The sequence below is a fragment of the Arthrobacter sp. CP30 genome (assembly GCF_053470025.1).
The window spans coordinates 113,444-170,070 of record NZ_JBQEMM010000004.1 but is presented as its reverse complement, the minus strand read 5'-3'; the positions used below and the strand labels follow the sequence as shown (position 1 = coordinate 170,070).

Annotated in this window: 52 protein-coding genes (2 of these 52 running past the window's edge); 24 read left to right on the top strand and 28 right to left on the bottom strand. The window is 69.5% G+C overall.

Translation table 11 applies throughout. From position 1 onward, the window contains the following. Nucleotides 1-160, top strand: partial view of a succinate dehydrogenase iron-sulfur subunit gene (locus ACTIMO_RS07635; RefSeq protein ID WP_055770072.1) — the 3' end only. Its footprint begins 629 nt before the window's first position; 160 of the gene's 789 nt are visible here — the last part of the coding sequence; the start codon falls outside the window, past its left edge; its stop codon occupies nt 158-160. A 229-nt stretch (nt 161-389) separates the two neighbouring features. Here the strand turns inward: ACTIMO_RS07635 and ACTIMO_RS07630 are convergent, their stop codons facing one another. The 5 genes from ACTIMO_RS07630 to ACTIMO_RS07610 all read right to left on the bottom strand — a co-directional run bounded on the left by ACTIMO_RS07630 (nt 390) and on the right by ACTIMO_RS07610 (nt 4,469). Continuing rightward, entirely contained in the window at nt 390-1,478 is a 1,089-nt protein-coding gene (locus tag ACTIMO_RS07630) for a YihY/virulence factor BrkB family protein (RefSeq protein ID WP_055770069.1), read from the bottom strand. Further along, on the bottom strand, nt 1,438-1,965 hold the full coding sequence (locus tag ACTIMO_RS07625; protein WP_422391473.1) for a 2'-5' RNA ligase family protein: 528 nt from the start codon (nt 1,963-1,965) through the stop codon (nt 1,438-1,440). The genes ACTIMO_RS07630 and ACTIMO_RS07625 overlap by 41 nt, the downstream gene beginning before the upstream one ends. A gap of 75 nt (nt 1,966-2,040) precedes the next feature. After that, nucleotides 2,041-3,084 carry a tryptophan--tRNA ligase gene (gene trpS, locus ACTIMO_RS07620; protein WP_448182018.1) on the bottom strand — a complete coding sequence of 348 codons (1,044 nt, stop codon included), beginning with the start codon at nt 3,082-3,084 and terminating at the stop codon, nt 2,041-2,043. After that, a complete protein-coding gene (locus tag ACTIMO_RS07615; protein ID WP_448182017.1) occupies nt 3,077-3,928 on the bottom strand; it encodes an exodeoxyribonuclease III in 852 nt (283 codons plus the stop codon). Before ACTIMO_RS07615 ends, trpS begins: the two co-directional genes overlap by 8 nt. Before the next feature lie 52 nt (nt 3,929-3,980). Further along, nucleotides 3,981-4,469, bottom strand: a complete 489-nt coding sequence (locus ACTIMO_RS07610; RefSeq protein WP_055770762.1) for a hypothetical protein — start codon at nt 4,467-4,469, stop codon at nt 3,981-3,983. A 171-nt stretch (nt 4,470-4,640) separates the two neighbouring features. On the opposite strand from ACTIMO_RS07610, the gene ACTIMO_RS07605 reads away from it, so the two are divergent. Next, nucleotides 4,641-5,420, top strand: a complete 780-nt coding sequence (locus tag ACTIMO_RS07605; RefSeq protein WP_055770055.1) for a hypothetical protein — start codon at nt 4,641-4,643, stop codon at nt 5,418-5,420. 13 nt (nt 5,421-5,433) lie between these two features. Beyond that, on the top strand, nt 5,434-6,138 hold the full coding sequence (locus ACTIMO_RS07600; protein WP_055770052.1) for a class F sortase: 705 nt from the start codon (nt 5,434-5,436) through the stop codon (nt 6,136-6,138). A 144-nt stretch (nt 6,139-6,282) separates the two neighbouring features. On the opposite strand, the gene ACTIMO_RS07595 is transcribed toward ACTIMO_RS07600, so the two are convergent. The 5 genes from ACTIMO_RS07595 to glyA all read right to left on the bottom strand — a co-directional run bounded on the left by ACTIMO_RS07595 (nt 6,283) and on the right by glyA (nt 11,326). After that, complete coding sequence (locus ACTIMO_RS07595; RefSeq protein WP_055770049.1) at nt 6,283-7,116, bottom strand: ABC transporter permease; 834 nt, start codon at nt 7,114-7,116, stop codon at nt 6,283-6,285. Then, entirely contained in the window at nt 7,113-7,985 is an 873-nt protein-coding gene (locus ACTIMO_RS07590) for an ABC transporter permease (protein ID WP_448182016.1), read from the bottom strand. Before ACTIMO_RS07590 ends, ACTIMO_RS07595 begins: the two co-directional genes overlap by 4 nt. Further along, complete coding sequence (locus ACTIMO_RS07585; RefSeq protein WP_055770042.1) at nt 7,978-8,919, bottom strand: ABC transporter ATP-binding protein; 942 nt, start codon at nt 8,917-8,919, stop codon at nt 7,978-7,980. The genes ACTIMO_RS07590 and ACTIMO_RS07585 overlap by 8 nt, the downstream gene beginning before the upstream one ends. 55 nt (nt 8,920-8,974) lie before the next feature. Continuing rightward, complete coding sequence (locus ACTIMO_RS07580) at nt 8,975-9,865, bottom strand: bifunctional methylenetetrahydrofolate dehydrogenase/methenyltetrahydrofolate cyclohydrolase (protein ID WP_055770039.1); 891 nt, start codon at nt 9,863-9,865, stop codon at nt 8,975-8,977. A gap of 153 nt (nt 9,866-10,018) precedes the next feature. Beyond that, entirely contained in the window at nt 10,019-11,326 is a 1,308-nt protein-coding gene (gene glyA, locus ACTIMO_RS07575; protein ID WP_321166891.1) for a serine hydroxymethyltransferase, read from the bottom strand. Nucleotides 11,327-11,670: 344 nt separating this feature from the next. Between glyA and ACTIMO_RS07570 the strand changes: the two genes are divergently transcribed. From ACTIMO_RS07570 to ACTIMO_RS07535, 8 genes are all read left to right on the top strand, one after another. Beyond that, the gene (locus tag ACTIMO_RS07570; protein WP_448182015.1) at nt 11,671-12,840 is read left to right on the top strand and encodes an FAD-dependent oxidoreductase; all 1,170 of its coding nucleotides are present in this window, start codon (nt 11,671-11,673) and stop codon (nt 12,838-12,840) included. Then, on the top strand, nt 12,841-13,710 hold the full coding sequence (gene purU / locus ACTIMO_RS07565) for a formyltetrahydrofolate deformylase (protein ID WP_448182014.1): 870 nt from the start codon (nt 12,841-12,843) through the stop codon (nt 13,708-13,710). It begins immediately after the preceding gene. Nucleotides 13,711-13,750: 40 nt separating this feature from the next. Next, nucleotides 13,751-14,269: a gamma carbonic anhydrase family protein gene (locus tag ACTIMO_RS07560; protein WP_448182013.1), complete on the top strand. Its 519-nt coding sequence runs from the start codon at nt 13,751-13,753 to the stop codon at nt 14,267-14,269. 32 nt (nt 14,270-14,301) lie between these two features. Continuing rightward, the gene (locus tag ACTIMO_RS07555; protein ID WP_055770029.1) at nt 14,302-15,525 is read left to right on the top strand and encodes an ROK family transcriptional regulator; all 1,224 of its coding nucleotides are present in this window, start codon (nt 14,302-14,304) and stop codon (nt 15,523-15,525) included. 124 nt (nt 15,526-15,649) lie between these two features. Continuing rightward, nucleotides 15,650-17,188: a multiple monosaccharide ABC transporter ATP-binding protein gene (mmsA, locus tag ACTIMO_RS07550; protein ID WP_152815606.1), complete on the top strand. Its 1,539-nt coding sequence runs from the start codon at nt 15,650-15,652 to the stop codon at nt 17,186-17,188. 25 nt (nt 17,189-17,213) lie between these two features. Next, on the top strand, nt 17,214-18,515 hold the full coding sequence (gene mmsB / locus ACTIMO_RS07545) for a multiple monosaccharide ABC transporter permease (protein WP_055770024.1): 1,302 nt from the start codon (nt 17,214-17,216) through the stop codon (nt 18,513-18,515). A gap of 76 nt (nt 18,516-18,591) precedes the next feature. After that, a complete protein-coding gene (locus tag ACTIMO_RS07540; protein ID WP_055770021.1) occupies nt 18,592-19,695 on the top strand; it encodes a substrate-binding domain-containing protein in 1,104 nt (367 codons plus the stop codon). Between the two features lie 159 nt (nt 19,696-19,854). Continuing rightward, complete coding sequence (locus tag ACTIMO_RS07535) at nt 19,855-20,934, top strand: Gfo/Idh/MocA family protein (protein ID WP_448182012.1); 1,080 nt, start codon at nt 19,855-19,857, stop codon at nt 20,932-20,934. 80 nt (nt 20,935-21,014) lie between these two features. Here the strand turns inward: ACTIMO_RS07535 and ACTIMO_RS07530 are convergent, their stop codons facing one another. The 5 genes from ACTIMO_RS07530 to ACTIMO_RS07510 form a co-directional block, all read right to left on the bottom strand. Beyond that, complete coding sequence (locus ACTIMO_RS07530; RefSeq protein ID WP_448182011.1) at nt 21,015-23,255, bottom strand: hypothetical protein; 2,241 nt, start codon at nt 23,253-23,255, stop codon at nt 21,015-21,017. Nucleotides 23,256-23,340: 85 nt separating this feature from the next. Next, nucleotides 23,341-24,393 carry a hypothetical protein gene (locus ACTIMO_RS07525; RefSeq protein WP_448182010.1) on the bottom strand — a complete coding sequence of 351 codons (1,053 nt, stop codon included), beginning with the start codon at nt 24,391-24,393 and terminating at the stop codon, nt 23,341-23,343. A 170-nt stretch (nt 24,394-24,563) separates the two neighbouring features. Further along, nucleotides 24,564-26,786 carry an NADP-dependent isocitrate dehydrogenase gene (locus ACTIMO_RS07520; protein WP_448182009.1) on the bottom strand — a complete coding sequence of 741 codons (2,223 nt, stop codon included), beginning with the start codon at nt 26,784-26,786 and terminating at the stop codon, nt 24,564-24,566. Nucleotides 26,787-26,957: 171 nt separating this feature from the next. Beyond that, nucleotides 26,958-28,562: a bifunctional phosphoribosylaminoimidazolecarboxamide formyltransferase/IMP cyclohydrolase gene (purH, locus tag ACTIMO_RS07515; RefSeq protein ID WP_448182008.1), complete on the bottom strand. Its 1,605-nt coding sequence runs from the start codon at nt 28,560-28,562 to the stop codon at nt 26,958-26,960. Between the two features lie 273 nt (nt 28,563-28,835). Further along, nucleotides 28,836-29,720 carry an endonuclease domain-containing protein gene (locus ACTIMO_RS07510; RefSeq protein WP_448182007.1) on the bottom strand — a complete coding sequence of 295 codons (885 nt, stop codon included), beginning with the start codon at nt 29,718-29,720 and terminating at the stop codon, nt 28,836-28,838. A 421-nt stretch (nt 29,721-30,141) separates the two neighbouring features. Between ACTIMO_RS07510 and ACTIMO_RS07505 the strand changes: the two genes are divergently transcribed. Beyond that, nucleotides 30,142-31,494, top strand: a complete 1,353-nt coding sequence (locus ACTIMO_RS07505) for an MFS transporter (RefSeq protein WP_422391461.1) — start codon at nt 30,142-30,144, stop codon at nt 31,492-31,494. A gap of 143 nt (nt 31,495-31,637) precedes the next feature. Here the strand turns inward: ACTIMO_RS07505 and ACTIMO_RS07500 are convergent, their stop codons facing one another. Beyond that, nucleotides 31,638-32,240: a DUF6318 family protein gene (locus ACTIMO_RS07500; RefSeq protein WP_448182006.1), complete on the bottom strand. Its 603-nt coding sequence runs from the start codon at nt 32,238-32,240 to the stop codon at nt 31,638-31,640. A gap of 143 nt (nt 32,241-32,383) precedes the next feature. On the opposite strand from ACTIMO_RS07500, the gene ACTIMO_RS07495 reads away from it, so the two are divergent. Continuing rightward, complete coding sequence (locus ACTIMO_RS07495) at nt 32,384-35,098, top strand: alpha-amylase family glycosyl hydrolase (protein WP_448182005.1); 2,715 nt, start codon at nt 32,384-32,386, stop codon at nt 35,096-35,098. A gap of 304 nt (nt 35,099-35,402) precedes the next feature. Here the strand turns inward: ACTIMO_RS07495 and corA are convergent, their stop codons facing one another. Further along, nucleotides 35,403-36,419, bottom strand: a complete 1,017-nt coding sequence (gene corA, locus ACTIMO_RS07490; RefSeq protein ID WP_055769998.1) for a magnesium/cobalt transporter CorA — start codon at nt 36,417-36,419, stop codon at nt 35,403-35,405. Between the two features lies 1 nt (nt 36,420). After that, nucleotides 36,421-37,026, bottom strand: coding sequence for a phosphoribosylglycinamide formyltransferase (purN, locus tag ACTIMO_RS07485; protein ID WP_448182004.1), 606 nt, complete (start codon nt 37,024-37,026; stop codon nt 36,421-36,423). Nucleotides 37,027-37,082: 56 nt separating this feature from the next. On the opposite strand from purN, the gene ACTIMO_RS07480 reads away from it, so the two are divergent. After that, entirely contained in the window at nt 37,083-37,520 is a 438-nt protein-coding gene (locus tag ACTIMO_RS07480) for a hypothetical protein (RefSeq protein ID WP_448182003.1), read from the top strand. A gap of 12 nt (nt 37,521-37,532) precedes the next feature. On the opposite strand, the gene ACTIMO_RS07475 is transcribed toward ACTIMO_RS07480, so the two are convergent. Both ACTIMO_RS07475 and ACTIMO_RS07470 read right to left on the bottom strand, forming a co-directional pair. Beyond that, entirely contained in the window at nt 37,533-38,813 is a 1,281-nt protein-coding gene (locus tag ACTIMO_RS07475; protein ID WP_448182002.1) for a cell division protein PerM, read from the bottom strand. Nucleotides 38,814-38,903: 90 nt separating this feature from the next. Further along, the gene (locus tag ACTIMO_RS07470) at nt 38,904-39,656 is read right to left on the bottom strand and encodes a sulfite exporter TauE/SafE family protein (RefSeq protein WP_422391456.1); all 753 of its coding nucleotides are present in this window, start codon (nt 39,654-39,656) and stop codon (nt 38,904-38,906) included. A gap of 58 nt (nt 39,657-39,714) precedes the next feature. Between ACTIMO_RS07470 and ACTIMO_RS07465 the strand changes: the two genes are divergently transcribed. From ACTIMO_RS07465 to ACTIMO_RS07455, 3 genes are all read left to right on the top strand, one after another. Continuing rightward, nucleotides 39,715-40,350, top strand: a complete 636-nt coding sequence (locus ACTIMO_RS07465; RefSeq protein WP_448182001.1) for a DUF1684 domain-containing protein — start codon at nt 39,715-39,717, stop codon at nt 40,348-40,350. A 189-nt stretch (nt 40,351-40,539) separates the two neighbouring features. Beyond that, the gene (locus tag ACTIMO_RS07460; protein WP_055770749.1) at nt 40,540-42,165 is read left to right on the top strand and encodes a stealth family protein; all 1,626 of its coding nucleotides are present in this window, start codon (nt 40,540-40,542) and stop codon (nt 42,163-42,165) included. A gap of 42 nt (nt 42,166-42,207) precedes the next feature. Beyond that, entirely contained in the window at nt 42,208-43,005 is a 798-nt protein-coding gene (locus ACTIMO_RS07455) for an MSMEG_6728 family protein (RefSeq protein ID WP_448182000.1), read from the top strand. A gap of 84 nt (nt 43,006-43,089) precedes the next feature. Here the strand turns inward: ACTIMO_RS07455 and ACTIMO_RS07450 are convergent, their stop codons facing one another. Then, a complete protein-coding gene (locus ACTIMO_RS07450) occupies nt 43,090-43,959 on the bottom strand; it encodes a phosphodiesterase (protein WP_448181999.1) in 870 nt (289 codons plus the stop codon). Nucleotides 43,960-44,202: 243 nt separating this feature from the next. On the opposite strand from ACTIMO_RS07450, the gene ACTIMO_RS07445 reads away from it, so the two are divergent. The 5 genes from ACTIMO_RS07445 (at nt 44,203) to ACTIMO_RS07425 (ending at nt 47,093) form a co-directional block, all read left to right on the top strand. Continuing rightward, entirely contained in the window at nt 44,203-44,778 is a 576-nt protein-coding gene (locus ACTIMO_RS07445; RefSeq protein WP_055769977.1) for an RNA polymerase sigma factor, read from the top strand. Continuing rightward, entirely contained in the window at nt 44,775-45,386 is a 612-nt protein-coding gene (locus ACTIMO_RS07440; protein ID WP_055769975.1) for an Asp23/Gls24 family envelope stress response protein, read from the top strand. Before ACTIMO_RS07445 ends, ACTIMO_RS07440 begins: the two co-directional genes overlap by 4 nt. After that, nucleotides 45,383-45,781, top strand: coding sequence for a hypothetical protein (locus tag ACTIMO_RS07435; RefSeq protein WP_055769972.1), 399 nt, complete (start codon nt 45,383-45,385; stop codon nt 45,779-45,781). Before ACTIMO_RS07440 ends, ACTIMO_RS07435 begins: the two co-directional genes overlap by 4 nt. Before the next feature lie 75 nt (nt 45,782-45,856). Continuing rightward, a complete protein-coding gene (locus ACTIMO_RS07430; protein ID WP_152815536.1) occupies nt 45,857-46,267 on the top strand; it encodes a hypothetical protein in 411 nt (136 codons plus the stop codon). A 70-nt stretch (nt 46,268-46,337) separates the two neighbouring features. After that, nucleotides 46,338-47,093, top strand: a complete 756-nt coding sequence (locus tag ACTIMO_RS07425; RefSeq protein ID WP_448181998.1) for an SOS response-associated peptidase — start codon at nt 46,338-46,340, stop codon at nt 47,091-47,093. Here the strand turns inward: ACTIMO_RS07425 and ACTIMO_RS07420 are convergent. Beyond that, entirely contained in the window at nt 47,090-47,359 is a 270-nt protein-coding gene (locus ACTIMO_RS07420; protein ID WP_448181997.1) for a hypothetical protein, read from the bottom strand. The genes ACTIMO_RS07425 and ACTIMO_RS07420 overlap by 4 nt on opposite strands. Before the next feature lie 221 nt (nt 47,360-47,580). Between ACTIMO_RS07420 and ACTIMO_RS07415 the strand changes: the two genes are divergently transcribed. Both ACTIMO_RS07415 and ACTIMO_RS07410 read left to right on the top strand, forming a co-directional pair. Continuing rightward, complete coding sequence (locus tag ACTIMO_RS07415; protein WP_448181996.1) at nt 47,581-48,324, top strand: MBL fold metallo-hydrolase; 744 nt, start codon at nt 47,581-47,583, stop codon at nt 48,322-48,324. Nucleotides 48,325-48,373: 49 nt separating this feature from the next. Continuing rightward, the gene (locus ACTIMO_RS07410) at nt 48,374-49,630 is read left to right on the top strand and encodes a phospholipase D-like domain-containing protein (protein WP_055769957.1); all 1,257 of its coding nucleotides are present in this window, start codon (nt 48,374-48,376) and stop codon (nt 49,628-49,630) included. Between the two features lie 44 nt (nt 49,631-49,674). Here ACTIMO_RS07410 and ACTIMO_RS07405 read toward each other — a convergent pair whose 3' ends face one another. The 6 genes in view from ACTIMO_RS07405 to ACTIMO_RS07380 are tightly spaced (at most 5 nt apart) and all read right to left on the bottom strand, a layout consistent with a single transcriptional unit that may run on beyond the window. Continuing rightward, nucleotides 49,675-50,391 carry a GntR family transcriptional regulator gene (locus ACTIMO_RS07405; protein ID WP_448181995.1) on the bottom strand — a complete coding sequence of 239 codons (717 nt, stop codon included), beginning with the start codon at nt 50,389-50,391 and terminating at the stop codon, nt 49,675-49,677. Further along, nucleotides 50,381-52,039: a dipeptide ABC transporter ATP-binding protein gene (locus tag ACTIMO_RS07400; protein ID WP_422391448.1), complete on the bottom strand. Its 1,659-nt coding sequence runs from the start codon at nt 52,037-52,039 to the stop codon at nt 50,381-50,383. Before ACTIMO_RS07400 ends, ACTIMO_RS07405 begins: the two co-directional genes overlap by 11 nt. Further along, nucleotides 52,023-53,831, bottom strand: coding sequence for a gamma-glutamyltransferase family protein (locus tag ACTIMO_RS07395; RefSeq protein WP_448181994.1), 1,809 nt, complete (start codon nt 53,829-53,831; stop codon nt 52,023-52,025). Before ACTIMO_RS07395 ends, ACTIMO_RS07400 begins: the two co-directional genes overlap by 17 nt. A gap of 5 nt (nt 53,832-53,836) precedes the next feature. Continuing rightward, a complete protein-coding gene (locus tag ACTIMO_RS07390; RefSeq protein WP_055769951.1) occupies nt 53,837-54,727 on the bottom strand; it encodes an ABC transporter permease in 891 nt (296 codons plus the stop codon). Next, entirely contained in the window at nt 54,727-55,680 is a 954-nt protein-coding gene (locus ACTIMO_RS07385; protein WP_448181993.1) for an ABC transporter permease, read from the bottom strand. Before ACTIMO_RS07385 ends, ACTIMO_RS07390 begins: the two co-directional genes overlap by 1 nt. Before the next feature lies 1 nt (nt 55,681). Continuing rightward, a protein-coding gene (locus ACTIMO_RS07380; protein WP_448181992.1) for an ABC transporter substrate-binding protein crosses the window boundary here: on the bottom strand, nt 55,682-56,627 show its 3' portion. The gene runs 746 nt beyond the window's last position; the window shows 946 of its 1,692 coding nt (coding positions 747-1,692); the start codon falls outside the window, past its right edge; the stop codon is at nt 55,682-55,684.

Genomic DNA, 56,627 nt, shown 5'->3' with positions numbered 1-56,627 from the left:
GGACGACGCCGGGGACATGCGCCTCGAGATCCTCAACGACAAGGAAGGTGTCTGGCGCTGCCGGACCACCTTCAACTGCTCCGAGGCCTGCCCCCGCGGCATCCAGGTCACCAAGGCCATCTCGGAGGTCAAGCAGGCGATCCTGACCCGCAAGGTCTGACTCGCTGCTCGGGAACCGACGCCGGATGCGGCGTTCGGTCCCGGCCACCATGCTCCGCCCGAAGGCGGCCCGTCACACGACGGGCCGCCTTCGTCGTCTCCCTGCAGACGCGGACGGTCAGGTGCGGACGGTCCAGTGCGGACGGTCCAGTGCGGACGGTCAGGTGCGGGCGGTCAGGTGCGGACGGTCCAGTGCGGACGGTCCAGTGCGGACGGTCAGGTGCGGACGGTCAGGTGCGGTTCCCCCGGCGGCTGCGCTGACGGAGGGTGCCGCCCTTCGCGTGGTGCTGCCGCTCGGCGTCGGTCTCGGCGTCAGCGGTCCCGACGGCGCACCAGGCCGTCGCCACCAGGTACACCTGGCTCAAGAGGAAGAACCAGACGAACAGCGCGAGGATCACGGCGAAGGACAGCAGGAGCGGATTGTTGCCGAAGCTTCCGAGGATCTGGGTGGAGAAGGTGCGGAGCAGCGTGGTGCCGACTCCGGCGATCACCGCACCCTGGATCAGGACCGGACGCGGCATCTCGATGGCGGACGCGGACCGGAACAGGACCACGGCCACGAGGATGTCCAGCAGGATCATCACCGCGAATCCGGCCATCTGTGTCAGGAGCTGGCTCACGCTCGTCAGGTTGAGGAAGCTCAGGAGGGCTCCCAGCGTATTCGTCGCCACGACGCCGAGGGCGGTCGTCACGACCATGATCACACCCAGGACCGCGAGGGTCCCGAGGTCCTTCGCCCAGAGGACCACGGGCGGCGCGGCGACGGGCTTCAGCGCGAAGATCCCGCGCATCGCCTGGCGCATGCCACCGATCCAGCCGAGCGCCGTCACGAGCATGACGGCCGAGGATACGACGATGGCCCAGCCGAGGCCACTGGTCGCGTCGAAGAGGCGGGTGGGAGTGACGAGGCCGCCCCCGTCGTCCTGCAGGTCGATCAGCCCCGGTACCGCCTTGTCGAGGGCGTCCACGGACAGTTCGCGCAGGCTCTCGTCGCCGGCGACCACCAGCCCGAGTGCGGCGAATCCCACGACGAGCAGGGCGGAGATGGCGAAGAACAGGCGGTAGGCGAGCCCCGCCGCCATCAATGGGCCGCGGCGCTCGTTGTACAGCAGGACCACGCGCACGGGCCTCAGCGTGTAGAACCGCGAGATCGCAAGATCCACCCTCGCCAGGAGGAGACCCGCGCCGCCATCGCCGGAGCGCTTCAGCCTCCCGACCCGGACCTGGGCATCGATCACCTTCCGGCGCAGATCCGCCAGGTTCGCCGGGGAGGGCTGCTCAACGGGTGGTGGTTTCGGAGCCGTCAGCGACTTCGCCAAAACGTAGCTCCTCCCTCAGTTTCCACAACCCCGACGGCACGTGTTCGTACAGTCCCATGGACCGGACGTCGAAGGACGCCTCGAAGGACTCCAGTTCCTCCACAGCCGCATCCATTCCTGCCTCCGAGACGTCATGCGCGACGGTCACGTGCGGATGGAAGGGGAACTCGAGGTCACGTTCGAGCGGGCCCGTCTGCAGCCTCGCATGCAGGGCTACGCATTCGTCGAAGCCGTCGGCCAGCTTGAGGAACACCACCGGTGAGACCGGCCGGAAGGAGCCGGTGCTGCAGAGCCTGACCCTGAAGGGCCGCTGGTGCTGCGCGACCGCCCGGACGTGCTCGATCGTCGCCTCCCAGTCGGAGGCCGGCGTCGTCGTGATCAGGGTGATGTGCGGGGGCACCACGGCTGCCATGGGGTCGCCGAACGACGCGCGCCAGGCCTCGAGGTCACCCGCGAGCGGTTCGGGGATCGGGATGGTGATGCCCACGCAGCTGCCGCTCGGTCCCGGCGGAGACGACGGCGTCGCCAGCCGGCCGGGGAGACCCGTGGAAGCACACATGGGTCAGCGGGCTCCCGCCGCGGGAAGGAATCCCACGCGTGCGTAGACCTCCGCGAGCGTCGGCGCCGCCAGCTCACGGGCCTTCGCGGCACCCTTCGCCAGCAGCCGATCAAGCTCTGCGGGGTCCGAGAGCAGCCCCTCGGCCCGGGTGCGGATGGGTGCGAGGGTCTCGGTGACGACGTCGGCGAGGTCCACCTTCAGGTGCCCGTACATCCGGCCCGCGTACTCGTCCTCCAGCTCGGCGATGCTTCGCCCGGACAGGGACGAGAAGATCGCGATCAGGTTCGAGATGCCCGGCTTCTCCTCACGGTCGAAGCGGATCTCCGTCCCGGCGTCGGTGACCGCCGACTTGATCCGTTTCGTCGTGACCTTCGGGTCGTCGAGCAGGTTGACGAGCCCGGCGGGCGACGGTGCCGATTTCGACATCTTGGCCGTCGGGTTCTGCAGGTCGTAGATCTTCGCCGTCTCCTTCTGGATGAAGGGCTGGGGCACCACGAAGGTCTCGCCGAAGCGCGTGTTGAAGCGCTGCGCGAGGTCCCGGCTCAATTCCACGTGCTGGCGCTGGTCCTCCCCCACCGGAACTCCGTCCGGTTGGTAGAGGAGGATGTCGGCGGCCTGCAGGATGGGATAGGTGAAGAGTCCCACGCTGGCGGAATCGGTGCCCTGCTTCGACGCCTTGTCCTTGAACTGCGTCATCCTGGACGCCTCGCCGAAGCCCGTGAGGCAGTTGAGCACCCACGCGAGCTGCGCGTGCTCGGGGACCTGGGACTGGACGAACAGCGTGGCACGGTCGGGATCCACCCCCGCAGCGATGTACTGGGCGGCGGTCGTCCGCGTGCGCTGCATGAGCTCCGCCGGGTCCTGCGGGACCGTGATGGCATGCAGGTCGGGGATGAAGAACACCGCGTCGTGGGTTTCCTGCAGGCGCACCCAGTGCACGAGCGCACCGAGGTAGTTGCCGAGGTGCAAGGATCCTGCCGACGGCTGCATGCCGGAGAGGATCCGTTGCCGCCGGGCGGGGGCGGGCGTGTGGTGCTGTTCAGTCATCAGAGGAGTTCCTGGAGGGTTGGATCCGGTAGTCGACGACGAGCGGGGCATGGTCGGAGAACCTGGTATCCCAGCTCGGTGCCCGATCGACGTCGGCGGTGGCTGCACTCTGCGCGAGCGCCTCGGTGGCCAGCTGGTAGTCGATCCGCCAGCCCGTGTCGTTATCGAACGCCTTACCCCGCCAGGACCACCAGGTGTACGGCCCGTCGACCTCGCCCGCGAGGTTCCGGGCGACATCCACGAAGCCGCATTCGTCGGAGAAGAAGCGATCGAAGTACGCGCGTTCCTCGGGAAGGAAGCCCGCGTTCTTCACGTTGCCCTTCCAGTTCCTGATATCGAGCTGCGTATGACCCACGTTGAGGTCGCCCATGACCACGGCGTGGTCGGCTCCGTCTCGGAGCTGTGGCAGGCGTGCGACCATCGCCCCGAGGAACCGGTATTTGTCATCCTGCTTCGGGGTCCCGACCTCGCCCGAATGGACGTAGGCGCTGACGACGGTAAGGGTCGATCCCCCCACCTCGAAATCGGCTTCGACCCATCGACCGGACGTGTCGAAGTAGCTGTCACCGATAGTCGTGCGGGTGGCGGAAGGCTCCTGGCGGGACGCTATCGCGACCCCCGCCCGCCCCTTGGCCTCGGCCTCGGTGTGGAGGATGAACCAGCCGTCGCCGAGGAGGCTCCGCACCACGGCGTCGGGAGCCCGTACCTCCTGCAGGCAGAGGATGTCGACATCCCGTCCGTCCAGCCATTCCTGCATGCCGCGCTTGTAGGCGGCGCGGATCCCGTTGACGTTCACGGACGCGATACGCAGGGGTTCCTGCAGAGGGTTCGATGCCGGACTCACTCGATCAACCTTACCCCGGAGGGTGTGTCCCTTCACCTCGGTCGGGAGGTGCTCAGTCGACGACCGTGCCCTCCACCGGACCCTCGGTGGAGCCCTTCATCATGGACCTCGCGTTGTGCGAGGTGATCTCGATGGTCTCGAGTGCACGTTCCACCATGCCCTCGTCCTTGCCGAGGTACTCGCGCACGACGCCCACCTGCACCTGGACGATCTTGAAGCTGTGGTCGAGCTTCAGGTCCCTCGCCCTGTCGACGGCCACCGGACCCGCGGGTGACGCACCGGCACCGCCGAACCCGCCGTGCGCCTGGATCCGGTCCGCGGCCTTCCGTGCCGCGGAGCGGAGACTCAGCACCACGTAGCTGAAGATCAGGAGCCAGCCCAGGGAGATGATGGCGACCAACCAGCCGATCACATCGTTCTGGTTGGCCGCGAAGACGACCGCCACGAGGAACACGACCACCATGACGGCCATCCCGGCCGTGCCCATGCGCATGCTCACACCCCGGCCCTGAGGCCGCCCATTGCTTCCAAGAGACTGCATCAGGCCATTCTCCCGCATCGGCCGACCGACCCCCCGGTCTTCCACCGCAGGCGAACTCACAGGGGTTTCGAAGTTTTTTCCCATCCGCTCCCATCCGTGATCGGGATCACCCCGAAGTACAGTCGTGCGCGCCCCACGGTGCGCCTCATTCGCACTATGGAGGACTTTCCCATGAACAAGAAGATGCGCTTCCTCGCAGTACCGGCCCTCGCCATCGGCGCAGTCGCCCTCGCGGGCTCCCCCGCGATGGCCGCTGACGGCTCCTACTCCTCGACCCTCGGCCAGCTGAACGGCACGACCGGCACCGGCACCATCACCCTCGACGTCGTGGGCGATCAGGCCACGGTCAACCTGCAGGTCTCGGGCCTCGCCCAGACCTTCATGGACGCCCCGTACCCCCACGTCCAGCACATCCACGGCGGTGCGGCAGGCAAGTGCCCCACGCCCGCCGATGACGCCAATGGTGACGGCATCGTCAACGTCGCCGAGGGTGTACCCGGATACGGCGCCATCCAGACCACGCTGACCACGTCGGGTGCCACCACTCCGGCAGAGGGCCTGAACCTCCAGCTCGGTGGCCAGGGTGGAACGTACTCGATCCAGCGCACCATCACCCTGGACGCCGATACCCAGAAGTCGCTCGAGGCCGGCGTAGCCGTCGTCGTCGTGCACGGCCTGGACCCGGCGACCGCCGGCGTCTCCTCCGAGGTCTTCGGCAGCCCGTCCGAGATCGCACCCGAGCTCCCCCTCGGCGCGACCTCCCCCGCCCTGTGTGGAACGCTCGTGAAGACGCAGATGGGCGCCATGCCTGCCGGCGGAGCCGACACGGGTGTCGCTACCGAGTCCTCCTCCAACTCCGCGGGCATGATCGCCCTCGGTGGCGGCCTGGTCCTCGCGGCAGCAGCCGGTGGAACCTTCGCAGTGCGCCGCCGCGCAGCACACAACGCATAATCCCTGATCCCACATGATCAGTAGGAACACCGGCCATCGCTGGGGCTTCACGGCCCCGGCGGTGGCCGCCCTCTTTCTCCTCGCCGGCTGCGGATCGGCCGATGCTCCCGCTTCGACGCCGGCCCCGTCGTCGTCCTCCGCGGTGACGAGCGCGGCACCGATCGAGGCACCGAGCCCCGCGCCCACGGCCGTGCCCACTGCCGCTCCGTCCTCCGCGCCCGCTGCGGCACCCGCCCCGGTCGCATCCGAAGGTCCCGACGTCCTTCCCGCCTCCGCCCCGGTCACGCTGGAGATCCCCTCGATCGGTGTCCGCACCGACCTGCTGGCCCTGGGCCTCCGCGAGAACAACAGTCTCGAGGTGCCACCTGACGGACCCGGAGCACCCGCGAGCTGGTACGACCAGTCGCCCACCCCGGGCGACCGCGGACCGGCCGTCATGCTCGGCCATGTCAACGCGACCGACGGTGGCAAGGGTGTCTTCGCCGATCTCCGCGCCCTCAAGGCCGGCGATCGGATCACCGTGGTCCGCGAGGACGGGACGACCGCGGTGTTCGAGTTCCAGCGCGGCGAGGCGTACCAGAAGAACGACTTCCCGACCCTCACGGTGTACGGGAACACGCCCGGCTCTGAGCTCAGGCTGATCACGTGCGACGGCTACAACCCCGACACGGGCGAGTTCGACGACAACTACGTGGTGTACGCCACCCTGGTTCTCTAGGGCCGGCTACCCGGGCGGCATCAGGACGCTCCGACCGGCGGCGGGGCCACAGCCCCGCCGCCGCCGTCGTCCAAGGCAGGACTCCGGATCGATACGGTGTCCCACGTCCTGCGTCCCGGGCGTCCTGACCGCAGACCGCCGGACCTACTTGAGGAACAGCTTCCGCAGCCTGAGGGTGGTGAGCAGCATGCCGACGGCGATCATCACCAGGAAGTAGCTCAGGTGGACCGCCGCGGCAGGGGTGAAGGAGGCGATGCTGATCTGACGCAGCAGTTCCACGCCGTGCCACAGCGGCAGGGCCTGGATGAACCACTGGACTCCCTGCGGGTAGACGCTCAGCGGATAGAAGGTGGCCGAGAACAGGAACATCGGCAGCATCACGAAGTTGACCCACTCCATCTGCTGGAAGGTCTTCATGAAGCTCGTGATACCCATTCCGAAGGACGCGAAGCCGAAGGCGATCACGACGGACGCCGGGATCATGAGCAACGCCACCGGTGTGGTGATGAGGCCCATGAGCGCCATGACCGCGGTGAAGCCGGTGGCATACATGGCGCCGCGCAGGAGGGCCAGGAAGATCTCCCCGATCGCGACGTCCAGCGGACCCAACGACGTGTAGAGCATGCCCTGGTAGAGCTTGGCGAAGTTCATCTTGAAGAACACGTTCCACGTGCTGTCGTAGACCGCCCCGTTCATGGCGGACACCGCGAGGAGTGCCGGCGCGATGTAGGCGGCATAGCTGATCGGCTCACCGTTGGGGCCCTCGACCGACCCGACGAGCGCTCCCAGTCCCACCCCCATGGACACGAGGTAGAGCACGGGTTCGAAGAACCCGGAGACCATGACCAGCCAGTTGCTGCTGCGCGTGGCGAGCAGTCCGCGCGCGATCACGGCCCGGGCGTTACGGGAGTAGAGCGCCGCCAGCGGTCGCCTGGACCCTTCCAGCGCGTAGTCCTGCGCAGTGAGGTGCACGCTCATTTCCCCAGCCTCCTCGCGTACACCGCGCGGGCCAGCTTCAGTCCGACGACGGCGAGCACCACGAGGTACAGCACGTGCACCACGGCGAGCCAGAGGGGGAGCTCGTAGCCGTAGGTCAGCGCCCGGCCCAGCTCCGTGCCGTGCCACAACGGCGAGATCCAGCCGATCCAGCGGAGGAACACCGGCAGGGTGTCGAGCGGGAAGAAGGTCCCGGAGAACAGGAACAGCGGCGTGACGATGAACCGCATGACGAGCGCGAACTGCCCCTTGTCCTCTTCGATCCGGGCCGAGTAGGCCATGAGCGGGAGCCCGAAGGCGAGGCCGCTCAGCACCGCGACGGGGATGGCCACGGGGCCGGCGGCGGACGGTGAGGCCCCGAACGCCGCGACGATGACGAAGTAGATGATGGTGGTGACCGTCAGCCGGACGGTGACGGCGATGATGTGGCCCTGCACGATCTGGTCGGTGTTCAGGGGCGAGGCGTGCGGGCCGTAGTAGACGCGCCGCCACTTGAAGCCGTCCATCACGGGATAGGTGAACTCGGTGGCGGCGGTCATGATCGTCGCGGAGGCCAGGAGGGCCGGGGCGATGAAGGCGAGGTAGCTGACCTCGCCGAAGGCGCCGGCGGAGTTCCGGTCGACGAGGGTCGCGAGGCCGATCCCCATGGCGAAGAGGTACATCACCGGCGTCCCGACGCTCGAGGCGAGGAGGGTCCACCGGTAGCTGTTCATGGACCGCAGGACGTGCTCGGCGTAGTACCAGGAGCCGAACGCGCGCGCCCGGGACGCCGAGACCTCCGGCTTGTGGGCGTGCAGCCGGTACGGCGGAGCCGTCACCGCGCCGTCGGTGGTGGGCACCCGCTCAGTCAACGAGGCTCCTCCCCGTCAGGCGCAGGAAGACGTCCTCGAGCGAGGAGCGGCGGACCAGGGAGGTGATCGGACGGAGGCCCCGCGAGATGACCTGCTCGAGGGCGGCTTCGCCGTCCTGGGCGTAGATGAGGACGCGGTCGGGCAGCGGCTCGAGCCGGGCACCGATGCCCTGCAGTTCGGCGGCGACGGTCGTGTTGCGTTCCGAGCCGAAGCGCAGCTCGAGCACCTCCCGCGTCGAGTGCTCGCGGATGAGCTGAGCAGGGGATCCCTCCGCCATGATCCGGCCCTTGTCGACGACCACCAGCCGGTCGCAGAGCTGCTCCGCCTCGTCCATGTAGTGCGTGGTGAGGATCAGGGTCACGCCGGACTCCTTGAGGCGGAAGAGCCGGTCCCAGAGGATGTGCCGGGCCTGCGGGTCGAGCCCGGTGGTGGGTTCGTCGAGCAGCAGGATCTTCGGCTCGTTGATGAGCGACCGCGCGATGGTCAGGCGGCGCTTCATCCCGCCCGAGAGCGCGTCCACCTTCGCGGACGCCTTCTCCGTCAGCTGCGCGAACTCCAGGAGCTCGTCCGCCTTCGGTCTCAGGTAGCTCATGGGCAGACCGAAGTAGCGGCCGTAGACGAGGAGGTTGTCGCGGACCCTGAGTTCCTCGTCGAGGTTGTCCTGCTGCGGCACCACCCCGAGGTGCGCCCTCACCTCCGGGCCGTGCTCTTCGGGATCGAGCCCCATGATGGTGAGGTCTCCGGAGGTCCGCTGTGACACCCCGCCGATCATGCGCATGGTCGTCGACTTACCGGCACCGTTGGGCCCGAGCAGACCGAAGGACTCCCCCGCGGGAACCTCGAAGGAGATGCCGTCGACGGCCTTGAAGTCACCGTAGTGCTTGCTCAGCTGACGGGCGGAGATGACCGGCGGACCGGCGGAGAGTGTGGGCACTCGCCCAGCCTAGGCGAGAACTCCCATTGGTAGAAGCCAATGGGTGTTGCGCGGACTAGCTGCCGGCAGCCGAACGCTCCGCCGCCTCGACGACGTTGGTCAGCAGCATGGCACGGGTCATGGGCCCCACTCCCCCGGGATTCGGCGACAGCCAGCTCGCCACCGACGCGACGGCGGGATCGACGTCGCCCGTGAGCTTCGCCCTGCCCGTCTCCGGGTCCTCCACCCGGCTCACGCCGACATCCAGGACGATCGCCCCGGGCTTCACCTGGTCCGCGCCGATCATGTGCGGGATCCCTGCCGCGGCGACGACGACGTCGGCCCGTCCGAGATGATCGGCGAGGTCCGCCGTCCCGGTGTGCGCCAGCGTCACCGTCGCGTTGATCTGCTTCCGGGTGAGCAGCAGTCCGAGCGGGCGGCCGACCGTCACACCACGGCCGACGACGAGCACGTCGAGGCCCTTCAATTCGACGTCGTGGCGGAGCAGGAGCTCGACGATGCCGTGCGGGGTGCACGGCAAGGGTGAGTCCATCGGCGCGTTGACGTTGAGGACCAGCTTCCCGAGGTTGGTCGGGTGCAGGCCGTCCGCGTCCTTCGCCGGATCGATGCGTTCGAGGATGGCGTTGGTGTCGATATGGGCGGGAAGCGGGAGCTGGACGATGTAGCCGGTCGTGGCGTCGTCGGCGTTCAGCTCGTCGAGGACTGCCTCGAGTTCCTCCTGGGTGATGGTGTCCGGCAGGTCGCGCCGGACCGAGGTGATGCCGACCTGGGCGCAGTCGCGGTGCTTGCCCGCGACATAGGAGTGGCTTCCGGGATCGTCGCCGACGAGGACGGTGCCGAGCCCGGGGGTCACCCCGCGCTCGCGCAGGGCGCTCACGCGCTCGGTCAGTTCCTCCTTGATGCGTGCGGCGGTCGCCTTGCCGTCAAGGATGCGGGCGTTGTTCATGGGAGGGATCCTTCTCTGGTCGCTCGTCCAGCTGTTCGAGCAGGAATGCCTTGCCGCGGTCGCAGCAGCCGGTGAAGCAGCATTCCGCGGCGGGGATGTCGAAGTCCGGTGACGCCGCCGCCCTCGAGGAAAGGGCGGCGCGTGGGATCGGATCTACCACTCCTCCTGGCCCGGGTAGAGCGGGAAGTCCGCCGCGAGCGCGGAGACGCGCGCGCGCAGTGCCACGACGTCGGGCGACGGCTTCAGGGCGGCCGCGATGATCTCCCCGACCTCGGTGAACTCGGCGGCGCCGAAGCCGCGGGTCGCGAGGGCCGGCGTGCCGATGCGGAGGCCGGAGGTCACCATGGGCGGGCGGGGATCGAACGGCACGGCGTTGCGGTTGACCGTGATGCCAACGGAGTGCAGGACGTCCTCGGCCTGCTGCCCGTCGAGCGAGGAGTTGCGGAGGTCCACGAGGACGAGGTGGACGTCGGTTCCACCGGTGAGGACCGAGACGCCGTGCTCGGCGACGTCGGACCCGGTGAGGCGCTCGGCGATAATGCGGGCGCCCTCGAGGACACGCTCCTGGCGCTCACGGAATTCGGGCGATCCGGCGATCTTGAAGGCCGTTGCCTTGCCCGCGATCACGTGCATGAGCGGACCGCCCTGCTGTCCCGGGAAGACGTTGGAGTTGAGCTTCTTGGCCCATTCCTGCTTGGCCAGGATGACCCCGGAACGGGGACCGGCCAGCGTCTTGTGCACCGTGGAGGTGACGACGTCGGAGTAGGGCACCGGGCTGGGGTGGACGCCGGCCGCGACGAGTCCGGCGAAGTGGGCCATGTCGGTCCAGAGGAGGGCGCCGACCTCGTCGGCAATGGAGCGGAAGGCGGCGAAGTCGAGCTGCCGCGGGTAGGCCGACCAGCCGGCGATCAGCACCTGCGGCTTCTCGGCGACCGCCTGGGCCCGCACGCGGTCCATGTCCAGGCGGTGGGTGTCCTCCTCGACGCCGTACGCCGCGACCTCGTAGAGCTTCCCGGAGAAGTTGAGCTTCATGCCGTGCGTGAGGTGTCCGCCGTGGGCGAGGGAGAGGCCCATGATCTTGTCACCGGGCTTGATCATCGCGGAGAGTGCGGCGGCATTCGCCTGGGCACCGGAGTGGGGCTGGACGTTCGCGAACTCTGCACCGAAGAGCGCCTTGACGCGCTCGATCGCGAGGTTCTCGGCGACGTCGACGTGCTCGCAGCCGCCGTAGTAGCGACGTCCCGGGTACCCTTCGGCGTACTTGTTCGTGAGGACACTGCCCTGGGCCTCGAGGACCGCGCGCGGAGCGAAGTTCTCCGACGCGATCATCTCGAGGGTGTCGCGCTGACGCGCGAGCTCGTCCCGGAGGACGGCGGCGATCTCGGGATCCACCTCGGACAGGGGCGCGTTGGTGACGGTATCCGCTGCGGAATGGGACGGGGCCATGGGCGACGTGGTCATCGGTTGATCCTTCTCTGGGTCTCGCACGAGGTCAGCTTGAGTCGCGGGCGGGCGTCGGACCGCTGGTCCGTGCCCCGGCCGCTCATGAAACGTGACCCGCGGCCCAGGCGTGCGATCCGTGGTCTGCACTGGAAGTCCGCGCCGCGCCCGGAGGACGGCGGCAGCTCCACGCCGCTTCCTGGTGGTTGCCCACCCTACGCCAGTCGCGACGCTCCCATGCTAGCCGCTCCCGAGCGGCGACCGCCACGCGATGACGCGGAGCCCGGAATAGTCACCACTGCCCGGCCGTTCGCTGAGAGTGAGCGGGCCCCGGAGACCCGGACCGCCAGGAGAGGTGGGACGCGATGGACCTGACAACCCCCGGTGATACGCCGGTGCAGGCGGGCGCAGGGACCGGTGGCGCCGGGCGCGTGCGCGTCCTCGTCATCGGCGCCGGCCAGGCCGGCCTCAGCAGTGCCTACCACCTCCTGCGCCGGGGGCTGGAGGCAGAGCGCGACGTCGTCGTCCTCGATGCGAATCCGGCGCCCGGTGGCGCCTGGCTGCACCGCTGGCCCGCCCTCACCTTCGACGCCGCCCACGCGCTCCACGACCTGCCCGGCCTGCCGCTCGGAACACCGGACCCGAAGGAACCGGCGGCCGATGTCGTGTCCCGCTACTACGGCGCGTACGAGCGGACCTTCCACCTCCCCGTGCACCGTCCCGTCTCCGTCCTGGCGGTGGAGCCGGCGGACAAGCCGGCCGGTTCGTCCGGCCACGGAGACGGACCGCTGCGCATCACGACGACGGCGGGCACCTGGATCGCCGACGTCGTCATCAGTGCGACCGGTACCTGGGACCGCCCGTACTGGCCCTACTACCGCGGCCGGGACGTCTTCGCTGGCCGGCAGCTCCACACGCATGATTACCGCTCGGCAGCGGAGTTCGCAGGACAGCGCGTGCTGGTCGTCGGCGGCGGTACGTCCGCGGTGCAGTTCGTCCTGAAGCTCCACGAGGCCGGAGCTGCACCCGTCTGGTCGACACGCCGACCGCCGTCGTTCACGCGCCGCGCCTTCGATCCGGAGTGGGGTCGCGAGGTCGAGGCGGAGGTCAACGCACGGACCGCCGCGGGGCTGCCGCCCGCCAGCGTCGTCTCCGTCACCGGGCTGTCGCTCACGGCGCAGTACCGGGCCGGGATCGACGCCGGGATCCTGGTCTCCCGCGGGCCCCTCGCCGAACTCCGCGAGGATTCGGCCGTCTTCGCGGACGGGTCGGTGGAACACGTCGACGCCGTCCTGTGGGCCACCGGGTTCCGCGCCGCCCTGGACCATCTCGCACCGCTGCGCCTCCGCGAACCCGGGGGCGGCATCCTGATGGACGGGGTCCATGTGGCGAAGGAGCCCCGACTCCTGCTCGTGGGCTACGGTGCGTCCGCCTCGACCCTCGGGGCCTCCCGCGCCGGACGCGCGGCGGCGGTCGCCGCCGTCACACGGCTCCGCGCGGGCGCCGGGCGGGCAGTGGCCGGTAATCTGGCGTAGGTGACCTCCCCCGAGACCTCCCGTCCGCCCTCGTTTTACTCCCTGACGCTCTCCTGCCCCGACAGGCCGGGAATCGTCCACGGCGTCTCCGGCGCCCTCGTGGGACTCGGCGCGAACATCACGGAATCCCAGCAGTACGGCAGCCCGGAGACGGGCACGTTCTTCATGCGCGTCGCCCTGACCACGGAGGCGTCCGCGGACGCGCTCCGCACCGCCCTGGAACCGGTGGCCCGCGAGTTCGGCATGGAGTGGTCGCTCAACGAGGCCTCCCGCCGGACCCGGACCCTCATCATGGTCTCGAAAGCAGCGCACTGCCTCAACGACCTCCTCTTCCAGCACCGCTCGGGCACCCTCGCCATCGACATCCCCGTCATCGTGTCGAACCACCGGGACCTCGAGGACCTCGCCGCCTTCTACGGCATCGAGTTCCACCACATCCCGGTCACGCCGGAGACCAAGGACGAGGCGGAGGACGCACTGCGTGCGCTGATGCGGCAGCACGACATCGAACTGGTGGTCCTGGCGCGGTACATGCAGATCCTCAGTGACCGGCTCTGCGGGGACCTCCTGGGCAAGGCGATCAACATCCACCACTCGTTCCTGCCGTCCTTCAAGGGGGCACGGCCCTACCACCAGGCCCATGCCCGCGGCGTCAAGCTCATCGGTGCGACAGCCCACTACGTCACGGGTGCCTTGGACGAGGGCCCGATCATCGAACAGGAGGTCATCCGCGTGGACCACGCGCGGACGGCCGAGCAGCTCACCGCGATCGGCCGGGAACTCGAGGGCCGCGCCCTGGTGCAGGCCGTGCAGTGGCACGCGGAACGGCGCGTCCTCCTCGACGGCCGCAGGACCATCGTCTTCAACTGATCGTCCCGCCGCCGCGGGAGGCGTCGCCTAGGCTGGCGGCATGGCCAACCACACCTTCCGCGGCAGGACTCCCCGCGTCTCCGACTCCGCCTTCGTCGCCCCCACCGCCTCCCTCATCGGGGAGGTGACGATCGGCGGGCACGCGAGCGTGTTCTTCGGCGCCACCCTGCGCGCGGACACCTCCTCCATCAGCGTCGGGGAGGGGACGAACCTCCAGGACAATGTGGTGGTGCATGCCGATCCGGGTTTCCCGGCGCGCATCGGCGACCGCGTCAGTGTCGGCCACAGTGCCGTGGTGCACGGCTGCACCATCGAGGACGACTGCCTGATCGGCATGAGCGCGACCGTCATGAACGGCGCCGTCATCGGTACCGGCTCCCTCGTGGCGGCCGGCGCCGTCGTGCTCGAGGGCACGGTGGTCCCGCCCCGCTCCCTGGTCGCCGGTGTCCCTGCGAAGGTGCGCCGGACGCTGGACGACGGCGAGGTGGACGGCGTCCGAGCCAATGCTGCCGACTACAGGCTTCTCGCCCAGGAATACCGCCAAGCGTTAACTTCTTGACTACAAGCGGGAGCTACGGCACCCTTGGGATCATGCCCGCAGACTCCCCCTCGACGGCGAGGACAAGCCTGAGCGCCCCGCTTCCCAAGCCGGGCTCCCAGTCCGCACTGCGCGAGCAGAACCAGCAGCGCGTCATCGCGGCACTGATGAGCGGCGGGCCGCAGACCCAGGCCGAACTCTCCCGGCAGACCGGCCTCTCGACGGCGACGGTCTCCAACATCGTCAAGGTGATGGCGGCGACCGGCATCGTCAGTACTGCACCCACCACGAGTTCCGGCCGCCGCGCCCTCTCGGTGATCCTCAACGACAACGGGCAGGTCGCCGCGGGGATCGACATCGGGCGCCGCCACCTCCGGGTGGTCCTCGCCAGCCCGAACTACCGCGTGCTGCAGGAGGCGTCCGTCGCGCTCCCCCTCGGGCACAGTGCAGTCGACGGACTGACCGCGGCGTCCGACCTCCTCGATTCCCTCCTGGAGAACGGCGGCATCCGCCGCCGCGCGCTCCTCGGTGCCGGGATCGGCATCCCCGGGCCGATCGACAGGCGCACCGGAACCGTGGTGCAGGGCGCCATCCTGCCGGAGTGGGTCGGCATCAACATCCACGAGACCTTCAGCGAACGACTGCGGGTTCCCGTCTTCATCGACAACGACGCGAACCTCGGCGCCCTGGCACAGGTGACCTGGGGACCGCACAGTGCTGTCGACAACCTGATGTTCATGAAGGTGGGATCGGGCATCGGTGCCGGGTTGGTGCTGAACGGCTCGCTCTACTACGGCAACGTCGGGGTGACCGGCGAGCTGGGCCACACGACCATCAACGAGCAGGGTGTCATCTGCCGGTGCGGCAACCGCGGCTGCCTCGAGACGGTGGCGTCGACGTCCACCATGATCGAACTCCTCGGCCGTGGCAGCAACGAGACGGTGGACACGCAGCGGATCATCGACTGGGTGCTCGCCGGCGATACCGCGGCGCTGCGCGTGATCGACGACGCCGGCGTGGCCATCGGCCGCGCACTCGCGCACATGGCGAACCTCATCAACCCCGAGACGATCGTCATCGGGGGGCCCCTGACCGGTCTCGGGGAGATCCTGCTGGAGCCCGTGCGGCGCGGCCTCGCCCGGCACGCCGTGCCGATCATCGGTGACACGACGAACGTCTGCATGTCCTCGCTCGGCGATCGCGCCGAAGCCCTCGGAGCGGCCGCCGTCGTCCTGGCACAGCAGGGGCTCGCTCCCGCGCTCGCCAGCTCAGCCTGAAGTTTTCCTCTGTTTTCTCCGTGCTTTGTGTTCAACAGTTGACGACAAGGCATACCAGCGTGTTCAATTCTTTCGGGTCGAGGTTGGCCTGCACCAAGACAACGCCGTCGCCGCGGGAGGCCCCATGAACAACCACACCATCCTGGAGATGCGCTCCATCACCAAGGAGTTCCCGGGAGTCAAAGCCCTCTCCGACGTCTCGCTCGAGGTCCGGGCCGGCGAGATCCACGCCATCTGCGGCGAGAACGGTGCCGGGAAGTCCACCCTCATGAAGGTGCTCTCGGGCCTCTACCCCTACGGCGACTACTCCGGCGACATCGTGTTCCAGGGCCAGGAGGTCCAGTTCAAGGACATCCGCTCCAGCGAAGCGGCCGGGATCGTGATCATCCACCAGGAACTCGCGCTGATCCCCGAGCTGTCCATCGCCGAGAACATCTTCCTCGGGAACGAGCCCACCCGGTTCGGCGTGATCGACTGGGACTACGTGAACCGGACCACCCTCGAGCTGATGGCCCGCGTGGGGCTCCGCGAGGACCCGATCACGAAGGTCAAGGACATCGGGGTGGGCAAGCAGCAGCTCGTCGAGATCGCGAAGGCACTCAACAAGTCCGTGAAGCTGCTCATCCTCGACGAGCCGACGGCGGCCCTCAACGAATCGGACTCCCAGCACCTGCTGGACCTCATGTCGGGCCTGCGGTCCAAGGGGATCTCCTGCATCATGATCTCGCACAAGCTCAACGAGATCGAGCAGATCGCCGACTCGATCACCATCATCCGCGACGGCAAGTCGATCGAGACGCTTCACGTCAAGGACGACGGCGTCGACGAGGACCGCATCATCCGAGGCATGGTGGGCCGCTCGCTCGAGTCGAGGTTCCCCGACCACACGCCCAACATCGGCGAGACGTTCTTCGAGGTGCGCGACTGGACCGTGGCCCACCCCACCGTGGCGGACCGCCTCGTCTGCAAGAACTCGAGCTTCCACGTCCGACGTGGCGAGATCGTCGGCTTCGCCGGGCTGATGGGCGCCGGGCGGACCGAGCTGGTGCGTTCGGTCTTCGGCCGCTCCTACGGGAACTTCAAGTCCGGGCAGATCCTCATCGACGGCAAGGAGGTGACGCTGCGCTCGGTGCCCCAGGCCATCAAGGCCGGCCTCGCCTATGTCACCGAGGACCGCAAGTCGCTGGGACTGAACCTCCTGGACGACATCAAGACCACCACGGTCTCGGCCGACCTGCAGCGCATCACGCACGGCCTCGTCGTCGACAAGGACGAGGAGTTCCGCGTCGCCGAGGAATACCGGAAGTCGCTGCGCACCAAGACGCCGAGCGTCAACGAGGGTGTGGCCAAGCTGTCCGGCGGGAACCAGCAGAAGGTGGTCCTCGCGAAATGGATGTTCACCGACCCCGATCTGCTCATCCTCGACGAGCCCACGCGCGGGATCGACGTCGGTGCGAAGTACGAGATCTACGGCATCATCCAGAAACTGGCGGACCAGGGGAAGGGCGTCATCGTCATCTCCTCCGAACTGCCTGAACTGCTCGGCCTCTCCGACCGCATCTACACGATCTTCGAAGGCGCCATCACCGGGGAACTGACCCGCGAGGACGCCAATCAGGAGTCCCTGATGAAACGCATGACCGCCAGCCGAACCGCTGCCTGACCGACGCTCCTAGGAAAGACACACCATGAATTCCTTCAAACAAATCTTCGGCGGGAACACCCGCCAGTTCGGGATGATCTTCGCCCTGGTCGCGCTGGTCGTGTTCTTCCAGTGGCAGACCGGCGGCAAGACACTCACGTCCGTGAACATGATGAACCTGTTCAACGGCAACTCCTACATCCTGATCCTCGCCATCGGCATGGTGCTCGTCATCATCGCCGGGCACATCGACCTCTCGGTGGGCTCCATCGCTGCCTTCGTCGGCATCGTCGTCGCCATCGCGATGCGTGACTGGGGTATCCCCTGGTACCTCGGCGTCCTCCTCGGCCTCGTGCTCGGTGCGGTCATCGGCATCTGGCAGGGCTTCTGGGTGGCCTACGTCGGCATCCCGGCCTTCATCGTGACCCTCGCGGGGATGCTCCTGTTCCGGGGTGCCAACCAGTCGGTCGGCAACTCCCTCACCGTGCCGGTGCCCGAGGGCTTCCGCTACCTCGGTGCGGGCTACCTCCCCGAGGTGGGACCGGATCTCGGCTACAACAACCTGACCCTGCTGATCGGCTTCGCACTCGTCGCGTTCGTCGTCTACAGCGAAGTCCGCGGCCGTCGCAAGCTCGAGAAGATCGGCGCGACGGTGCCCCCCACCTGGGTGCCCATCGTGAAGGTCGTCCTGCTCTCCGCCGTCATCCTGTACGCGACGTACCTCTTCGCGACGGGCCGTCCGGGCACCTCCTTCCCCGTCCCCGGCCTGATCCTCGGCGTCCTGGTCATCATCTACGCGTTCATCTCGAACAAGACCATCCTCGGCCGCCACGTCTACGCCGTCGGCGGCAACCGTCACGCCGCCGAGCTGTCCGGCGTGCAGAGCAAGCGCGTGAACTTCATGGTCATGATGAACATGTCGATCCTCGCGGCGCTCGCCGGGATGATCTTCGTGGGCCGGTCCACGGCATCCGGGCCGTCCGACGGCGTCGGATGGGAACTGGACGCCATCGCGGCGGTCTTCATCGGTGGCGCGGCCGTGACCGGCGGCGTCGGCACCGTGGTCGGTTCGATCATCGGCGGACTCGTGATGGCCGTCCTCAACAACGGCCTGCAGCTGCTCGGAGCCGGCGCCGACGACACCCAGATCATCAAGGGCATCGTCCTCCTCGTCGCGGTCGCCTTCGACGTCTACAACAAGAGCCAGGGCAAGCCGTCGATCATCGGCCTGCTCACCAGGAACTTCGGCGGAGGTGGCGGCAGCCGAAAGGCCGACGCCGAAGCCCCGAAACCCGCTCCCACGGAGCAGGCCGTCGGAACGAAGGAAGTCATCTCCCACGACGTCTAGGCGCCCGCCACTACCGGGCACCCGGACCCAATGCTCCACCCGTCCACCAGAGCACGAGCAACAGAAAGAGAAAGCAATGCGTAAGTTCGCAAAGTCCTTCGCAGCGATCGCTGCGATTTCAGCACTGGCGCTGACCGGCTGCGGTCGCGAAGAAGCAGCCCCGGCCACGGAAGGCGGAGAATCCGCCGCTGCGACGGGCTTCGAGGCAGGTTCCTCCATCGGCGTCGCGCTGCCCCAGAAGACCTCGGAGAACTGGGTCCTCGCGGAGAAGCTGTTCAACGACGGCCTGACCGAGGCCGGCTACGAGCCGGACGTGCAGTTCGCCAACGGCGGTGTCTCCGAGCAGCAGAACCAGATCAGCTCCATGATCACCAACGGTGTGAAGGTCCTGATCGTCGGTGCCATCGACGGCGCCCAGCTCGGCACCCAGCTCGCGCAGGCCAAGGAGGCCGGCATCACGGTCATCGCCTACGACCGCCTGCTCCTGAACACCGACGCGGTCGACTACTACGTGGCCTACGACAACTTCAAGGTCGGCGAGCTGCAGGGCCAGGCCCTCCTCGACGGTATGAAGGCCGCCAAGCCCGAAGGCCCCTACAACATCGAGCTCTTCGCCGGATCACCCGACGACGCCAACGCGAAGGTCTTCTTCGACGGCGCCATGAGCATCCTCCAGCCCGAGATCGACAACGGCAACCTCGTCGTCGCCTCCGGGCAGACGACCTTCGAGCAGGCTGTCACCCAGGGCTGGAAGGCCGAGAACGCCCAGAAGCGTGCGGACACGCTGCTCTCCGGCAGCTACGGCTCCACCGAGCTCGACGGCGTCCTCTCCCCCAACGACACGCTCGCCCGTGCGATCCTGACCTCCGTGGAGGGTGCCGGCAAGACCCTGCCGGTCGTCACGGGCCAGGACTCCGAGGTCGAGTCCGTGAAGTCCATCATGGAGGGCAAGCAGTACTCCACCATCAACAAGGACACCCGCGCACTCGTGGAGCAGTCGATCACCATGGTCGGTAACCTCCAGGCCGGCGAGGAGCCCGAGATCAACGATCCCGACTCCTACGAGAACGGTGTGAAGACCGTTCCCGCATTCCTCCTCGAGCCGCAGATCGTCACGAAGGACAACGCGGCGGACGCCTACGCCGACGACCCCACGCTGTCGGCGATCACGAACCCGTAGTCCAGGTTCGAGCGACAGCAGTCCTGAGGAGATGCCCCGGCTTCGGCCGGGGCATCTTTTCGTGCACCGGCCGGAGGGAAGGATGCACGCGAGTGCGGTTCCTCGCCCATCCGGCGCAGGCCGATGGACGCGGCACCCGTCAGCGGCAAGGATAGGTCCATGAACCCTCAGACCAGAATCGCCGTTCCCCCCTGCGCGGAAGCAGGCGCCCCCAGCCCGATCACGGCGACGGGCCGACCCCTGAAGTGGGGCGTCATCGCCACCGGCGGCATCGCCTCCAAGGTCACGGCGGACATCGCCCTGCTCGAGGATGCCGTGCTCCACGCGGTCAGCTCCCGCAGTGCCGAGAGCGCAGCAGCCTTCGCCGAGCGCTTCGGCTTCGCCACCAGCTACGGCAACGACGGCGACGTGGCGGGCTACCAGCGCCTCGTGGATGACCCCGACGTCGACGTCGTCTACATCACCACGCCGCACGGGCAGCACTACGACGTTGCGAAGGCTGCACTGACCGGCGGCAAGCACGTCCTGTGCGAGAAGCCCTTCACGATCAATGCCGTCGAGGCCGAGGAACTCGCCGCCCTCGCCGCCGAGCGCGGACTGTTCATGATGGAAGCGGTGTGGACCCGCTTCCTGCCGAGCGTGAACCGCGCCTGGGAGATCATCCACGCCGGCGAGCTCGGTGACATCCGGTGGGTGCAGGGCGATCTGGGCTTCGCGGCGCCGGAGGATCCGACGAGCCGGCTGTGGGATCCGAAGGCCGGAGGCGGCGCCCTCCTCGACCTCACCGTGTACCCGCTGACCTGGGCGCTCGGCTCGCTCGGCTTCCCCGATTCCGTGTCTGCGGTGGGCACCCTCAACGACGACGGCGTCGACCTGCAGGCTGCGGTCACGCTCAGCTATGGGAACGGAGCCTATGCGCAGCTGTCGTCGTCGTTCATCGCGTCCTGCCCGGGTCAGGCCACCGTCTGCGGGTCCGAGGGCTGGCTGAAGACCGGCGGCGGACCGCTGCACAACCCCCGGGAACTGACGATCAGTGCAGGGCCCGACGAGGTCCGCGTGGAGCACTTCGAGCAGGTGGGCGCCGGGTACACCTACGAGCTGCGCGAGGTGACCCGCTGCATCCAGGAGGGCCTGACGGAGAGCCCGACGATGCCGATCAGTGACACTCTCAGGACCATGCACCTGCTGGATGACGTCCGGGCGCAGATCGGGCTCCGGTACGCCAACGACGACGCCTGAGCCAACCGGCGCGCCGAAGGACGGGCCCCCGCAGCCACTGCTGCCGGGGCCCGTCCTTTCGTTCGTCCCGCCAGATCCGCCTAGACGGATGCCCTGCCGCGGCGCGCGAGCACCAGCCCACCCAGGCCACCCAGGCCACCGAGCACCAGGAGCGAGCCGAACAGGACGATATGCTGCTCGGCGAAGCCCGTCGAAGCCAGCGCCGTCGGGGCGGTGACTGCCCCTGCCGCCTGGTCGGCAGTCTTGCCGGGTGACAGCGACGCGGCCGGAGCGGTGACCTTCACGGTGCCGCTGGAGACCGAGACGGGGCCCGGTGCAGGTGTACCTGATCCCGTGGGGACTGGTCCGGGGGTCGTGGGGGCCCCGCCGGTACCCGGATCTGCGGGATCGGTCGGAGTCGTCGGCGTCGTCGGCGTCGTCGGCGTCGTCGGCGTCGTCGGCGTCGTCGGCGTCGTCGGGGTCGTCGGCGTCGTCGGAGTCGTCGGCGTCGTCGGCGTCGTCGGAGTCGTCGGCGTCGGCGTCGTCGGGGTGGTTGAGCCCGTCCCGCACTCGGTGTTGCTGTCCCCGATCAGGGTGAGTCCGTTGCATCCGATCACGACCGGCACGGTGATCACCGGTGTGATGACGTTCCCGTCGAGGATCCCGCCGTCCAGGATGCCCCCGCCGGAGTTTCCGCCGATGTTTCCGCCGGAGTTTCCGCCAGTGTTTCCGCCGGTGTTGCCACCCGTCGTGCCCCCGGTCGAGCCGGTGGTGCAATCAGAGGAGGTATCACCGATCAGGGTCACGCCATTGCAGCTGACATTCACCGGAACAGTGACCACAGGAGCGATCACATTCCCGTCGAGGATCCCGCCGTCCAGGATTCCCCCGCCGGAGTTTCCGCCGGAGTTTCCGCCGGAGTTTCCGCCGGTGTTTCCGCCGGTGTTTCCGCCGGTGTTGCCACCCGTCGTGCCCCCGGTCGAGCCAGTGGTGCAATCCGAGGAGCTGTCACCGATCAGGCTCACGCCATTGCAGCTGACATTCACCGGAACAGTGACCACTGGAGCGATCACATTCCCGTCGAGGATCCCGCCGTCGACGTACTCACCGGTCGGACCCCCCACGGACGAACCGGTGCTGCCACCCGTCGTGCCCCCGGCCGAGCCGGTGGTGCAATGCGAGGAGCTGTCACCGATCAGGGTCACGCCATTGCAGCTGACATTCACCGGAACAGTGACCACAGGTGCGATGACATTACCGTCGAGGATCCCGCCGTCGAGGATCCCGCCGTCGAGGATGCCCCCGCCGGTGTTCCCACCGGTGTTCCCACCGGTGCTGCCACCCGTCGTGCCCCCCGTCGTGCCCCCCGTCGAGCCGGTGGTGCAATCAGAGGAGCTGTCACCGATCAGGCTCACGCCATTGCAGCTGACATTCACCGGAACGGTGACCACAGGTGCGATGACATTCCCGTCGAGGATCCCGCCGTCGACGTACTCACCGGTCGGACCCCCCACGGTCCCACCCGTGCTGCCACCCGTCGTGCCCCCGGCCGATCCCGTGGTGCAATCCGAGGAGCTGTCACCGACCAGGGTCACGTCATTGCAACTCACATTCACCGGAACGGTGACCACAGGAGCGATGACATTCCCATCGAGAATGCCGCCGTCTAGCAGCCCACCGTGGACGGACTCATCGGTTGGACCCCCCACGGTCCCACCGGTGCCTCCGGTACCGGTCGAACCCGACGTCCCGGTCGACGATGAATCCCCGACCACCGACACCGAATTTCCCGACACGTTCACGGGCACCACGATCTCAGGAGAGATCACGTTCCCATCCAGCAGACCCCCGCCGAGGAGGTTGTTCCCGACTGGGGCCGGGGCAGGCACCGGGGCAGAACCGCTGGTCGAACCGGTCGAACCCGACGTCCCGATCGACGATGAATCCCCGACCACCGACAGCGAATTTCCCGACACGTTCACGGGTACCACGACCTCCGGAGAGACCACGTTCCCGTTCAGCAGGCCCCCATTGAGGAGGCCGCCGTCCAACAGACCGTCGGATGAGCCCGCGAGGCCTGGAGAGGCGCCGGATGAGGCGCCGAGGGCCACCGCGGTGATGTCGATGATCGCCCCGCTGGTCGTACCCGCCTGCAGTGGCGCAATGATGGCGGCGGCAAGGCCTGCCTCCGCCCCCGCTGTGAATATCCCGGTGGTTGGCGCCGTCAGTGATGTCGTCGACGATGATGACAGGTCCGCAGCTGTCGCTGCTCCTGCTCCGAGGACGACGACGCCCCCGGCTAGGAGGACTCCGTAGAGGCCTCGCTGCACGCATGTACGCATGATGTTCTCCTGGTGATGAAAGTGGTGTGGAGGTGCGTGTGGCACCGTGAGCCGTCAGCCGCGCGAGAGCACGGCGAGGCCACCACTAATCGGGAGAAGAGCCGGGATCGAAACTGGGGCCGGACGGAAGGTCAGCGTTCGCGGGGTGACCGCGCCGTCCGGTCAGCAGGAGGACGACGAGGAATGCGGGGGCGGCGAGTGCCGCGAGCGGTGCCGCCGAACCCGCACCCGTCATGGACGACGTCCCGCCCGAGAAGGACGACAGGACGGTCGGGAGGGCCCCGGACGTTTCGTCGGTCGAGGCGACCCAGGCGGTCAGGGTCGCGCCCGCAGCGCTGGTGAGTGGCTCGACCAGACGCTCGAGAACGGTCGATACCGGGGCCGAGGGAACGAGGTCAGCGGGAAGAGAGCCAATCGCTCCGATCGCCGCAGGGGTCGCGATCCGGCTCGCCGCCTGCGCGGGATCGGCCGAGGCGTCCCTGGTGACCGGAGTCTGCGCGGAGCCGGCAGTCGGCACGGCCGGCTCCGGAACTGCGACGGCTTCAACCGGTTCGGCGGGGACGGGCGCCTGCGGCACGACGGCGACAGGAGCGGTCACCACCGGGGACGGCAGATCAGTGACCGGCAGCACGGCGACCGGCGGTACGGCCACTGGCACGGGCAGCGCCTCGACCACGGGGGCCACGATATCGGTCACGGGAGCAACGACCCCGAGTACGGGCTCGACGACGCCACCGACGGCGCCGTCCACGATGCCGGTCACCGGCGTGGTGATCCCGGTGACCGTTCCCGTCGGAACGATCTGTCCGACGACGGGCACCTGCGCAAGGGTCCGGTCCACCGTCGTCGTCACGGGTGACAGCACCGAGCCGACAGGCTCCGAGAGAAGCTGGGGCACGCGGGCGGCGACGTCATCGACGAGCGGAAGGACGGGTATCTGCTGCAGACCTGTCGCGGCCACCAGCGGGGCAGCGGTCTCTGTGACAGCAGCGAGGGCGGGAGCCGCCGTCGTTTCGACGACGTCCGTCACGGACCCGAGCAGGCCGCGCTCGGCGGGGAGGTCGGCGGCGGAGGCGCCCGACGCACCTAGGGCCATCCATCCGAGGGCACTGGCGCCGACGAGGAGTGAGAGGCGCACAGAGGTGGCAAGAGACCGACGCTTCCGCATCTTCATCGCACATGCACCCCCAGGCTGAGACCGTGGTGCAACCATAGACCCGCGGAGTGCGGCCTGTAAATGACGGGTTTCACGAAGAAGCCGGTGGTCCGCACAAGCGGACCACCGGCTGTCGATCCCTCGGTGGGGTGTTACGGGGCGAGGATCGCGAGGACCTCGGTCAGCTTCGCGGAAGGGCGCATGATCTGACTGACCTTCGTGACGTCCGGGTGGAAGTACCCGCCGATGTCCGCCGGGCGGCCCTGGACCTCGAGCAACTCGGCCACGATGGTGTCCTCGTTGCCGGTCAGCGCCTCGGCGACGCGCGCGAAGCTCTCGGCCAGCGCCGCGTCCTGCTCCTGCTTCGCCAGCTCCTCGGCCCAGTAGCGGGCGAGGAAGTAGTGGCTGCCGCGGTTGTCGATCTCGCCCACGCGGCGGCTCGGCGACTTGTTCTCGAGCAGGAACGTCCCCGTGGCTCGGTCCAGTGTGTCGGCGAGGACCTGCGCGCGCTCGTTCCCCGTCGTCGTCGCCAGGTGTTCGAAGCTGACCGCGAGGGCGAGGAACTCGCCCAGGCTGTCCCAGCGCAGGTGGTTCTCCCTGACGAGCTGCTGCACGTGCTTGGGAGCGGACCCGCCGGCGCCCGTCTCGAAGAGCCCGCCACCGTTCATGAGGGGCACCACGGAGAGCATCTTGGCGCTCGTGCCCAGCTCGAGGATGGGGAAGAGGTCCGTCAGGTAGTCGCGGAGGACGTTCCCCGTCACCGAGATGGTGTCTTCGCCCTTGCGGATGCGCTCGAGCGTGAACGCGGTGGCGTCGACCGGCGTCATGATCTCGAGCGTCACGTCGTCGGTGTCGTTGGCTGCCAGGTACTCCTCGACCTTCGCGATGAGGTTGGCGTCGTGGGCGCGGCCCTTGTCGAGCCAGAAGACGGCCGGCGTCGCCGAGGCGCGGGCGCGCGTGACGGCGAGCTTCACCCAGTCCTGGATCGCGGCATCCTTGGTCTGGCAGGCGCGCCAGATGTCACCCGGAGCGACGTCGTGCTCGATCAGCACGGCGCCGTCGGCGTCGACGACCTGGACCTTCCCGGCGGCAGGGATCTCGAACGTCTTGTTGTGGCTGCCGTACTCCTCGGCCGCCTGGGCCATCAGGCCCACGTTGGGAACCGTGCCCATGGTGGTCGGGTCGAAGGCGCCGTTCGCGCGGCAGTCGTCGATGACGACCTGGTAGATCCCGGCGTAGCTGCTGTCGGGGATGACGGCGAGCGTGTCCGCCTCCTCGCCGTCCGGCCCCCACATGTGGCCGGAGCTGCGGATCATGGCCGGCATGGAAGCGTCCACGATCACGTCGCTGGGGACGTGCAGGTTGGTGATGCCCTTGTCGGAATCGACCATCGCGATCGCCGGGCCGTCCTCCATGCCCTTGGCGATGAGCTGCTGGACACCCTCGCGTACGTCCTCGGGGAGCTTGTCGAGGCCACCGATGATCGAGGCGAGGCCGTTGTTCGGGCTGAGGCCCGCCGTCGCGAGCTGCTCGCCGTAGGTCTCGAACAGCTCGGGCAGGAAGGCGCGAACCACGTGGCCGAAGATGATGGGGTCCGAGACCTTCATCATGGTGGCCTTGAGGTGGGCCGAGAACAGTACGCCCTCGTCCTTCGCCCGGGCCACCTGGGCCTTGAGGAAGGCGTTGAGGGCATCGGCGCGCAGGACCGTGCCGTCGAGCACCTCTCCCGCCAGCACCGGGAAGGCGCCCTTGAGCTCGGTGACGGTGCCGTCGGTGGCGACGTGCTGGATACTGACGGTCGTCTCGGCGGGGATGACGACGGACTGCTCGTTGGAACGGAAGTCGTCGCTCGTCATGTGCGCCACGTTCGTCTTCGACTCCGGCGTCCAGGCCCCCATGCTGTGCGGGTTCTGGCGCGCGTAGTTCTTCACCGACGCCGGGGCGCGGCGGTCCGAGTTGCCCTCGCGCAGGACGGGGTTGACGGCGCTGCCCTTGACCTTGTCGTACCGCGCGCGGACGTCCTTCTCCTCGTCGGTGGCGGGGTGGTCGGGGTAGTCCGGGAGGGCATAGCCCTGCGACTGCAGCTCGGCGATCGCAGCCTTCAGCTGGGGTACCGAGGCGCTGATGTTCGGCAGTTTGATGATGTTGGCGTCCGGCGTCTTCGCCAGGGCGCCGAGCTCGGCCAGCGCGTCAGCCACCTGCTGGTCCTCGGGGAGGCGGTCGTTGAAGAGCGCGATGATGCGGCCGGAGAGCGAGATGTCCCTGGTTTCCACCTCGACGCCCGCCGTGGACGCGAACGCCTCGATGATCGGCAGGAACGAGTAGGTGGCCAGCATCGGCGCTTCGTCGGTGTGGGTGTAGATGATCTTGGCCATGGGTGGCTTCTCCCTGGTGCTCTTGCGTTGTGCGGTCGGTTGGGGGTTGCCCATCTGCTCTAACCTACCGAGGTCCTTCGGGCATCACCTAACGGTATGCGCCCCGGAACGGCGGCGTTGACGGGCGCGGGTCGCCGCGCGGTGGTGTCCGCCCGGCGACCCGTTGAGGCGTCAGTGGAAGAAGTGACGGGCTCCGGTCAGGTACAGCGAGACCCCGGCCGCGTTCGCCGCGTCGATGACCTCCTGGTCGCGCACCGAGCCGCCCGGCTGGACCACGGCGCGGACGCCGGCGTCGAGCAGGATCTGCAATCCGTCGGCGAAGGGGAAGAAAGCGTCGGACGCGGCGACTGACCCGCGGGCCCGCGCGGTCCCGGCGAGGGAATTGGCCCGCTCGACGGCGAGGCGGCAGGAGTCCACACGATTGACCTGCCCCATGCCCACTCCGACGGACGCGCCGTCGGACGCGAGCAGGATGGCGTTCGACTTCGCGGCGCGGCAGGCCTTCCAGGCGAAGGCGAGGTCCGCGAGGGTCGCCGGGTCGGCAGCCTCACCGGCGACGAGCGTCCAGCGTGCGGGGTCGTCGCCGTCGGCGTCGAGCGTGTCCGCGACCTGCATGAGCACTCCCCCGGACACCTGACGGAACTCGACCGGATTGCGGCCGTAGCCGTCGGGCAGCGTCAGGAGGCGGATGTTCTTCTTCTGCGAGAGGATCTCCACGGCTTCCCCGGAGAAGGAAGGAGCGATGACGACCTCGGTGAAGATGTCCTTCACGGTGGCGGCCATGCGCGCGGTCACCTCGCGGTTCGCGGCGATCACACCACCGAACGCCGACACGGGGTCGCAGGCGTGCGCCTTGGCATGGGCGTCCGCGATCGGATCCTCCGCGTCTGCGCTCCCGACGGCCACACCGCACGGGTTGGCGTGCTTGATGATCGCGACGGCGGGCTCGTCGAAGTCGAAGGCGGCGCGCAGCGCGGCGTCGGCATCGACGAAGTTGTTGTAGCTCATGGCCTTGCCGTGGAGCTGGTCGGCCTGGGCGATGCCGGGCGTGGCTCCCTTCTCGACGTACAGCGCGGCCTGCTGGTGCGGGTTCTCGCCGTAGCGCAGTACCTCGGACCGCTCGAGGGCGAGACCGGCGTACCCCGGGAAGGTGAAGGCTTCTTCGTCCGTGTCGAACTGCTCGGCCGTCCAGGACGCGACGGCGGTGTCGTAGGCCGCGGTGTGGGCGAAGGCGAGCGCGGCCAGCCGGCGTCGTGCCGTGAGATCGAAGCCGCCCTCACCGGCGGCCGTGACGACGTCCGCATACCGCGCGGGGTCCACGACGATCGCGACCGAGGGGTGGTTCTTCGCCGCGGAGCGGACCATGGCGGGTCCGCCGATGTCGATCTGCTCGACGACGGCGTCCGGCTCAGCGCCGGACCGCACGGTCTCGACGAAGGGGTAGAGGTTGACGACGACGAGGTCGAACGCCTCGATGTCGAGCTCGGCGAGCTGGTCGATGTGCTCCTGGCGGCGACGATCGGCGAGGATCCCGGCGTGCACCTTCGGGTGGAGGGTCTTGACCCGGCCGTCGAGCGTCTCCTGGAAACCGGTGACCTCGGACACCTCGGTCACGGGCACGCCCGCTGCGGCGATGCGCTGCGCCGTCGAGCCGGTCGAGACAATGGCGACGCCGGCGCGGTGCAGGCCCTGCGCCAGCTCCTCCAGACCGGTCTTGTCGAACACCGAGATCAGTGCTCGGCGGATGGGGACACGGTCGAGGTGGGTCAGGCTCACGCAGATCTCCGTCACATTGCTTCGCTGGGGGTCGCCCACAAGTGTATAGGTGCCGCTCCCGGCGTCGAATGGAAGGGGCCGCGGCAGCGTTCCTGGCCTGCCGGCGGTGAGCGTCAAGGTGACAGGCCTCGCGCCGGGCTTCTCTCACCGGGTCTCGCGTCGAGAGGGCAGAAAAGACCGATGAATACGTCGTCCCCCGGTCTTTTCTGTCCTCTCGTCCTGGCGAACGTCGTAAGGGAGCCACACGGAAATCGCCGGCGTCGGTGCCGCGGGTCACGCTCGCAGCGCCAGCGCCTGCCGGATCCGCTCCAGCCCGTCGTCGCGGCCGGCGCCTAGATGTCTCTTCGTGAAGCGCAGCACGATCCATCCGAGTGCCCGCAGGCGGTCGTCACGCTCGATGTCCCGCGCCCACTGCCGAGGGTCGGTGAGGTGGTGTTCCCCTTCGTACTCGAGGGCGATGCACCGCGCGCGGTACTGCAGATCCGGTCGCGACACACGCCGCCCAGCGCTGTCCAGGATCCACTGGTTCACCTCTGGTTCGGGTAGTCCTGCGTCGGTGATGAGCAACCGGAGCAGGCTCTCCGGCGCGGAGTCGACTCCCGATCGGAGGAGCGGCAGCGCCTTTCGCGCGGTAGCCAGTCCCCGCGCGCCCGATCGCCGGGCAAGGACTGCCGCCAGCGCCTCGACGCTGCTGAGAGGGTCCGGTGCGTTGATGGCTGCGGGCCGCCGCGGAGCATCCCATCGGCGAAGCAGCGCGTCACCCAGTGCGACGAGTTCCGGAACTGGAAGTGTCGCGGCCAGGTCGCACCAGGTGCGTTCGGGCGAGGTGAGCGGCACCCCGTACGCCGTGGCGACGTCGCCCGGGCCCAGCCTCGCGACGTGACCCACGACGCCGGACCTGCGCGGCCGCGAGCACCCCGTCGATCGGGTGAGATGCAGGAGTCCATCCACCGATCGGCGTGGAAGCGGCAGCCCCCACAGGACCGCAGCCGTCTGGTGGCTCGCGACCGTGCCCGGCGTCAGCGCTGCGAGGCAGGCGACGACGTCGGACAGATCGGCGGGTGCAGCATCGAGAACACGGAGGCTCCGTGTCGTGCGCCGGTAGTGGGAGCGGCGGAGCACACTGGCGGGGATCCCGAGGTCGCGGGCAGCCTCCACCGAGAAGCACCGCGTCGAGGTCAGGTTCAGCAGGGCCGTTGCTTAAGGATCCGTCGGCATCGCCCCATAGTGCGCCCGCGCACCGGAGCATCGACGTTCTCCACAGGGTCGGCCCAGTGATCGCCCGTCGAGAGGGCATAAATTACCGTCACAAGGGGCCATCGGCGGTCACGTCTGTCCTCTCGGCCCAGCCGCGGGCCCGGACAGCACCGGCCCGGGGCAAGGAACGACGTCGGCCATCGTCGAGAGGGCAGACATGACCGGCACAAGGGGTCATTGGCGGTCACGTCTGTCTTCTCGGCCCAGCCGCGGGCCCGGACAGCACCGGCCCCAGGCAAGGAACGAGGTCGGCCATCCGGCGGCCCGCTCCCACCGGCGGCGGTACAGTTTCTGCAGTATCCGGCCCCTCCACGAAGGCATCATGAGCATCAATACGCAGCTCCCCACCGGCGACCAGGTGGTGCAGGATCTTCCCTGGCGCTGGAAGGTCCAGGGGAAGATCTTCCTCATCGGCGGCCTCGGCTTCATGTTCGACGCGTGGGACGTGACCCTCAACGCCTATCTGATCCCCCTGCTGATCGGCGACTGGGGCCTGACGTCCGGCCAGTCGGCGTGGATCGCCACCTCGAACCTGATCGGGATGGCCGTCGGCGCTTTCGCGTGGGGGTCGGTGGCCGACCTCATCGGCCGGAAGCGGGCCTTCACCCTGACGCTGCTCGTCTTCTCGGTCTTCACCGTCCTCGGTGCCTTCTCCCCGGACATCGTGTGGTTCTGCATCTTCCGGTTCCTCGCCGGGTTCGGCCTGGGCGGCTGCATCCCGGTGGACTACGCGCTGGTCGGGGAGTTCACGCCGCGGCGCCAGCGCGGGCGCGTCCTGACGGCGATGGACGCCTGGTGGCCCATCGGCGCCTTCCTCTGCGGCGTGGTGACGACGGCGGTCGTGGCGCAGACGGGTGAGTGGCGCTACGCGATGCTCGTCATGGTGCTCCCCGCCCTCCTCGTGTTCTGGGTACGGCGCGGGGTGCCCGAATCCCCTCTCTACCTCGTCCAGCGGGGACGGCGCGAAGAGGCGCGGGCCGTCATCGACGAGCTCGTGGCCCGGACGGGAGGCGGGCAGCGCGAGTGGCGCCTGCCCGAGCCCGAGGAGACACCGAAGCTCTCGATCGGCAGCATCTCCGGGCAGCTGACGGGCCTGTGGCGGTACAACTGGCGCATCACCCTGACCGCCTGGAGCCTCTTCCTCACGATCCTGCTGGTCTACTACGGCGCACTGACCTGGATGCCGCGCATCCTCATCGCCTCCGGCTACGCGCAGTCCGTCGCCTTCATCACCACCACGTTCATGACCGGAGTCGGCTTCCTCGGCGTGATCGCGGCCGCGCTGCTGGTGGAGCGCGTGGGCCGCAAGTGGCTGCTCGCGATCACGGGCCCCGGGTCCGCGGCGCTCCTCGTGGTGTTCGCGCTCACGCTCGACCTGCCCGCGGTCGCGACAGCATGGCTGCTGGCCTTCGGCTTCGTGGTGCAGGTGGCCATCCCCGTGCTCTACACGTACGTGTCGGAGCTGTATCCGACCGACCTGCGGGGCAGCGGGTTCGGCTGGGCCTCGACCATCTCGCGCATCGGGGCCGGTCTGGTCCCGCTGATCTTCGGCAGCCTCCTCTGGCCCTACCTCGGCCTGCCGCTCACCTTCGCGCTGACGGGCGGCCTGGTGCTGCTGGCGGTCCTCTTCATGGCGTTCAACGCCCCCGAGACCCGCGCCGCCACACTTCCCTGACGGGCGGCCTGGTGCTGCTGGCCGTCCTCTCCATGGCGTCCAACGCCCCCGAGACCCGCGACGCCACACTTCCCTGACGGGCGGCCGATCCTTGCAGGCAGGAGGCTGCCACCCGCGCGGGTGGCAGCCTCCCGTCGTCGTGATCAGGCCTCGGGAAGTTCCGCGTCCGGCGTCTCCTCGAGCGACGCGACCTTCCACGCGCCGTCGTCGAACCGGACGGTCGCCGTGTAGATGGTGCCCTCCGGCGTGAAGGGGCGCTGCTCGGCGACGGAGCCGTCCTCGACGAACTCGGTGTAGGCGTCGGGGTTCACCGGGATCAGGGCGGTGACCTCCGCTCCTTCGACGACCTCCTCCTCGGGCGCGGTGAGGAGGACGTTCTCGACCTTGGGCTGGCCACCGAGGACCCAGCCGCCGTCGTCGTACACGCCCTGCAGCCGCTCCGCCTCCGCCTGCTCGGAGGCGGCGCCGTCGAGCTGCTCGAGCATCGCCGCGGCGTCCCCGGTCTGCAGGACGTAGGCCTTCAGGTCGAAGTAGTAGTAGAGGAACGCACGGGCGCCGTCGGCGGTGGGCTCCCCCACGAGGTCGTTCGTCGCTGGCCGCTCGATGTTGACGGCGGCCGCGGAGGAGCTGGCCGGCGAGGGGCGGGTGTCCGCGGAGGCGGCGGGTGCCTGCTCGGCGGTTCCGGCGCACCCGGTGAGGGCGAGCAGGGTGATGGCTGCGGCCACGGTGCGGCGCGTGCTGTTCATGATGGTCCTGTCGGAAAGGGGAAAGTAGCCTTAGGCACCTTATCGCGCACAGCGCTGGAGATAAGTTTCACGTAATTTGCGCCCAAGGATTGACTCCCCCTGTGACGTGGGACACGCTGGTTCCACCCCACGAAGGAGACCCTGTGAGACCCCGCCACGCCACCGTCGTCGTGCTGACCGCCCTCGTCGCCGGTTCGATCACGACACTGCCCGCCGCCGCCGCCCCGAAGGAGCCCGGGAATCCCCCGGTCACCGCCCAGCACTCCCTCCGCACCGCCGTCACCGACGAGAACTTCTACTTCGTCATGGCCGACCGCTTCCAGAACGGCAGCACAGCCAACGACGACGGCGGGCTGGGAGCCGATCCGTCGGTGTCCGGCTTCGACCCCACCCGCAAGGGCTACTACAACGGCGGAGACCTCCAGGGCCTGCTCCAGGAGCTCGACTACATCCAGGGCATGGGCACCACGTCCATCTGGCTCACCCCGAGCTTCAAGAACCGTGCTGTCCAGCCCGAGGACAACTCCGCGGGCTACCACGGCTACTGGATCACCGACTTCACGCAGATCGACCCGCACCTCGGCTCCAACGAGGACCTCAAGGCCCTCATCGACGCCGCCCACCAGCGCGGGATGAAGGTCTACTTCGACATCATCACCAACCACACCGCGGACGTGATCGCGTACGACGCCGGCGAACGGGCGCCCTACGTCTCGAAGGACGAGGTGCCCTACCGCGACGCCGAGGGCAACGCGTTCGACGACCGCGACTATGCCGGTACCGACACGTTCCCGGAGCTCGACCCGGCAACCTCCTTCCCCTACGTCCCGGTGGTCCCCGAGGCCGACAAGGACCTCAAGGTACCCGCATGGCTCAACGACACGACGCTCTACCACAACCGTGGCGACACGACCTTCGCCGGTGAGGACTCCTTCTACGGCGACTTCTTCGGCCTCGACGACCTCGCCACCGAGAACCCGCGCGTGGTCGACGGCATGATCGACATCTACAAGACCTGGATCGCGGACTTCGGCGTCGACGGGTTCCGGATCGACACCATGAAGCACGTCAACGACGAGTTCTGGCAGGCCTTCGGCCCCGAGGTGCTCACCTACGCCCAGGAGCAGGGCAAGGACGAGTTCTTCATGTTCGGCGAGGTCTTCGACACCACCAAGTCCTTCACCTCGCAGTTCACCACGCGCAACAGGATGCAGTCCGTCCTCGATTTCCCCTTCCAGGCGGCAGCCCGCGGCTACGCATCGCAGGGTGCCCCGGCATCAGACCTCGAGACCTTCTTCGCGGGTGACGACTGGTACACCGACGCCGACTCCAACGCGTACAGCCTGCCCACCTTCCTCGGCAACCACGACATGGGGCGGATCGGCGGCTTCATCGCGGCCGACAACCCGGGCGCCGCCGAGGACGAGCTGCTGGCACGGGACACACTCGCCCACGAACTGATGTACTTCTCCCGCGGCAACCCGGTGATCTACTACGGCGACGAGCAGGGCTTCACCGGACCGGGTGGCGACCAGGACGCCCGCCAGACGCTGTTCGCGAGCCAGGTCGGCGAGTACCTCGACGACGACCTCCTCGGCACCGACGCCACCCACGCGACCGACAACTTCGACACCACCCATCCGCTCTACCGGGGCATCGCGGCGCTGGCCGATGTGACGGCGGAGCATCCGGCCCTGCGCGACGGCGCCCACCAGCACCGGTACGCCTCGGACGGCCCGGGTATCTACGCGTTCTCCCGCACCGATGCGACGGACCAGCGCGAGTACGTGGTGGCACTGAACAACAGCACCGAGCCGAAGACGGCCGCGATCCCCACCTACGCGGGCAAGCGCTCCTTCGGCCTCGTCTACGGCGACGCGGCGAAGCGCGTGCGGTCCGCCGCTGACGGCACCCTCAGCGTCACCGTCCCCGCGCTGTCTTCCGTGGTCTACGAGCTCTCGGGGAAGATCCCGAACTCCAAGGCCGCGCCGGCCATCAGACTGCAGCAGCCGGCACCCGCCGCCGAGGACAACGGCCGCATGAGGGTGGCCGCCGACGTCGCCGGTTCCTCGTTCTACGAGGTCACCTTCGAGGCGCGGACACCAGGATCGGGCTGGACGAACATCGGCACGGACGACAACGCGCCCTACAGCGTCTACCACGACACGAGCGCCCTGCCCGCAGGATCGGCCGTGGAGTACCGCGCCGTGGTCCTCGACAACGCACGCCACACCCGGACCTCGACGACGGCGCCGGCCACCGTGCCGCAGCCGCGGCTGACGATGGGCCTGCCCGCCGAGGGCACACAGGTACAGGGTGACGTCGAGGTGACCGCCACCGCGAGCCCGGAGAACTCCGACTACGCCGTGACGCTCGAACGCAGCATCGCGGGCGGGGACTGGGCAGCGATCGGCACCGATGACTCGTCACCGACCTACACCGCGGTCGACGATCTCGCCGCACTGGACCTCGCGGAGGGCACCCAGGTGCAGTACCGGGCGGTGCTCGGCACGTCGGTGAGTGACGTCAGGACCGTGACCGTCGGCTCCCTGGTGGACCAGCCGGGCACCGTGGCGGTCGCCGGCAGCCTCGACTCCGAGCTCGGCTGCGGGGACGACTGGGATCCCGCCTGCGACGAGGCGCAGATGACGTTCGACGACGCCACGCAGACCTGGGTCCTCGAGGTCGCAGACCTGCCGGCCGGGTCCTACGAGTACAAGGCGGCACTCGATCGGAGCTGGACCGAGAACTACGGCGCCGGCGGAGCCTTCGACGGCGCCAACATCGCCCTCACGCACCCGGGCGGTCCGGTCACCTTCGTCTACGACCACCGGAGCAAGGTGATCGGCACGCGCTGACCGTCCCGCACGGCGGCAGGAGCACGGCCGGGGCCCTCGGGTCCCGGCCGTCCCCGTGTGCACCGACGCCCTCCCTCGGGGGCCTTCCCGAACGGGGTGCCCGACGACGAGCGGCTCGGGCTCGCGGCCCGCAGGTGGAACACGGCCGCGTCGAACCCGGCGTGCCGGCGGACACGGCGAACCGTCGGCTCCGAGCGGCACCTGAAGCGGTGGCCCGAGGAGCTCCTGCCGGAGCGTCCCGGTGTACCCGCCGACCTGGCGCGCAGGCAGCAGGAGGCCGATCGGGCGGTGGCCCCGGGGTGTCCTAGAGCCAGTCGTTCCGCTTGAAGGTCCACCACAGTCCTACGCCCATCGCCGCCATCAGCAGGAGGGCAAAGGGGTAGCCGAGCAGCCAGTGCAGCTCGGGCATGACGTCGAAGTTCATGCCGTAGATCGAGGCGATCAGGGTCGGCGCGAAGAGGATGGCCGCCCAGGAGGAGATGCGCTTGACCTCCTCGCCCTGGGTGAGGGAGGTCTCCGTGAGCCGGGTCATCTCCTCGTTCTGGCGCTGCGCCACGAGTGTGGAGTGGACGGTCAGCGCATTCTGCAGCAGCGTCCGGAAGGTGTTGATGCGCTCGACGACGCGGATCACGTGGTCCTGCACGTCGCGCAGGTTGCGGCTGAGCTCGGCGTCCATCTGGTACTTGTCCGAGCCCCGGAGCAGCAGGTCCATCATGCTCTGCAGCGGTTGCGCGGCACGCTGGAAGAGGATCACCTCGCGGTGCAGCTCGTAGATGCGCCGTGACACGTCCGGCGCTCCCCCGAACAGCTCGTTCTCGATCTCGTCGATGTCGTTCTCCAGACCCAGCACCACCGGCTCGTACTCGTCCACCACCTGGTCCAGCAGGGCGTAGAGCACGGCCTGGGGGCCGGTTCCGAGGAGTTCGGGGTCCGCTTCGAGGCGGCGGCGCACGATCCCGAGGTCCGGCGATTCGGCGTGGCGGATCGTCACCACGAAGTCGCGGCCGATGAAGACGTGCAGTTCGCCGAACTCCACCTTCTCCTCCGCGTCGAGGTAACGGGCCGGCCGGAGGACGACGAACAGGGTGTCCTCGTAGCGTTCGAGCTTGGCGCGCTGGTGGCCGTTGGTGGCGTCCTCGACGGCCAGCGGGTGCAGGCCGAACTCGGCGGCCACAGCGCTGATCTCCGCGGCCTCGGGACGGTAGAGGCCGATCCAGCCCATACCGCCGCTGTCCCGCATGAGCTCGAACGTCTGGTCGAGGGTCTCGGGGTTGATGCGCTTCCGGCCGTCGACGTAGACGGCGTTGGCAACGAGTGGCACCTCAGGCACCCACCGTGTCGTCGGAGGCCGGTCCTCCGGTGTCGGCGTCGGCGGCGAGCGAGCGCAGCGTCTCGATCAGCAGCGCGCGCTCCGCCACCTTGATGCGCTCGTGCAGGGTCTCCTCGGTGTCACCGGGCAGGACGGGGACGGCGGTCTGGGCCAGGATGGGTCCCGTGTCCACGCCGGCGTCCGCGATCATGACCGTGCAGCCCGTGACCTTGACCCCGTAGGCGAGCGCGTCGCGCACGCCGTGGGCACCGGGGAAGCTCGGCAGGAGTGCGGGGTGCGTGTTCAGGTAGCGGTTCGGGAAGCGGTCGAGGAAATACTGGTCGACGATCCGCATGAAGCCCGAGGACACCACGTAGTCCGGCTCGTGGGCCGCGACGGCCTCGGTCAGCGCCCGGTTCCAGCCGGACCGTTCGGCGTGGCTCCGGAAGTCCACCTCGAAGGTGGGGATGCCGGCGTCGGCTGCCCGTCGCACCCCGCCCGTGCCGGGACGATCGGCACCCACGGCGGCGATGGTGATGTCCAGGGATCCGGCCCGGACGGCGTCGATGACGGCTTGCAGGTTCGATCCGGTGCCGGAGACGAGGACGACGATGCGCATGGCTCAACCTTAGGGTCTGGCCTCGCCTAGGGTTGAACCATGGCAACGGAGCGACGATGACGCAGCACGGCAAGGGACAGCGGGGCGCGGGCCCGTCGGGAACCGGGGGGACGGGGCACGACGGCGGCGCGGCCGGTGCCATGGCGTCCGCCCAGCTCTGGCTCCGGCTCTTCCTGCTGGCCCTCCTCCTCGGCGTGCTGACCAGCAGCCTCGTACTGCCGTGGAAGGTCCTCACGCTCGTGCTCTCGCTCTTCGCGCTGGCGGCCGGCGTCGTCGCGCTCGTCAAGGCGATCAGGCTCAAGCTGCCGAGGCTCGTGGTCCTCGCCACCTCGATGGGGCTCGCAGCCGCGCTCTTCCTCGCCGCCGGCACAGCCGCCTCGGTACTGCTCTGGTCCGTGACCAGGACCTACGAGGACTGCATGGCGCGCGCCCTCACCCTGCAGGCCCAGGAGGAATGCCAGGACGGGCTGCAGCGGCTCGACGGCCTGGGCTGAGCACGGGCGGGCTCAGCGGCGGCGCGGTTCCCGCTCGAGCAGGGGCCCGACGGCGTGGCCCAGAAGCGCTCCCACCGCCACCTCGGCGGCCAGCCACAGACCGACGACGAGCGGGTCCGGGCCGAGGTCCGTGAACCGCCCGAGCCCGAGCGAGGCCCGCGACAGCAGCGCCACGACCGCACCACCAAGACCCGCGGTGATGCCGATCAGCACCGCGAGCGCCAGGGTGGACGCCGTCGCGGTGAGCCAGCGGCGGGGACTGTGGAGGACGAGCCATTCGTCGAAGTGGTTCTCGCCTTCCCGGAAGAACCACCATCCCGCGAGGAGTCCTGCGAGGACGGGGATCGCGAGGGCCGCGTAGCCGTACTCGAGCGTTCCGGCCGGCAGTGCCCCCAGGATCGGCAGGGCGGGCAGCGGCCCGACAGCGCTGCCGAGCGGCGTGAGGGAGCTGCCCGTGCCGAGGGCGAATCCTGCCCCCGTGGACCAGGACATGGTCCAGACAGCGAGGTTGGGCAGGAGCCCGAGCTGGAACAGGGTCACCACGGAGGCGCCGGCGATCCCGCCGTCGAGCCGTTCGTAGACGGCCGCGATGCCCGCCCAGCTGAGGCCGATCGCCACCGCGAGGAGTGCCGCGGAGAGGGACAGGGCCACCAGCACGGCCAGGAACCCGGAGCGGAGGACCGACCAGGCGTAGGAACCGGCCCAGCGGGAGTGCTGGCTCGTCCGCCCGACCCAGGCGGCGAAGTCCACCCCCACGAGGCGGCTCCAGGCCCCCGCCTCGCGGTAGGCGCCCGTGATCAGCCCGATCCCTGCGGCGACCGGGGGGATCAGCGCGCCGGCAGCCAGTGGCGCGGCGGCATCAGGGGTGGTGGACAGGTACGCCACCCCGGCCCCGATGGCCGCGTAGGTGAGGAGCGCACCGAGCAGTGCCTGCCAGAGCTGGTCCGTGTAGGAGGCGCGGGCTAGCCGGCGCCCGGCCCGCCAGGCCAGCAGCAGGGGGATGAGGACGAGCCCGAGCGGCACCACGTGCAGCAGTCCCGCCATCGCCCGGTCCCCCGCGACGCCGGCCGGGAACTGCAGGACCAGGGGCACCCCGTGCATCACGAGCCAGCCCTGGCCGGCGAGCCGCGCGGCGGATTCGGGGCTGCGGTCGGCGAAGCCCCCGGTCAGCCACACCGCGGCGACCGGGAGCACGACGAGCAGGGCCGAGATCACGGCGGCCTGCCCGAGCTCGAACACTCCCTGCAGCCACAGGGGCATGGGAAGGGCACGGGGTTTGGTGGGGAGTTTCATCACCTCCAATGGTGCCACCGGCGGGTGTCGCGGCCGGCGAGCGACGCGGAGCGGTCCGGGGTTGCACGGGCCGGCAGGCGGGCCCGTACCTCAGCCGAGGATGTCCACGAGCCCCTTGATGACGGCGAGGCCCGCGCCGATGAAGGCGATGACGACGACGAAGAGCCGGGCCTGATCGTCGCGGACGAACCGGGCGAGCTTCTCCCCCGTGAAGATGCCCGCCACGATCACCACCCCGATAGCGATCCACATCCAGGGCGCCAGCACGGGCGCCTGGGACGGATCGAGCAGCAGCTTGGCGACGAGCGTGACGGTGCCGATGCACACGAAGAACGGCTGAAGCGTCGCTGCGAACTGCCGCTGCGGCCACCGCGACAGCAGGGCGTAGGCACTGACCGCCGGGCCGCCGACGCCCGCCATCGAGTTGGTGAGCCCCGCGGTGAAACCGGCGACGACCTTAGGGGGGTTGCCGCGCACCACCACGTCGGAACGCTGCAGCACCAGCGAGATGGTCAGTGCCACGAGCACCACCGCGCCCACGGTGACGGACAGGGGCGCCGAGGGGACGGCGACGGCGAGGAAGGACCCGGGGACGGATCCGAAGAGCGAGGGGACGACGAGCCAGCGGAACATGCTCCAGTCGATGTCCCTCCACACGCGGCCCACGATGATCGCGGAGGACACCACTCCGCAGATGTTCACCAGCAGGACGCCCGCGTGCGGTCCCAGGATGATGACGAGGAACGGGGCGATCAGGAGGGCGAACCCGAGCCCGGCGATGCGCTGCGCCACGGCCCCCACGAGGATGGAGGCGAGCACGATGAAGAAGATGCCAAGAGTCACCCCAGTTACAGTACGCCGGGGCAACCAAGGGCCGCGCTGCCGGGGGTAGCCTGAGGGCATGACGGCTCTCACCACGGCGCTCGCGACGGCGGACTGGCGCCACCGCGTCTTCGGCCTCTACGACGACGTCCGGGAACGCGCCGCGACGGAGTCCCCCGAGGCGGCGCACACGCTGTGGCGGATGGGCCGCGACGTCCTGTTCCGGGACCACCCCGCGTCGGCGCTCTCGGCGTCCGCGAAGGAGTCCTTTCCGGGACTCGAGATCGCGCCCTACGACCCGGCGTTCCGGTTCGAGGCGCCCGTGGACGACGACGGCGCGGGCGAGGTCATGGACGTGGCGACCGGTACCGACGGCGTCGTCCCCTTCCGCCGTCTCGGGACGCTGACCCTGCCAGGCCTCGGCCGGCTGGCCCTGTGGAAGCTCGCCTCCTACGGCGGCGGTCTCTTCCTCCCCCTGCGCGACGGTACGGCGGGCAGGCCCGGCGGCACCTACGGCGGCGGGCGCTACGTCCTCGACACGGTCAAGGGTGCGCACCTCGGCGAGGGACGCACTCCGGGCAGCCTCGTGGTGGATCTCAACTTCGCCTACAACCCCTCGTGCGCCTACGACGAGGCCTGGGCCTGTCCACTGCCCGGGCCGGACAACCGGCTGACGGACGACGTGCCGGTGGGCGAGCTCTACCGCGCCTCCTGACGGTTCCCCCGCCCCGGCGTCGGCGTCCGGATCGACACCGTCGCGCGCCACCCGGGGGCACGGATCGCACCGGGGACATACGTCGAAGGAGTGGGGCGAGCAGACGGACCCGGCGCAGAAGGCTGGACTGCGCCTCCCGGGAGGGGTAGGGTGCCCATCCGCATCCAGGCCCTGCCGTCAGGCCCTATCATGGGAGCGAACCCACTCCAGGAGGATCCGATTACCGACATCGCTGCCCAACACGACATCTACTTCGGTGCACCCGAACCGGAGAATGAAGCCGAGATCCTCGAATCGGCGTCTCGCGCGGCGGTGGCCCGCTTCGAGGGCCGCTCGGACATCACCACCATCAAGCGGCGCTTCACCCTCATCAACCAGGACCGGACACCGCACCAGGCCATGGTCGAGGACCTCCTCTTCATCCGCGCCGCACTCGACGACGCCGGCATCGGGTTCCTCCTCGTCCGGGGCAACGACCAGCGGCCCGTCATCGCCGTCGACCTCGCCGACCGGGAGCGACTGCGCGCGGCCCTGGTCGAGGCGTGCCGCGACGAGCCCTTCTACTCGCGCACCGTGGACACCAAGCGCCGCACCACGCTCCTGGTGAGTGACGGCGAGCTCTCCAAGAGCGGCAAGGCCCGAATCTTCCGCCTCTTCCGCCCCCGGATCGAACCGCTCGGCGGGCTCGCCTACGGCCCCTCCGCCGGCGTGCAGATCGAACTGTGGGCGCTCGGCGAGACCGCAATCGAACTGCCCGTGGAGAACTCCCTGACCCGCCGGACCCTGCCTGCGGCCGAGGTGGTGCGCGGCGAGGTGGAGCGCCACGGCCACACCTGGCCGACCATCGACAACATGTTCGCCGATCACGCCACGGACATCGACTTCGACGTCGACCTCGTCTTCTCCTGGGTGGACGGCAGCAGCCCCGAGTACCGGGCCGCCCGGGCAGCGCGCATGCAGGGGGTCGTTGTGGGTGAGGGCGACGACCACGAGGCCCGCTTCCGCCAGATCGACGAGCTGAAGTACGCGCTCCGGTCGGTCTACATGTTCGCGCCGTGGGTCCGGCGGATCTTCATCGCGACGGACTCGGACCGGCCCGCGTGGCTCGCCGACCATCCCTCGGTGACGCTCGTCCGCTCGGAAGAGCACTTCAAGGACCCCTCGGTCCTCCCCACCCACAACTCGCAGGCCGTCGAGGCCCAGTTGCAGCACATCCCGGGCCTCTCGGAGTACTTCCTCTACTCCAACGACGACATGTTCTTCGGCCGGCCCGTGGCACCGGACATGTTCTTCTCCCCCGGCGGTGTCACCAAGTTCATCGAGGCGGACACGAGGATCGGCCTCGGCGAGAACGACGCCGAACGCAGCGGCTTCGAGAACGCCGCCCGGGTCAACCGGCGCCTGCTGCACGAGCGCTTCGGCCGGATCACGACGCGCCACCTCGAACACACCGCCGCGCCGCTGCGCAAGAGCGTCCTCCTGGAGATGGAGACGGAATTCGCCGCGGAGTTCGAGGCGACGGCGGCGTCCCGGTTCCGCGCCAAGGACAATATCTCCGTCACCAACTCGCTCTACCACTACTACGCGCTGCTCACGGGCCGTGCCGTCACGCAGGAGCTGGCCCGCGTCCTCTACGTGGACACCACGCAGCGCTCCGGGCTGAAGAGCCTGAACAAGATGCTCGACAAGCGCAACCACGACTTCTTCTGCCTGAACGACGGCAGTTTCCCCGAGGTCGAGGCGGAGGAACGTGCCCATCTGGTCACGGACTTCCTCGAGAAGTACTTCCCGGTCAAGGCTCCCTGGGAGATCTAGTCCTCCGGGCAGGGCGCCTCTGCCGCGTGGAACACTGGCGCCATGCAGACCTTCCTGCCGTATCCGGACTTCGGGGCGAGCGCACGGGTCCTCGACCAGGCGAGGCTCGGCAAGCAGCGGGTCGAGACCCTGCAGGCCCTCCGCGCCCTCGTGATCCCCGACTACGGGTGGCGTCGGCATCCCGCCATCCGGATGTGGATGGGGCACGTGCCTGCCCTCACGCTGTACGGGCTCGCGATGGTGTCCGAATGGGTCTCCCGCGGCCACGCGGACTCCACGCACCGCCTGATCCTGGAGTTCGCGCCGCACGTGCTCGAGGACCCCGATGTGCCGATGCCTCCCTGGCTGGGTGAAGCCGCACTCCACGTGAGCCACCGCTCCAACCTGATCCAGAAGGCCCCGGAGATCTACCGCAGCCGGTTCCCCGGCACTCCGGAGGACCTCCCGTACCTGTGGCCGGAACCTGACGTGGAACGCATCCCCACCGAACCCGAGGGCCGGCGGCTGTGGGTCTGGCGGGCGGCGTCCCACCCGCCGGAGGGTGATGCGACCCTGCTCATGCCCGCCGATCCCCCGGGCGGACGGGCTGCGCCGAAATGGGAGCGCCAGCTCCACACCTTCGAGGAGGCGGTGGAGGACGGCGACGCCGTGGCGATCGCCGACCCGGACGGCGAGCACTTCCGGACGGGGCACGTGGGCCCCGTGCTCATGCACGAGGACGGGCTGATCCGTGCCGCCCGGCTCAGCGGCTGGCTGCGCCGCTCGGACATCGAACCGCCCGCGCTGCTGCAGGACCCCAGGACCCTGTTCAGTGTGGGTCTTCCTGCCTCGCTGGGCTGAGCCGACGGCCGGCCTGCTGGTCGAGTCATCGGCTGGGCGCTCGCCGGGACGGCCACCCGGGCAGACGGCCGCGCACGCCGCCGGTCAGGCGGAGGTGAGGTGCCGGGTGCGGCCGCCCTCGGCGATGACCACGCCGTGCGCCTCGAGCCGCCGTCGTGTCTCCTCGCGGGGGACCACCTCACCGACGGAGGCGTGGCGGCCCGCGGGCACCACCGAGTGGACGATCGTCTCCTCGTACACGTGCACGAGGTTGTAGGACTGGGCGCCGTCCCGCCCGCGCGATCCGCCGCCGTCGAACAGCAGGTCCTGGGTGTAGCAGGTGGCACTGGCCACCGAGACCGGCACGCCGGCGAACATCGCCGTGGTCGAGTAGTGCAGGTGCCCGGCGAGGATGGTGCGGACATCCGAGCCGCGGACCACCTCCGCGAGCGAACGCTGGTCCCGGAGCTCCACGAGCACCGCGAGATCCTGCACGCTCGGGACAGGCGGATGGTGGAGGGCCAGGATGGTGCCGTGCGGAGCAGGTACCACGAGCTCGCGCGCGAGCCAGCGGAGCTGCTCGTGGCTGAACTCGCCGTGGTGGTGGCCGGGGACGGTGGAGTCCATCGTGATGATGCGGAGCCCGTCGATGAAGTGCACCGCGTCCACGGGTGCCCCCGCCCCGGCCGAGGGTTCCTCGTCGAGCAGCCTCCGGCGGAAGGCCGCGCGGTCGTCGTGGTTCCCCATCGCCCAGATGACCGTGGCGCCGAGGCGGGCGGCTGCTGGATCGACGATGGCGCGGAGCTTCGCGTAGGCGCCCGGCTCGCCCTTGTCCGCGAGGTCCCCCGTGAACACGATGGCCTGCGGCCGTGCCCCTGACTGCTCGAGGTCCTCGAAGACCTCGCGGAGCCGGAGTTCGCTGTCCACCGCGCCGTAGAGGGGCGCATCACCCCCGAGCAGGTGCGTGTCGCTCATGTGGAGGATGAAGTGCTGATGCCGGGGGTGTTCTGCAGTCCGGGGGACCATGAAACCTACTCCGATAGCCGATGGGTCTCGCTCGCTGCTTGTCATCAAAGCAGAGCCGCCGGCGAAGATCGTGAACTCAGCGCGGCAGGTCGAGAAACATTGTGGAAACTTGCATCGATCCGGCCCGGTGAGTTTGAGCTTCAACCGAAGTGCGGTTCACTGGGCAGGAGGGGCATATCGAGGTCGAGGGAGATGCCGAGGGTGACACCTCCTGAACGGAACATCCAGCTGGACGCACTGCCCGACGTGGTGCTGTGTGAACGCGCGACCGACGGCGACACCGCCGCGTTCGAGGTGCTCGCGCGCCGCTACGGTCCGATGATGCGCGGCTACGCGGTCCGCCTGACCGGTTCGACGGCGGACGCGGACGACGCCGTCCAGGAGACCCTGATCCACGCGTGGGACCACCTCGGGGAACTCCGCGACGGCTCCGTGGTCAAGTCCTGGCTCATGCGGATCTGCGGCAGGCGGAGCATCGACATCGTGCGGCGCCGGCGCGAGCACGCCGACGCCGATTCCCTCGCCGAGGTCTCGGACAGCTCCCCCACCCCCGAGAGCGCCACGATCTCCGGGTCGGGGCTCGACGCCCTCGCCCGCTCCCTCGAGGCACTGCCCGCCGAGCAGCGCCAGTGCTGGGTCCTCAAGGAGATGGGCGGTCTCTCCTACGACGAGATCGCGGAGCAGCTCGGCCTGACCAGCGAGAGCGTCCGAGGACGCCTCGCCCGGGCCCGCGCTAGGCTGATGAGGGACATGGAGGGGTGGCGATGAGCGAGGACGACACGCGCGGGGTCGGCGATCACTCCCCCGCGGACGACTGCGGCCACTCCATCGACGAGCTCGCCGACTACCTGGCCACCGGCAGCTCGCCCTACGAGGGGCACTACCGGCAGTGTCCCCAGTGCCAGTCGGGCCTCGCGAGCCTCCGCTCGCTCGGGGACCTGACGCGGTCGCTCGCGGAGGACGACGCCCGCATCGCCGCCGAGTCCGACGGCTGGCTGCAGGACATCCTCTCCAACCTCCGGCTGGAGACCCGTGCCGGCCGCTCCATCCCGGTCGCCTCGGACGATCCCGATGACGGCCTCTCGGAGACAGAGGGTGCCGTCGTCGCCCTCATCCGGCGGACCGGCGACGGCATCGACGGCGTGACCATCGGCAAGTGCCGCCTGCACGGCGACATCACCGAGCCCGGTGCGCAGACCCGCGTGGAGCTCAGTGTCACGGCCCTGCACGGGTATCGCCTCCCCACCCTCGTGGACGCGCTGCGCTCCGCCGTCGCCGAGGCGCTCACCACCCACACCGAGCTCGATCTCCAGGGAGTGGACATCACGGTCACCGACCTGTTCGGGACCGATGGCGCCGGAGAGGACCAGCCATGACCACCGACCTCCCGGACCTCGCCCGCGCGATCGAGGCGCAGGTCATGGCGACCGAGGGTGTCGCGGGCCTCTATCCCCCGCACTCCGCCCTCCGCACCATCCTCGAGGCGGGCCGTGCCCGCACGGTGGCCGCCACGGACGGGGAGGGACTCGTGGGACTCCGGGAGGAGGCCGGCACCCTCGTGGTGCACATCCGCTTCGCCGGGCTGTCCGAGTATCCGGGCCCTGCGCTCGTGCGGCGCGTCGCGACCGCCGTCCGGCACGCCCTCGGTGACCGGGCGGAGGGTGCGGAAGTGCGCGTCCAGCTCTGCGCCTTCATGGCCGGTGCGGACCTCCCCGACGTCGCGGGCACCCCTGGGGCCGGTGGTGTCGCCGGACCCCCCGGACAGGACTAGCGGCCCCGACCGTAGCGGCCGTAGGCTCACAGGCGGACCATGCTCCCGAACTCCCCTCCGACGAAAGGCACCACCATGGGTTTCCGCCCCAGCCACGTACCGCTCCGCCTCACCACCGGCGCCTTCATCCTCAACTCCGGCCTGGGCAAGACGAGCCTCGACGAGGGCTCGGCCGGCTACCTGCAGGCCATGGCGTCGAAGGCCTTCCCGCAGTTCAGCCAGCTCGAGGCCCAGCAGTTCGGCAAGGTCCTCGCCGCCTCGGAGATCGCCGTCGGCTCGGCGCTGCTGGCACCGTTCATCCCCAGCCGGCTCGCGGGCCTCGGGCTCCTGGCCTTCTCGGCCGGCATGATGACCATGTACTTCCGCACCCCGGAGCTCACGCAGGAGGACGGTGTCCGTCCCACGCAGGACGGCACGTCCGTCGCGAAGGACATCTGGATGGTCGGGATCGCCCTCGCACTGCTGCTGGACCGCAAGAAGAAGTAGGCACCCCCGCCGGTGGCCCGCTCACCCGCGGGGCCACCGGCGTGGCAGACGACGGAAGGACCCGGGCGCCATGTGCGGACGATTCGTGATCGCCGGCAACAAGGCCGACCTCATCGACGCCTTCGAGGTGGACGAGGCGGTCGAGGGCGAGATCGAGCCGTCCTGGAACGTGGCTCCCACCGACACCGTGCAGCTCGTCGTCGAACGCCTCGACCCGGAGACGGGTGAACTGACCCGATGGCTGGAACCGGCCCGGTGGGGACTCATCCCGTCCTGGTCGAAGTCCGCGTCCGTGGGCTCGCGCATGATCAACGCCCGCAGCGAGACCCTCCTCGAGAAGCCCTCCTTCCGCGCCGCGGCCCTCAAGCGCCGCGGGATCGTCCCGGCGGACGGCTACTACGAGTGGCGGAAGAACGACGACGGCACCAAGACCCCCATCTACCTGCACGGCCCGGACGGCGGGCACCTCGGATTCGCCGGCCTGTACGAGTTCTGGCGTGACCCGGCGACGGCGTCCGAGGAACACCCGAAGGGCACCTGGGTGGTCAGCTGCAGCATCATCACCCGACCGGCGAGCGACGCCCTGGGTGAGATCCACGACCGCACCCCGGTGATCGTCCCCGCCGACATGCGCGGCGACTGGCTCGACCCCCGGAATGATGCGCGCCCCGCGGTGCAGCAACTGCTGGACGCCATCCCCGACCCGCACCTGCTGCCCCGGCTCGTGGGATCCCGCGTCGGCTCCGTGCGCAACAACGGCCCCGATCTCATCGACCCGCTGCCGGGGGACGTGACGGCGGACGCCGAACAGCAGACCCTGCTCTAGCCGGCGGCGGGCGCCGTCGGGCCCTCCATGCCGCCGTACGGCGCCCGGGGCGCCGGGGGCTGGTCGGCGATGAATTCGTTGACGGCGAGCGCGAGGACGTCCCGCTCGAAGGGCGGGAGCAACAGGGAGCTGTAGAGGTAGGCGTCCACCTCCTCCTCACCGGCGTTGCCGCCGAGGCTGAAGTACCGCAGCCACAGGTCGTACGTCGACAGCGCGGTCGAGCGGAAAGCGGCGCACGTCAGGCGCTGCTGCTCCTGCTGGCTCATGCCCGTCGTCATCCCGTGCCTCCCGAGGATCGGCCTCCCGGCCCTCGGTCGCGCCGCTGCCGCGCTCGGGTGCCGTGCCCGTCCTGCTGTCCCCAAGGTAGCCACTGCGGGCGCCGATGGAAACCCCGGCAGCGCCGCATCGTCCTCCTTGTCGCCACGCCACCGCCTGCCTAGGGTCGGAACCAGGGACCGGCACACCACGAGCACGAGTGAGGCACAGCATGATCAGGACGGACATCGCCCCGGGGATCCACTACCTCGAGCAGGCGAGGACGAACGTCTACCTCGTGGAGGACGACGACGGCGTGCTGCTCGTGGACACGGGCCTGCCGCGCTCGAAGGGCCTGCTGCTGGAGGCGATGGAGCGGATCGGCCGTCCCGTCGGGGACCTCCGGGCGATCGTCCTGACCCACGGGCACTTCGACCACGTGGGCACCGCCGAGCACCTGAGGTCGCGCTACGGGATCCCCGTGTACTGCCATCCCGACGACGCCCGCATCGCGGCTCACCCCTACAGCTACGAGCGCGAGCGCACGCCCTTCCTGTATCCGCTCCGGTATCCCCGCGCCGTCCCCGGCCTCGCCCGGATGACTGCGGCCGGCGCCCTGATGGTCAAGGGCGTGGCGGACACCCTCCCGCTCACCCCCGAGGCGGCCGCGGCGCTGCCCGGCGCGCCGCTGCTCGTGCCGACGCCCGGTCACACGAAGGGTCACTGCGGGCTCCACTTCCCCGACCGCGACGCCGTGATCAGCGGTGATGCCCTCGTGACGCTCGATCCGTACACCGGCCACCCCGGACCGCAGGTGGTCGCGCGCGCGGCGACCGCGGACACCGCCACGGCGCTGCGGTCGCTGGAGGCGCTGCGGGCCACTGCGGCGAGGACGGTGCTCCCGGGGCACGGCTTCCCCTGGCGTGCGGGCGTCGCCACCGCCGTCGCGCAGGCCCTCGAGGTCGGCGGGCACTGATCCGGCCGCCCCCGGCGGGCCGCTACCGACGAGGCGATACGCTGGATGTATGGGCTGGTTCAAGCAGAAGACGGTGATGGGCTTCGCCCGGGTCACGATGAAGCGGGCCGCTCTCGGCCTGTTCTCGGCGCAGGCGGTCGTGATCGCGGGCCTGGTCGCCGTGGACACCTACCAGAAGCGCCAGCGCCGCAAGCGACCGGGCTTCCCGCAACCGGGGACGTTCCACACGAGGATCGCCGACACGGACACCACGGTCTACACGTACGGCGAGGACCTCTTCGACGCGATGATCGCCGCGATCGACCGGGCCGAGCACCAGGTACTCCTCGAGACGTACATCTGGAAGGGTGACGAGGTCGGTGCGCGCTTCCGCGACGCCGTGAACCGCGCTGCGGAGCGCGGAGTGAAGGTCTTCGTGATCTACGACGGGTTCGCGAACCTCGTGGTCAACCCGTTCTTCTACGCCTGGCATCCACGCGTCAATGCCTACCGCTTCCCCGTGCTCCGTCCCTCCATCGTCTTCACGAACATCCGTGGCACCGGGCTGGACCACCGCAAGGTCCTGGTGGTCGACGACGAGGTGGGCTTCGTGGGCGGCTACAACATCGGCTCCCTCTACGCCACAAAGTGGCGGGACACGCACCTGGAGATCCGCGGCCCCTCGGTCTGGGAGCTCCGCGAGGCCTTCGTCGGGTTCTGGAACCTGCGGGCCATCCCGCGCAGGCCCGAGCTCCCCGATCTCAGTGCATCCTTCTGGGAGCCGCGCATCCGCGCCGTGAACAACATCCCCGCGAACCTCGTGTTCCCCATCCGGGGGATCTACCTGGACGCGATCAACCGGGCGCGGCACCACATCTTCATCACGACGGCCTACTTCATCCCGGACCGGCAGATCCTCGACGCCCTGCTGCGGGCCAGCCGCCGGGGCGTGGACGTCCGCGTGATCCTGCCCGAGGACTCCAACCACGTGGTCTCGGATTGGCTCTCGCGCGGGTTCTACTCCTCCCTGATCGACGCGGGCGTCCAGATCCTGCTGTACCAGAACTCCATGATCCACGCGAAGACCGCGACGATCGACGGCGAGTGGAGCACCGTCGGTACCGCCAACATCGACCGCCTGAGCCTGACGGGCAACTACGAGATCAACCTCGAGATCTTCGACCGCGCCCTCGCCGCGACCATGGAGCGGATCTTCGAGGTGGACACCTCCAACAGCCGCGTGCTCAGCAAGGAGGAATGGGACAGCCGGCACCTCGTGGCCCGCGTGAGCGAGGCGATCCTCGCGCCGCTGCGCCCGTTCCTGTAGCCGGAGCACCTGCGGGGCTTCCCGCGTCGTGGCGCGGCGCGGCCTCAGCCCCGGTGGACGGTCCCGCCGTCCGCGTCCCGCGGCGCGGCGAACCGCTCCATGTACCCGCGGTGCGAGGAGCCCACGTGGCCGGCCATCAGGCGTTCGGCCTCCGCCTCGCTGCCCGCGTCGATGGCCGCCATGATCAGCCGGTGCTCACCCCAGGACTGCTTGCCGCGGTTGTCCACGTCCGCCGCGTACAGCCACTCGATCTTCCCCGAGATCTGGCGCAGCAGGGCCGCGAGCGAGGCACTGCCGCTGAGTTCCGCGACGCCCAGGTGGAAGCGGATGTTGAGTTCGGGGAGGTCCGCGAGGGCATCGGCGGCCACCGCGCGGTCGCCGTCGTCGAGGATGTCGGCAAGGGCCCGGCGCGCCGACCACCACTGCGTGCTGGGCGCGTCCGCGGCGAACTGCGCGGCCGCGCGGCGCGCCGCCCGGCGCGCGATGGTGGACTCGATGACGCCGCGCACCGCGAAGAGGTCCTCGGCGTCGTCGAGCGGGATCTCCGCGACCGTGGACCCCGCATAGGGCTTCGACTCCACGAAGCCTTCGGCCTCCAGGGCCCGCAGCGCCTCGCGGACGGGGACGCGAGAGACACCGTACTTCGTGGCCAGAGCCGCCTCTGTCACCCGGACGCCGGGCAGGAGCGTCCCGAAGATGATGTCGCGGCGGATCGCGTCGAGGACGCGCTGCGGGGCCGCGGCATCCTGCTCAGGCCGCAAACGCCGCGCCCGGGATGGCTCCAAGAAGCTCCTTCGTGTAGTCCGCCCGAGGGCGGTTGAAGACCTCGTCCACGGTACCGCTCTCCACCACGTCACCCGATCTCATGACGACGACGTCGTGGGCGATCTGCCGCACCACCGAGAGATCGTGCGTGATGAACAGGTAGGTCAGGCCGAGCCGGTCCTGCAGGTCGGCGAGCAGCGTGAGGATCTGGTCCTGGACGAGGACGTCGAGCGCCGAGACCGCCTCGTCGCAGATGAGCAGCTCGGGTTCGAGCGCGAGGGCCCGGGCGATCGCGACGCGCTGCCGCTGGCCTCCGGAGAGCTCGTTCGGGCGGCGCTGGGCCACCCCGCGCGGCAGCGCCACCTGGTCCAGGAGTTCCGCGACCCGCTCGCGCCTGCTCTCCCGGTCCCCGACGCCGAAGATGCGCAGCGGCTCGTCGATGAGCCGCTCGATGCTGTAGGTCGGATCGAGCGATCCGTAGGGGTCCTGGAACACGGGCTGCACCGTGCGGCGCAGCGCGCGCCGTTGTGCGCCCCGCGTGGTGGTGAGCGACGCGCCGTCGATCAGGGCCTCCCCGGAGGACGCCGACTCCAGCCCGAGGATGATGCGCGCCACCGTGGTCTTGCCCGAACCGGACTCGCCCACCACCGCCGTGGTGGTGCCGCGCTCCACCTGGAAGGAGACGTCGTTCACGGCACGCACCGTCCCGCCGCGCTGCCCGCGCAGGGCGAACTCCTTCACGAGGTTGCGCACCACCAGGATGGGTTCGCTCCGTGCGGCCGGAGTCTCGGCGAGGGGGTCGGCGTCGAGCGCCGCCGCGACCGAGGGGGCAGCCGCGACCAGCTGCCTCGTGTACTCCTCCTGCGGGTCGAGGAGGATCTGCCGGGGCGTCCCGACCTCCACGATCCGGCCCTCGGACATGACGATGATGCGGTCGGTGCGGTCCGCGGCGAGCCCGAGATCGTGCGTGATGAACAGCAGGGAGGTGCCGCGCGCGTCCACGAGCGACTGCAGGTGGTTGAGGATCTGGCGCTGCACCGTGACGTCCAGGGCGGAGGTCGGCTCGTCGGCGATCAGCAGCTCGGGCTCGCCCGCGAGGGCGATGGCGATGAGGACCCGCTGGCGCATGCCGCCCGAGAACTCGTGCGGGTACTGGCCGTACCGCCGCTCGGCGTCGGGGATGCCCGCCTCCGTGAGGAGGGCGACCGCACGCCTCTTCACCTCGCCGCGGTCCAGCTTCCCCTCGGCCCCGAGATCGCGGCGGCTGGCGACGAGGGCGTCGGCGACCTGCGGACCGATCTTCATGGCCGGGTTGAGGTTGGACATGGGGTCCTGGGGCACGAGTCCGACGCGCTGGCCCCGGATGCTCCGCATGACCGGCTCGGTCGCCGTCGCCAGGTCCTCGACTCCACCGCGCGTCCGTCCGGCGCCGAGGACGATCGATCCGTGGGTGATGCGTCCGCTTCCGGGCAGCAGGCGGAGGATCGCGCCGATGGCCGTCGACTTGCCCGAACCGGACTGGCCGACGATCGCCACGCGCTCCCCGCGCCGCATCGAGAACCCGATGCGGTGCAGCACGGGGGTCCCGCCGAAGGTGACGTCGAGGTCGGAGACCTCCAGGATGTTCTCAGCGTCCTGCAGCATAGCCCTGTGCTCCTCGGGGGTTGGCGGAGGCGGACAGCACGCCGGTCGCGTGGTCCTTGGTGACGGAGGAGAGGCGGCCGAGCGACCAGTCCCCTGCGCTCGTGACGACATGGCCGCGGCGTTCGAGGTCCGCGATCACGTCCTCGCCGAGCCGGTCCTCGACCACGGCGCCGCCCGGCTCCCAGGTCCGGGGCCAGAAGGACCCGGGGATGGATGTGGTGTGCAGGGACGGCGCGTCGACGGCCTGCTGGGGCGAGTACCCGCCGACGATCGTCCGCAGGAGGTACAGCAGCTGCCACTGGTCCTGCTGGTCCCCGCCCGGGGACCCGAGGGCGACCACGGGCCGTCCGTCCTTCAGGACGAGGGTCGGGGTGAGCGTGGTGCGGGGCCGCTTCCCGGCCTGCAGCGTGGACGGGCCGCCCTCCTCGAGCCAGGTCATCTGCAGGCGCGAACCCAGGCAGAAGCCGAGCTCGGGGATGGCCGGCGAGGACTGCAGCCAGCCGCCGCTCGGTGTCGCGGAGACCATGTTGCCGTGCGCGTCGACGACGTCGATGTGGCAGGTGTCCCCGCGGGTCTCGCCGCTGCGGGACACCGTCGGCTCCCCGACCCCGGCGAAGCCGCTGCCGTCGGCCAGCGCCGGCGGCGTGTAGCCCGTGCGGAGCGGTGGCGTGAAGGGCTCGACGCCCGGGACCGTGCCCGGCCGGAACTCCCGGGAGGCGTCGTCGGTGATGAGCGCGCGGCGTTCGGCGGCGTACTCCGCCGAGAGCAGGTACTCCATGGGCACGTCGGCGTCACCGTAGTACGCCTCACGGTCGGCGATAGCGAGCTTCTGCGCCTCGAGAATGGTGTGGGCACCGATCGCCGTCGAGGGGTCCAGGCGCTCGTCGTCGAATCCGTCGAGGATCGCGAGGGTCTGCAGCAGGGCCGGGCCCTGGCCCCAGGGCCCGGTCTTCGCGATGGTGTGCCCGCGGAACTCGAGGGTGGTCGCCTCCTCGTAGCCCGCCTCGAAGCCTGCGAAGTCCTCCACGGTGATCACTCCGGCGTGGTCGAGTCCGGAGGAGTGCCGGTGCGGCGTCTGCACGAACTCCGCGGCAGCCTGGGCCACGAGGCCGGTCCGCCACTCGAGCCGGGCCGCGTCAATGCGCTCCTCGCGCGTCCCGCCGTCGGCCGCCGCAGCGACCAGTGACCCGAGCACGCGGGCGTAGGCCTCGTTGCGGATGACCTCGCCCTCCCGTGGCGGCCGGCCCTCGGGCATCCACAGCGCGGCCGAAGTGGGCCAGTGCTCGGTGAAGAGGTCGGCGACGGCGGCGATGGTCGCGCCGACGCGCCCGACGATCGGGTGGCCGTCACGGGCGTACCCGATGGCGAAGGCCAGGACGTCCTCCAGTTCCCAGGTCCCGTGGTCGCGGAGCAGGACCAGCCAGGCGTCGACGGCGGCGGGGACCGCTGCGGCGAGCGCCCCGGCGCCGGGGACGAGTTCGAGGCCTTCGGCGAGGTAGTGCTCACGGGTCGCGGCCGCGGGTGCGGGGCCCTGGCCCATGAGGACCACGGGCCTGCCGGGTTCCGCCGCGGTCGCGAACACCCCCGTCATGTCCCCGCCGGGGCCGTTGAGGTGCGGCTCGACGACGTGCAGGACGAACGCCCCGGCCACGGCGGAGTCGAAGGCGTTGCCGCCGCGCTCGAGCACGGCCTGGGCTGATGCGGTGGCGAGCCAGTGCGTCGAGGCGGTCATGCCGAACGTCCCCTGCAGGGTGGGCCGGGTGGTGAAGGAGGGAGGGGGTGTGTACGTCATCGTGGTCACTTCCGGGTGGTGTTCGTCGGGTCGAAGGCGTCGCGCAGGGCATCGCCGAAGAGATTGAAGGCCAGGCAGATCAGCGCGATCGCGATGCCCGGGAAGATCGCCGCGCTGGGCGCGCGGAAGATGTACTGCTGGGCGTCGGAGAGCATGATGCCGAGGCTCGGCGTGGGCGGCTGGATGCCGAGCCCCAGGAAGGACAGGAGTGCCTCCCCGATCACGGCGACGGGCATGATGACCGTGGCCTGGACGATGATGGCGGACGTCGCGTTGGGCAGCACGTGCCGCAGCATGATCCAGGTGGGCGAGGCGTCCATGGTGCGGGCCCCGAGCACGAAGTCGCTCTCCTTGATGCGCAGCGTCTCGCCGCGGACCACCCGGATCATGGTGGGGATCTGGGCGATACCGAGGGCGATCGCCGCATTGCCGAGGCTCGGCCCGCTGATGGCGGCGAGTCCGACGGCGATGATGAGGAACGGGAAGGCGAGGGTGACGTCGGTGAGGCGGGAGATCACGGCGTCGAACCCGCGGGAGTAGCCCGCGAGCAGGCCGAGGGGCGTCCCGATGACGACGGCGAGGAGGACCGAGAGCACACCGACCTGCAGCGAGGTCTGGATGCCGAAGAGAAGGCGCGAGAGGATGTCCCGCCCGAGATCGTCCGTGCCGAGCGGGAAGCCCTCGGTCAGCGGCCGCTGGAAGGGTGTGTCGAAGTGCACCTCCGACGGCGAGTAGGGCGCGAGGAGCGGGGCGAGCAGTCCGGCCAGCACCACGGCGACGAGCATGATGCCGCCCGTGATGCCCAGCGGGTTGTGCCGGAGGGAGGACAGGATGCGGCCGCGGCCGGAGCCGAGGCCGGCGCCTCCCGCTTTCGGGGGCAGGGTTTCGACGGCCATCAGTTGGCTCCTCCGACGCGGATCTTGGGATTGACCACCGAGTACAGGATGTCCACGGCGAGGTTGATGAGGATGTAGCTGACGGTGATGATGAGCACCACGGCCTGGATCACGGGATAGTCGCGGGTGAAGACGGCGTCGAGCGTGAGCTTGCCGAAGCCCGGCAGGGCGAAGATCCGCTCGGTGACCACGGCGCCCGAGATGAGGCCGCCGAGCTGGAGACCCACGATGGTCACGACGACGATCAGGGAGTTCCGCAGGCCGTAGCGCACGAGGACCCGCCCGCGGCCGAGCCCCTTGGCCCGCGCGGTCCGCACGTAGTCGGTGGTCATGGTCTCGATCATCGACGCCCTCGTCTGGCGCATGATGACCGCGGCGAGACCGGTGCCGAGGATCAGGGCGGGCAGGGTCAGGTAGTACAGCCCCCGCAGCGGATCCGAGAGCACGTCGACGTAGCCGGAGGCGGGGAACCAGCCGAGCGTCACCGCGAGGTAGAGGATGGCGAGGATGCCGAGCCAGAAGTTCGGCACGGACAGGCCGACGAGGGCGAAGGCGTTGGCGACCCACTCGGGCCAGCGGCCACGGAACCGCTCCGCGATCACCCCGAAGAGGATGCCGATCACGATGGCCACCACGATCGCGTAGGCCGAGAGCCACAGCGTGACGGGCAGCGTGGTGGCGACCAGTTCGGTGACCGGGGTCCCCGTGCGGGTCGATTCACCGAAGTCGCCGCTGAACGTGTTGCGCACGAACGCCAGGTACTGGGTCACGAGCGGCTGGTCGAGTCCCATGTCGGCGCGCACGGCGGCGAGCTGTTCCGGCGTCGCCTCCTCCCCCGCCATGGCGAGGGCGGGGTCCCCGGGCAGCTGGCGCACGCCGATGAAGACGACGAGGGAGGCGAGGACGAGGGTGACGACCGACTGCCAGAGCCGGGTGAGGAGGTAGCGGCCCATGTCAGTTCTCCGTCTCGTCGGTGGGCTCGATGAACGCGGCGTCGCTCAGGTGGACCACGCCGTCCGTGAAGGTCTCGACGCCGACGACGTCGGTGCTGTAGGCGGTCAGGTTCCGCTGGCGGTAGAGGTAGATGATCGGGTTGTCGCGCTGCACGAGCTCGACGGCCTTGCCGTAGAGCTCCGCGCGGCCCTCGACGTCGTTGATCTGCGCCGCACTCGTGAGCACCTCGTCCAGTTCCGGGTTGCTGTAGCCGGAGTAGTTGTTGCCGCCACCGGTCGAGAGGAAGTTGAACATGTTGCCGTGCGGGTCGATCCGCCCGGACCAGCCGAGCTGCAGCGCCTCGAAATCGCCCTGCGACTGCACGTCGAGGAGCGTCGAGTACTCCACGGGCACCACGGTGAGGTCGAAGCCGCCGTCCGCCACCGCGGCCTGCAGGGCCTGGCCGAAGCGCAGGGTGTCCGGGGTGTTGGTGACCTGCATCTCCAGCGGGTACGGGGTCTCGACGCCGGCGTCCTCGAGCAGCTGCCGGGCGCCCTCCGGGTCGTAGGGTGGGCAGGCCTCGCTCAGTGCGGAGGAGTACGGGCTGTCCGGGGACACCGGGGAGCAGGCGGGTTCGAACCAGCTGTTGAACACGGTGTTGACCAGTGCCTCGCGGTCGATCGACATGGACAGCGCCATCCTGATGGCGCTCTCCTGGGCGATGGGCGTGTCGATGGTGCCGGGCGGCTCCCCCGCCCCGTCCACGTTTCCGACGTTCACGGTGAGGGCCTGGTAGCCGAGGGAGCCGACCTGGAGCACGCCCACGCCGTCCTCCTTGAGCAGCGCGTCGACGTCCTGCGGGGAGATGGTGTCCGCCACCTGGACGTCGCCGGAGCGCAGGTTCGCGGCCCTGATGTTGGCGTCCGTGATGATGCGGTAGGTGATGGTGTCGAGGTGGACGTCCTCG

Excerpts from the sequence above, each read along its gene's own strand:
- ACTIMO_RS07595 (WP_055770049.1), bottom strand. The coding sequence starts at position 7,116 with ATGAGCGTGCACCTCACTGCGCAGGACTACGCGCTGGAAGGGTCCAGG.
- ACTIMO_RS07605 (WP_055770055.1), top strand. The coding sequence starts at position 4,641 with ATGAACAAGAAGATGCGCTTCCTCGCAGTACCGGCCCTCGCCATCGGC.
- ACTIMO_RS07440 (WP_055769975.1), top strand. The coding sequence starts at position 44,775 with ATGAGCGAGGACGACACGCGCGGGGTCGGCGATCACTCCCCCGCGGAC.
- ACTIMO_RS07465 (WP_448182001.1), top strand. The coding sequence starts at position 39,715 with ATGACGGCTCTCACCACGGCGCTCGCGACGGCGGACTGGCGCCACCGC.
- ACTIMO_RS07460 (WP_055770749.1), top strand. The coding sequence starts at position 40,540 with ATGGGAGCGAACCCACTCCAGGAGGATCCGATTACCGACATCGCTGCC.
- ACTIMO_RS07505 (WP_422391461.1), top strand. The coding sequence starts at position 30,142 with ATGAGCATCAATACGCAGCTCCCCACCGGCGACCAGGTGGTGCAGGAT.
- ACTIMO_RS07475 (WP_448182002.1), bottom strand. The coding sequence starts at position 38,813 with ATGAAACTCCCCACCAAACCCCGTGCCCTTCCCATGCCCCTGTGGCTG.
- ACTIMO_RS07450 (WP_448181999.1), bottom strand. The coding sequence starts at position 43,959 with ATGAGCGACACGCACCTGCTCGGGGGTGATGCGCCCCTCTACGGCGCG.
- ACTIMO_RS07410 (WP_055769957.1), top strand. The coding sequence starts at position 48,374 with ATGGGCTGGTTCAAGCAGAAGACGGTGATGGGCTTCGCCCGGGTCACG.
- trpS (WP_448182018.1), bottom strand. The coding sequence starts at position 3,084 with ATGACTGAACAGCACCACACGCCCGCCCCCGCCCGGCGGCAACGGATC.
- ACTIMO_RS07395 (WP_448181994.1), bottom strand. The coding sequence starts at position 53,831 with ATGACGTACACACCCCCTCCCTCCTTCACCACCCGGCCCACCCTGCAG.
- purN (WP_448182004.1), bottom strand. The coding sequence starts at position 37,026 with ATGCGCATCGTCGTCCTCGTCTCCGGCACCGGATCGAACCTGCAAGCC.
- mmsB (WP_055770024.1), top strand. The coding sequence starts at position 17,214 with ATGAATTCCTTCAAACAAATCTTCGGCGGGAACACCCGCCAGTTCGGG.
- ACTIMO_RS07530 (WP_448182011.1), bottom strand. The coding sequence starts at position 23,255 with ATGCGTACATGCGTGCAGCGAGGCCTCTACGGAGTCCTCCTAGCCGGG.
- ACTIMO_RS07540 (WP_055770021.1), top strand. The coding sequence starts at position 18,592 with ATGCGTAAGTTCGCAAAGTCCTTCGCAGCGATCGCTGCGATTTCAGCA.
- ACTIMO_RS07480 (WP_448182003.1), top strand. The coding sequence starts at position 37,083 with ATGACGCAGCACGGCAAGGGACAGCGGGGCGCGGGCCCGTCGGGAACC.
- ACTIMO_RS07415 (WP_448181996.1), top strand. The coding sequence starts at position 47,581 with ATGATCAGGACGGACATCGCCCCGGGGATCCACTACCTCGAGCAGGCG.
- ACTIMO_RS07400 (WP_422391448.1), bottom strand. The coding sequence starts at position 52,039 with ATGCTGCAGGACGCTGAGAACATCCTGGAGGTCTCCGACCTCGACGTC.
- ACTIMO_RS07600 (WP_055770052.1), top strand. The coding sequence starts at position 5,434 with ATGATCAGTAGGAACACCGGCCATCGCTGGGGCTTCACGGCCCCGGCG.
- glyA (WP_321166891.1), bottom strand. The coding sequence starts at position 11,326 with ATGACCACGTCGCCCATGGCCCCGTCCCATTCCGCAGCGGATACCGTC.
- ACTIMO_RS07570 (WP_448182015.1), top strand. The coding sequence starts at position 11,671 with ATGGACCTGACAACCCCCGGTGATACGCCGGTGCAGGCGGGCGCAGGG.
- ACTIMO_RS07535 (WP_448182012.1), top strand. The coding sequence starts at position 19,855 with ATGAACCCTCAGACCAGAATCGCCGTTCCCCCCTGCGCGGAAGCAGGC.
- ACTIMO_RS07455 (WP_448182000.1), top strand. The coding sequence starts at position 42,208 with ATGCAGACCTTCCTGCCGTATCCGGACTTCGGGGCGAGCGCACGGGTC.
- ACTIMO_RS07445 (WP_055769977.1), top strand. The coding sequence starts at position 44,203 with ATGCCGAGGGTGACACCTCCTGAACGGAACATCCAGCTGGACGCACTG.
- mmsA (WP_152815606.1), top strand. The coding sequence starts at position 15,650 with ATGAACAACCACACCATCCTGGAGATGCGCTCCATCACCAAGGAGTTC.
- ACTIMO_RS07560 (WP_448182013.1), top strand. The coding sequence starts at position 13,751 with ATGGCCAACCACACCTTCCGCGGCAGGACTCCCCGCGTCTCCGACTCC.
- ACTIMO_RS07430 (WP_152815536.1), top strand. The coding sequence starts at position 45,857 with ATGGGTTTCCGCCCCAGCCACGTACCGCTCCGCCTCACCACCGGCGCC.
- ACTIMO_RS07425 (WP_448181998.1), top strand. The coding sequence starts at position 46,338 with ATGTGCGGACGATTCGTGATCGCCGGCAACAAGGCCGACCTCATCGAC.
- ACTIMO_RS07390 (WP_055769951.1), bottom strand. The coding sequence starts at position 54,727 with ATGGCCGTCGAAACCCTGCCCCCGAAAGCGGGAGGCGCCGGCCTCGGC.
- ACTIMO_RS07580 (WP_055770039.1), bottom strand. The coding sequence starts at position 9,865 with ATGAACAACGCCCGCATCCTTGACGGCAAGGCGACCGCCGCACGCATC.
- ACTIMO_RS07385 (WP_448181993.1), bottom strand. The coding sequence starts at position 55,680 with ATGGGCCGCTACCTCCTCACCCGGCTCTGGCAGTCGGTCGTCACCCTC.
- ACTIMO_RS07610 (WP_055770762.1), bottom strand. The coding sequence starts at position 4,469 with ATGCAGTCTCTTGGAAGCAATGGGCGGCCTCAGGGCCGGGGTGTGAGC.
- ACTIMO_RS07500 (WP_448182006.1), bottom strand. The coding sequence starts at position 32,240 with ATGAACAGCACGCGCCGCACCGTGGCCGCAGCCATCACCCTGCTCGCC.
- ACTIMO_RS07555 (WP_055770029.1), top strand. The coding sequence starts at position 14,302 with ATGCCCGCAGACTCCCCCTCGACGGCGAGGACAAGCCTGAGCGCCCCG.
- ACTIMO_RS07420 (WP_448181997.1), bottom strand. The coding sequence starts at position 47,359 with ATGAGCCAGCAGGAGCAGCAGCGCCTGACGTGCGCCGCTTTCCGCTCG.
- ACTIMO_RS07520 (WP_448182009.1), bottom strand. The coding sequence starts at position 26,786 with ATGGCCAAGATCATCTACACCCACACCGACGAAGCGCCGATGCTGGCC.
- ACTIMO_RS07435 (WP_055769972.1), top strand. The coding sequence starts at position 45,383 with ATGACCACCGACCTCCCGGACCTCGCCCGCGCGATCGAGGCGCAGGTC.